Source organism: Cupriavidus oxalaticus (assembly GCF_038900635.1).
Taxonomy (GTDB): Bacteria; Pseudomonadota; Gammaproteobacteria; order Burkholderiales; family Burkholderiaceae; genus Cupriavidus; species Cupriavidus oxalaticus_B.
Window position 1 is genome coordinate 57,672 of sequence record NZ_JAYMRX010000022.1, and the last position, 57,671, is coordinate 115,342.

Genomic DNA, 57,671 nt, shown 5'->3' on the forward strand with positions numbered 1-57,671 from the left:
AGGACGAACTGCGCCACATCGTCACCGACAGCGGCGCCGTGGCCGCGTTCGCCGCCAGCGAACTGCTAGGCCAGATCGCCCCGCTGATCGGCGCGACGCCGCTGCGGCACGTTATCGCCCATCACTATGGAGATGCGCTGACCGATGCGGATCTGGCAGGTCACGACCTGGCCATCCCCGACTGGGCCCGGCAGCGCGCGGGCGATACCGCGCTGCCACGGGGCGTGGTGCAATGGCTGGCGGCCGTGCGCGAAGCGCACCGGCCGACGCCGCACCGCAGCACGCCGGACGACCTTTGCATGCTGCCCTATACCTCCGGCACCACCGGCGCGCCCAAGGCCTGCATGCACACGCACCGCACCGTCATGGCTTCCGTGGCAGGCTCGCAGCTGTGGCGCCGTTCGCATGCCGAGTCGACCTTCCTGGCGGTGGCGCCGATGTTCCACCTGCTCGGCCTGCAGAACGGCATCAACGGGCCGGTCTACGTTGGCGGCACCATCGTGCTGCTGCCGCGCTGGGACCGCCGCACCGCGGCCGAACTGATCTCGCGCCATCGGGTCACGTTCTGGGCGGCACCGCCGCCGATGCTGGTCGAATTCTTCGCGCAGCCCGGCATCGAGTCATTCGACCTGAGCAGCCTGAGTTGCATCGTAGGCGGTGGCGCGGCCATTCCCGAAGGCACGGCGCGGCTCATGAAGGAGCGCTACGGACTGACCTTCGTCGAGGGCTATGGCCTGACCGAGACGGCCTCGTTCATCATCGCCAACCCGCTCGCGGCGCCGCGCAACGGCCATCTCGGCGTGAAGACCTATGGCGTGGATGCGCGCGTGATCGACCCCGCCACGCTGGAAGAAGTACCCGTCGGCGAGGTCGGCGAGATCGCCGTGCATGGCGCGCAGGTCATGCTGGGCTACTGGAACAAGCCGGATGCCAATGCCGAGAGCTTTATCGTCATCGACGGCAGGCGGTTCTTCCGCACCGGCGACCTGGCCAGCATCGATGCCGATGGCTACTTCGTCATGCGCGACCGGCTCAAGCGCATGGTCAACGCATCGGGCTACAAGGTGTGGCCGGCGGAAGTCGAGGCCATCCTGCATACCCATCCGGCGATCCTCGAATCCTGCGTGATCGCGGCGCGCGACCCGCACCGCGGCGAGACGGTGAAGGCCATCATTGTCCTGCGTCCGGATGCTGCCACCATCGGCGAAGACGAACTGCTCGCGTGGTGCCGCGGCAATATGGCGACGTACAAGGCGCCGCGCATCGTGCAGATCGTCGAACGCCTGCCGCGTTCGGCCACGGGGAAAATTGCGTGGCGGGAACTGCAGGAACAGGAAATGCAGGGTGAGCCATTGCCGAACCTGAAGGCGTAGCGGCGCGGTCGTCCCGGTCCACTCGCTGACATGCACGCGGCGGCGGGCAATCGTGCACAATGCGCGAATGTGCCCGCGCGGCTTTTCCTGTGCGCGAGGCAGCGCAACTGAACGGAGAGGACAGAACCATGACGACGCAAACTGAAACCGCCATCCTGGCCGGCGGCTGCTTCTGGGGCATGCAGGAGTTGCTGCGGCGGTATCCAGGCGTGTTGACGACACGCGTGGGCTACAGTGGCGGCGACGTGCCGAACGCCACCTACCGTAACCATGGCACCCATGCGGAAGCGATCGAGATCGTGTTCGACCCGGAGCAGATCAGCTATCGGCAGATCCTGGAGTTCTTCTTCCAGATCCACGACCCGACGACGAAGAACCGCCAGGGCAACGACGTCGGCACGAGCTACCGCTCAGCCATCTTCTATTGCAACGATGCGCAGAAGCAGGTGGCGGAAGACACGATCGCCGACGTCAATGGCTCCGGCCTGTGGCCCGGCAAGGCTGTGACGGAAGTTGCGCCCGCAGGTCCGTTCTGGGAAGCCGAGCCGGAGCACCAGGACTATCTGGAGCGCTATCCGAACGGATACACGTGCCATTTCATCCGGCCGGGCTGGAAGCTGCCGCAGCGCGGATGATGCCGCCAAGGCGCCGTCGCTAGCGCGCCAGCCTCCACTTGTAGCTGAAGCGGTCACCCCGGAAATAGAGCTCGGCGCAACACAAGGGGTGGCCCTCGATGTCGAAAGGCGTGCTGCGAATGCGCAGCAGCGGGAACCCTTCGGGCACGTCGAGCCGCCGTGCCACCTCTCCGCTGGCCGCAATGGCCGTGGATTCGCAGGTCAGTTCCTTCAGGCGGAAACCGAGCTGGGTTTCCAGCAGCGTCATCACGTCGTTGGTTTCCAGGTCTTCCTCGGCAATGCGGCGCATGCGCGCCTCCGGGCCCATCACCTGGAAGTATCCGACCGGGGCATCGTCCCAGAATCGCACGGTGGTGATGCAGAACACACGTTCGGTCGACTCCAGCCCAAGCGCTGCCGCCGCAAAGGACGGCGCCTTGATCATGCGGGCCGATACCAGCTTGCCATAGGCAAGCTTGCCCTTCGCCCTGCCCGCCTCGTAGAAGCCGCTCAGCGGCCCAAGGTCCGGCCGTTCGGACGGCCGCGTGACGAAGCTTCCCTTCCCATTGACCTTCTCGATCAGGCCGGCATTGTGCAGCCCGGCCAGCGCCTGGCGCACGGTGATGCGGCTCACCGCGAACTCGGTCGTCAGTTCGGATTCCGACGGCAGCTTTGCGCCCGGCGCCCATGCCTTGTCGACGATGCGCTGGCGAAGTTCCTGTTCGATCTCCTTGAATCTCGGCAGCGTCACGGGGGTTTCCTCTGGCGGTTGCGGGGGTGGTGAAGCAATGATCAGGAATTATACCTATCATGACAGGTTCTTGGAAAAACCGGTTGACCTGTTATAACAGGTAATGTCACTATCCTGTGGCGGCGCGTTGAATGGGAACTGCGTATCCGCTGCGCCAGCAACCAGGAGACAGAAAGTGAGCAGTCAAGCAGCAAGCGGCCGCGACCAGGCGGCCGGGGAATTCGACTTCATAGTGGTAGGTGCCGGATCGGCCGGTTGTGCCGTGGCCGCCCGCCTGGCAGAGGACGCATCCGTCACCGTGGCCCTGCTGGAATCGGGTCCGGACGACCACCACTACACCGTGTGGACGCCGATCGCGCTCGCCAAGACGGCCCTGAACGCCGGGCCGCGCAACTACGCCTACTACTCCGTGCCCCAGCCCGGCCTCAACGGGCGGCGCTCCTACCAGCCGCGCGGCCGCGGGCTGGGCGGCAGCTCGTCGATCAACGGCATGGTGTATATCCGCGGACATCGCAACGACTACGACCAGTGGCGTGAGCTTGGCTGCGAGGGCTGGGGCTTTGACGACGTCCTGCCCTATTTCCGCCGCAGCGAAGCCAGCCAGCGCAGCGCCATGGGGCACGGAGATCCGCTGCGTGGCGACAGCGGCCCGCTGCATGTCAGCGACCTGCGCAGTCCCAACGTGTTCTCGCGCCGCTTTATCGATGCCGCGCGGCAGGCCGGCCTGCCGCTGAACCATGACTTCAACGGCGCACAGCAGGACGGCGCCGGCCTGTACCAGGTCACGCAGCACAACGGCGAGCGCTGGAACAGCGCGCGCGCCTACCTGCACCGCGGCGATGCAAGCGACCGCCACATGAACGGCGGCCGCAAGGGGCTGGCCGTCCTGACCGACACGCAGGCGCTGCGCATCGAGTTCACGGGTCGGCGCGCGACCGGCGTACGCGTGGTGCGGGCGGGCGTGGAGCAGAGCCTGCGCGCGCGCCGTGAAATCATCGTCAGTGCCGGCGCATTCAATTCCCCGCAATTGCTGATGGCTTCCGGCGTCGGGCCTGCGGAACACCTGCGCAGCCATGGCATCCCGGTCGTGCACGACCTGCGCGGCGTCGGCGAGAACCTGCAGGATCACCTCGACGTCACGATCCAGAAGGCGGTCAGCTCGACCGACCTGTTCGGCTACTCGCTACGCGGCGCCGCTCGCATGGTGAAGGAGATTGCGCGCTACCGCCGCAACCGCACCGGCATGGTCAGCTCGAATATCGCCGAGGCCGGCGCCTTCTTCCGCAGCCGGCCCGAGCTTGCCGAGCCCGACGTGCAGCTCGCATTCGTGCTGGCCCTGGTCGGCAACCGCGGCAATGCGAAGAAGCGCGCCGGCCACGGCTACAGCTGCCACGCCTGCGTGCTGCGTCCGGAAAGCCGTGGCCACGTGCGCCTGAACTCGGCCGATATGCGCGACGTGCCGCTGATCGACCCGCGTTTCCTGTCCGCCGAGGCGGACATGGAAGGCATGGTGGCAGGCATCCGCATGATCCGCCGCATCTACGCGCAGGACGCGCTGATCCAGGCCGGCGGCAAGGAGCTCATGACGGATGCGTTCGGGCCGGGCGATGGCGACGAACGCGCCATCCGCGATTTCGTGCGCGATAACGCGGACAGCATTTTCCATCCGGTTGGCACGTGCAAGATGGGTGTCGACGACCTGGCGGTCGTCGACCCGGCCTTGCGCGTGCGCGGCGTGGAAGGACTGCGCGTGGCGGATGCGTCGGTCATGCCGACGCTGATCGGCGGCAATACCAATGCGCCGGCCATCATGATCGGCGAGAAAGCCGCTGACCTGATCCGCGCGGCAGCCTGACAAGCGAAGTTCGAACAATAACGACAGGTGTATTGCATGCTCTCCTCTTTTCGCCCGCCCCTTCGCCCGCCCCTTCGCCCGCTCGCGGCGGCACTGGTGCTTGCCGCCACGACTGCGGTCGCCGCGCCCGCCGGCCCGGTACCGAATCCCTTCCTCGCACAGTCCTACAACAACCAGACGCACTGGAACGATGGCGCCACGGACAGCGTGGAGTTCGCGGTGCCGCGCGGGCATTTCGAGCTCACGCCCGAATCCGTGCAGGTCGTCGCGAACGAGTCGGCGAGCCTGCCGCTGGTGGCCGACCGCGTCGCCGGCAAGGACATCTACTGGTGGTGGGCCGGCTTCTCGCTGCGCAAGCTGACCGTGGAAGACGGCAAGCTTGTCGAACTGGGCCGCTCCGACCTGCCGGTGCGCCTGCCCGGCTACACGCCGATCAGTGCGCAACAGCGGCACGAGCAGGCGCAGGCGGTCAGGCGCTTCCTGGACGCCCGCGACGAACAGGGCCTGCTTGACTATCTCAAATCCCAGCCCAACCGCCTGATGACTTCGACCGAGGACCAGGGCATCAACGGCTCGGTCTATGCGGTGCTCGGGCGCGACGACACCTTCTACGGCTGCAACGGCCGCCAGGTCTTCCGCATCGCCCAGAAGGATCCGCGCGATCCGGCTTCCGCCATGGCCGCGCCGGTGGCAGTCACCCTCCCCGCCGCGCTGTTCGACAATGAAAAGGCCCGCAGGGGCACGCGCATTCCGGCCGACATCCTGTTCGGCATGGGCATGACCTACAACGGCTATCTCGTGGTCAACACGGCGTCGGGCAAAGTCATCACGCTGAACCGCGAGACGCTCGCGCCGATCGATGTGTTCACGGTGGCCGGCAGCGACGAGCAGTTCCTGAACAGCTTCGCTACTGGCCCCGAAGCCGGCGGCGGCGCGATCTACGTGGCGTCCAATACGACCATGTACCGCCTCGTGGTGGACAAGGACAGCAAGATCCACAGCGACGAAGCCAGCGGCGCGTGGCAGGCCAGCTATGACCGTGGCGTGCGCATGCCTGCGCCCAAGCTCGGCGATGGCACCGGCTCCACGCCAACGCTGATGGGCTTCGGCCCGGACGAGGACAAGCTCGTCGTCATCACCGACGGCGCGCGCAAGATGCGGCTCGTGGCCTTCTGGCGCGACCACGTGCCGGCCGGATGGAAACAGAAGGCTGGCACCTCGTCTGCACGCGTTGCGGACCAGGTCGAGGTCGACATGGGTCCGGAAATGGAGTCGGTGCAGTCCGAGCAGTCCGTTTCCGCCTATGGCGACTATGCCTTCGTGGTCAACAACATCCCGAGCCGCGATGCCCCTCAACTGAGCCCGGCCAGCTTCTACGTGACACTCATCAACGGCGCGACGCGTCCCGGTCCCGCCGGCGCCGCCGCGCTGAAGTGGCAGCAGAAAGCGCACCGCTGGGAGCGCCTGTGGACGCGGCCCGACGTTTCGTCGATCTCCGTGGTGCCGATGATCAGCGGCGCCGGCCGCATGGCGATCGTCGATGGCTACTTCGTCGGCCGCTGGAATGACCGGTACCACATCGGCATGGACCTTGACACCGGCAAGACCGTGATGACGATCCGCACCGGCAGCGACCCGACCTTCAATGGCCTGTATTCGCCGGTCAAGGTCGATCCGCAGGGCCACATCTTCTACAGCGGTGCGTTCGGGCTGATGCGCCTGGATACCGCGAAGATGAAGCAGGTCGAGTTCCGCGACGACACCCTGACAGCGCGGCAGCGCTGATCCACGACGGCCGGGCTCCCGGCCCGGCCGCATCACAACCAGCTCGCTATGAGCAAAGGAGACAAGCCATGCAAGCCGAAGCCACCCTGGCGACTCGCCCCACGCACACCGACCCGTGGCCTTTCACCGTCAGCCCCTGCACGCCGGCGATCGGCGCGGAGGTGGACGGTGTCGACCTGGGCAAGCTGGACGATCCGACCTATCGTGCGCTGCGCCAGGCACTGCTGAAGTACAAGGTGCTGTTCTTCCGCGACCAGGACATCACGCCCGCGCAGCACGTGGCGGCGGCACGCCGCTTCGGCGAGCTGGAAGTCCACCCGATGATTCCGCACCACCCGGACCATCCCGAACTCGTGGTATTCGGCCGGGGCGGCGACAAGCGCGGCCGCGAGAACCTGTACCACTCCGACGTATCGTGGCGCGAAGTGCCGTCGATGGGCTCGATGCTGCGCTGCCTGGAGTGCCCCGCGATAGGCGGCGACACCATCTGGGTCAACATGGTCGCCGCGTACGAGGCACTGCCCGATGACATGAAGGCGCGCATCGCGGAACTCAAGGCCGTGCATGACGCGATGCCGACCTTCGGCCAGGGCCTGGAAGGCGAGCGCTACGACGAAATGCGCAAGCAGTATCCGCCGATGGTCCATCCGGTGGTGCGCACGCACCCGGAGACCGGCGAGAAGATCCTGTACGTCAACGAAGGCTTCACCACGCATTTCGCCAACTATGCGCGCATGCAGCCGTACCGCATCGGCTCGGACTTCCGCATTGCCGAAATGGACCTGATGCAATACCTGTTCCGCCAGGCCGCGGCGCCAGAGTACCAGGTGCGCCTGCGCTGGCGCGCCAACACGGTGGCGCTGTGGGACAACCGCGCCACGCAGCACTATGCCGTGCAGGACTATTTTCCGGCCGTGCGCCACATGAACCGCGCCACCATCATCGGCGACCGCCCGGCGTGAGCGCCAACGGAGAATCCCCATGAAGACACTCGACCAGTTCTATATCGACGGCCAGTGGGTCGACCCGGCACCGGGCGCCACGGCCATGGACATCATCAACCCGGCCACCGAAGCCGTGGCCGGAAAGGTGGCATTGGGCACCGCCGCCGACGTGGACCGCGCCGTAGCCGCTGCACGCGCGGCGTTCCCGGCGTGGTCGCAAACCAGCCGCGAGACGCGCATCGCGCTGCTGGAGCGCATCACCGCGCTGTACAAGGCACGCATGGCGGATATCGCCGACGCGGTGCGCACGGAGATCGGCGCGCCGGCCGCCTTGTGCAATTCGCTCCAGGCCCCGATCGGCCTCGCGCACCTGGCCGCCGCCACCGAAACGCTGCGCAAGTTCGAGTTCGAGACCGCGCACGGCAACAACTACGTGCGGCATGAGCCGATCGGCGTTGCCGCCCTCGTCACCGCCTGGAACTGGCCGCTGAGCCTGATCTGCGCCAAGACCGCCGCGGCATTGGCGGCGGGCTGTACGGTAGTGCTCAAGCCGTCGGAAATCGCGCCGCTCGACGCCGCGATCTTCGCCGGGATCATGCATGAAGCCGGAACCCCGGCTGGCGTGTTCAACATGGTCTATGGCGAGGGCAAGACGGTAGGCGCACGGCTGTCGTCGCACCCCGATGTGGACGTGATCTCGATCACCGGCTCCACGCGCGCGGGTGTGGAGGTCGCACTCAGCGCGGCGCCGACTGTCAAGCGTGTCCACCAGGAGCTGGGCGGCAAGTCGCCGCTGCTGATCCTTGATGATGCCGATCTGCAGGCAGCCGTTACCACAGGCGTGACACAGGTGATGATGAACTCTGGCCAGACCTGCATTGCCCCGACGCGCATGCTGGTCCCGCGCGAACGCTACGCCGAGGCCGTCGCGGTCGCCGCGGCCGTGGCCAATGCGATTCCCGTGGGCGATCCTGCCGACGCGGCCACTAAGATGGGGCCGATCTCCAACCGCGCGCAGTACGAAAAGGTCCAGCGCATGATCGGCGCGGGCATCGAGGAAGGCGCTCGCGTGGCCGCCGGCGGCACGGGCCGCCCCGACGGACTGGAGCGCGGCTTCTTTGCGCGCCCGACGGTCTTCGCCGACGTGAACAACGCAATGGCCATCGCCCGCGAGGAAATCTTCGGCCCTGTGCTGGTGATGATTCCCTACGACGGGGAGGAAGATGGCATTGCGATCGCCAACGATACCCCGTACGGCCTGGCCGCCTACGTCGCAGCGGGAGATACCGCGCGGGCACGCCGCGTGGCGGCACGGCTGCGTGCAGGCTCGGTGCGCATCAATGGCGCGCAGGTGGACCTGGCCATGCCGTTCGGCGGCTACAAGGCGTCGGGCAACGGTCGCGAGAACGGGGCTTACGGCCTGTCGGAATTCCTTGAATGCAAGTCCGTCATGCTGTGACGGCTATCGGGGTCGGCCCCGATTCAAGGGCCCAGCCATGGTGCGCGGCATGCCGGACTTCAGCGGCAAGCTGAGCGCCGACGATGTCGAGGAGCTCAAGGCGTTCATCCAGGGCACGGTCGGCACAGTCCGGCCCAAGTCAGTCGCCGGTACCAGCCAGTAAGTGGAAGAGTGGAAGGCCGCCCGCCCCGTCAGCCGATGGCGGGACGGCGGCTGATGGTCCAGCCCGTGAACGGCGTGGCCGTGCTGCGATGCGCGGTCCAGTGAGTCCGGCAAGACTCGCACTGGTGTTCGCGGGTCTGGCACAGCGCACTGCCGCCGAAGCTGCGCTCACGTGCCTCGCCGAGCGGGCGAAGTGCGCCGTGCCCCGCGGCGCAGCGTGCGTCCAGGCGCAGCCGCTCGCAACGCCGGCACAGCGGACGCGCCGGGGCATTGGTGCATGGCTGCGTGGCGGACACGCTTTCCGCTGGTGGCAGGGATGCGCCCGCCGCTGCCGTGTCATCGTCCATCGGTGCCGTGCCGCCGATACGGTGGCGGGTACGATGCAGCGCCGCCCAGTAAAGCGCGCGCAACGCGAGCGATCCATCGCGCATGACAGCCTGTCGGCAGCGCTCGGCATGCCGCGCCATCGGCAGGCCGAATTCCGCGGCCGACGCAAAGCACACGACCTGCACCTGCGGTGCGCCGTCGTCCAGCCATTGCTCGAACAGCGCACACAACTGCCGGCGGTAGTCGTCCTCGCCGCCACAGGCGCGAGCCAATGCGATGCGGTGCGCGCGGCGGCTGAGCGCCCGCACTTCGCGCCTGAGCTCGCTCATTGCCGGCAATAGCCGCGGGGGCGCTTCTTCCCGTACCGGCGCGGCACGCATATTTTGCAAACGACTCACTTCCTGCTCCTGTCTTGCTGATCCGGCAGCCCCCGGGCACCGCCCCGGGCCTGATCTGCAAGCCGATTCTAGGACCGCCACGGCATCCGCCAGCCCCCCCGGGACCGGTGGCAACCTGAAACGGGTGGCTGCATGCAACAGCTGAATTTGCTCTACTTGTCTCCATCATCAACGGCGCCGTCGCGCCAATGCACAAGCAATCGGGAGACAGTCATGGGCGTACTGAGCGGCATCCGCGTCGTGGAATTCGAAGCTATCGGACCGGGGCCGTTCGGCGCCATGCTGCTGGCCGACATGGGGGCGGACGTGGTGCGCATCGACCGCCCGCAGCCGCCCGCCGACCTGGGCCCGAAGCGCAGCGGCGGCAAGCGCGTCGATGTCACCGGACGCGGCCGCCGCTCCGTCACGCTGGACCTCAAGCAAGCCGATGCGCGGCTAGCAGCACTCGAACTGATGGCACGTGCCGATGTGGCGATCGAGGGCTTCCGCCCGGGCACGATGGAACGGCTTGGCCTCGGGCCGGACACCGCGCTCGCGCGCAACCCGAAGCTGGTTTATGGCCGCATGACCGGCTGGGGCCAGACCGGCCCGCTGGCGGACCGCGCGGGCCATGACCTGAACTACATCGCGCTTTCCGGTGTGCTGTCGGGCATTGGCCGCGCCGGGGAGGCACCCGTGCCGCCGCTGAACCTTGTCGGCGACTATGGCGGTGGCGGCATGCTGCTCGCACTGGGCGTGGTGGCTGCGCTGCTGCATGTGCAGCGCGGCGGCAAGGGCCAGGTGGTGGACGCCGCGATGACCGAAGGCGCCGCGCAGCTCGGCGCCGTGATCTGGGGCCTGCTCGCCTCCGGCAACTGGAACGAGGCGCGCCAGAGCAACGTGCTCGACGGTGGCGCACCCTGGTACGACAGCTACCGCACGCGCGATGGCAAATACATGGCCATTGGCCCGGTGGAAGGCCGCTTCTACGCTGAATTGCTCGAAAAGCTGGGACTGGCCGCAGACGAACTGCCGGCGCAGTACGACCGCAGCGGCTGGCCCTTGCTGCGCCAGCGCTTTGAAGCCGCTTTCCTTACCCGCACCCGCGACGAATGGTGCGCGGTGTTCGAAGGCAGCGACGCCTGCTGGGCTCCCGTACTCAATTTCAGCGAGGCGCCGTCGCATCCGCATCACCGCGCGCGCGGCAGCTTCATCGAGATCGAGGGTGTGATGCAGCCGGCCCCCGCTCCACGCTTTCTCGGCACGCCTTCCGAGGTACGCGGCGCGGCGCCTCAGCGTGGGCAGCACGGTGCCGACGCGCTGCGCGACTGGGGCTTCAATGCGGACGCCGTGGCGCGTCTGCAGGCGCTTGGCCTGGGTTTCCTGTCCGGCAAGTGAGCCGGGCATTCACGTTGTCTCCACCTTGCCGCTGCCGTGCGGCAGGTTTTCCGCTCCGGCCCCGGGGCCGGCGCCTTTTTCCCGCAAGAATATGTCAGCCACTCGATCCATTGCCCTCCAATGCGGCGCATCGCCGGCACGGCAGGATGTCGCTGTCGTCCCCGCAGGCTTCCGGCCGCTCGCGACGCAACGCGGCTTTATCCATCTCTTCGGCCCGGTGTACCTGCACGAGTCGGAGCCCGTGGTAGGTGCCCGCGTCGGCGCGCAGCACCTCAACATCCAGGACATCGCCCATGGCGGCTACCTGGCGGCGCTGGCCGACAGCGCCTACGGCATCGTCATGCGCCGGGACATGCCCGGCCTGGTGCCGCGTACGGCCCATCTCAGCGTGGACTACCTGTCCGCCGTGCGCGAGGGCGACTGGATCGAAGCGCGCGTGACGTTCGTCAAGCAGGGCCAGCGCATTACCAACGGCATGTGTTGCCTGACGGTCGATGGCCGCATGGTGCTGCAGACCACCGGCGTCTTCGCCACGCAGCGCCAAGGGAGCGGGGAAACCCGCGCGAGGGAAAACCCGCCCCGCCAAACCTGAGGGTTTCGGCGCACCACGCGCGCGATACCGTTTCGATCCGGCTGCGCCCCGCGCGCAGAAATTTCCTACCCTTTAAGCGAGGTGATACGAAATGCGTAGCAAACCACTGTTCTTCCTCGGCCTGCTGGCATGGAGCGCGATGAGCGCGGCGCAGACCTATCCGTCGCGGCCCATCACCTTCGTCGTGCCCGGGCCGCCCGGCGGCGCCACCGACACGGTCGCACGCGCACTGGCCGAAGACATGGGCAAGCGGCTCGGCCAGCCGATCATCGTCGACAACAAGCCGGGCGGCGGCGGCGTGATTGCCGTGCAGGCCGTCACGCGCGGCGCTGCGGATGGCTACACTATCCTGCTCTCGCACTCGGCGCCGCTCATCAACACACCGTACCTGTACGCAAATGTCCCTTATGACGTGCGCCGCGACCTGGCCTTCGTCAGCGAAGTGGCGGTCGGCAAGATCGTGTTCGCGGTCACGCGCGACGTGCCGGCAAAGAACGTGCAGGAGTTCCTTGCGTGGGCCGCGAAGAACAAGGGCAAGGTGAGCTTCGGTTCGTATGGCGTGGGATCGTTCCCGCATCTCGTCGGCGCGCACCTGAACCAGACGCGCGGCCTGGACATGACGCACGTGGCCTACAAGGGCGAGGCGCCGATGGTACAGGACATGCTGGCCGGCAACATCTCGTGGGCAATCGGCTCGGTGACCACGCTGGGGCCGCAGATCAAGAGCGGGCGCCTGCGCGCGCTGGCCGTGATGGGAGACAAGCGCATCAAGGAGATGCCCGATGTCCCGACCATGACCGAAGCCGGCATGTCCGACCAGGAAATGCGTCCGCCGGCATGGCTCGGCCTGTTTGCACGGTCGGGCACGCCCGCGGCAGTCCTGTCGCGGCTGGAAAGCGAGGCGCGTGCGTCGGTGCAGTCGCCGGCGATGCGTGCGCGGCTCGATGCCATGGCACTGGAGCCTGTCGGCAACAGTGCGGCCGAGTTCCGGCGTGAGTTCGATGCGACCGAGCCTGTGATGGCGCGGTTGATCAAGGCGAGCGGCGCGACGGCGGAGTGAGGCTTGTGATGGCAGGTTTTCTCTGGATGCCTGCTGCCGTTCGAGACAATGAACACTGACTGTTTGCTTCCCTCTCCCTTTGATGGGAGAGGGGCGGAAAAGAGGGCAGGATCTTCCACGAAGTCAAATGCTACGGTGCTTGCCGTGCGCCTGCCGTCTCCCCCAGCCCCTCTCCCGCGAGCGGGAGAGGGGAGCAAGCCCTCCGGTGTTTCAACCTGTGCGCCAGCACCAGGCTTCCCCCCCTACTCCACCATCCCCGCCACCCGCTGCGCAGCACTGCGCGCCTTCAGAATGGCATCGTAACGACGCGACACGCCAAGCTTGCTGAAGATCTGGCGCATATTCCATTTGACGGTATCGACGCTCAGGTTGAGCACCAGCGCAATGTGCTTGTTGGTCATGGACTGTTCGAGCAGCGCCAGGATTTCGCGCTCGCGCCGCGTCAGGAGATGGCCGAGCGCGCTGCCGATCTGGTCCGGATTGATGCCGGTCGACACGGGTTGCGGCAACCCGGAACGGCCAGCCGGTTCGTAGGCGGCCGCCAGCTGCAGGAAGACCGGCTGCCCGACTGCATGGCTCCCGGGCACTGCGCTGGCGAACTCCGATAGCAGCTTGCGCACGCGCTCCCCTTCGTCGGCAAAGGTCCTGACCAGCCCCAGACGCTCACCCGCGGCCAGCGCGGAAGCCAGGCAGGTCCGGGCTGTATCGGATTGCCCGAGATCATCGCAGGCCAGTGCCTGCAGCAGCTCCGCGCAGGCGACCAGGCGTACCCTGCCACTTGCCTCCGCCCCGGCATGCGCGATCTCCAGCGCAGCCAGCGCCCGTTCCGGATCTGCGGCGGCCAGCGCCGCGCGGGCGCGGGAGAGCGTCGCAATGGCCTGGATCTCATGGTCGCGCGGTACGTCCCGAACATGGCCGCGAGCCAGTTCATCGAGCGCTTCCTGCAGCCGCGCCGCGTGGCGGCGGTCGTGTACCGACAGCGCGAGCCGTACCTGCTCGGCGATCATCCTTGCCACCCCGCGCGACAGTCCGCGTTGATGGAGGACGGATTCCGCCTGCGCGAGGCCAGCCAGTGCGTGATGGACTTCGCCACCACTGGCCAGCAGGCGCGCACGACATACCGCTGCCTCGATCAGCACATCAGGCGTGGCGAAGCGCACCAGGCCGAAACGCCCGGCCAGATGCTCGCGCGCCTGCTGTAGCTGGTCCTGTTCATACAGGGCGCAGGCGACAGGCACGGCGCACAGGCACGCGGAGACCGAACGCCAGCCATAGGTGCGTTCGGCGGTCACCAGGGCTTCGCCGCCGAGGCGCAATGCTTCGCGCGCATGTCCTTCCAGCCATGCCGCCACGGCCGCGGTGCCGGTCCGCATCAGCGCGATCTCGCTGGCGTCGCCGCGCGGCGGCGCCCGGTGCGGCGGGCGTCGGCCCGTCATTGCGCCGCAACGCGCAGCCAGCGCCATGCGGATGTGCTCGAGCGCGGGGCTATCGATCGGACAGTCAGGCAATGCGTCGAAGATGACTTGAGCGCGCGGGAGATCGTCGCGCTGGACAGCGATGGTCGCGCTCACAAGCGCCGCATGCTGCGCGACCGTGGGCGCAGCGCAGGCGCCCATTGCCTGCCAGCGCTGCAGCCAGTCCATCGCTTCCCGCGGCCGCGCCGACACAACACAGGCCCAGGCGGCAGTCAGGCAGAGCACCGGGTGATCGAGCGTGCGGCCCGCGGGGCGCCCTTCGAGCCAGCGCAGGAACTCTCGCAGCTGACTCACTGCCGGCAGGTCCGGTGCGACTGCCCCGAGCACCGCGATGACCGGTGCATCGTCGCCGCAGAGCATGGCGTGGGACAGCGCCTCGGAGACGCGACCCTGCTGCGCGAGCCATGAGGCAGCGCGGCGATGCAACTCGGCGGCATCGCGCTCGCCGCAGGGATGCCGGTACCGCAGCGCGGCACCGAACTGGGGATGGAAACGCCACCAGCCGTCAGCCTGTGCCGTCGCCGGCTGCAAGAAGAGCCCAAGGTCGCTGGCCAGCGCCAGCCGATCGGCAGAGGCGGAATCGCCGGTCACGTACGTGGCCAGCGCTGCATTGAAGCGGCGCAGCCGGGACAGCCGGGCGGCCCAGTGCAGCAGGTCCGCGGGGAGGCCTGGCAAGACGGCTTCGTCGAGGTAATCGCGCAAGGCTGCGGGGCACGGAGCATCGCCCTCGTCGCAGGCAGCGAAAACCGGGCAAGTCTGTCCCGCCTGCCCCGCAACAAGTTCCAGGCTGACCGGCCAGCCCTCGGTGGCCTCGTGCAGCCACACAGCGGTGTCCAGCGCTTCGGTGTTGCCACGGAACGGCGCATTCGGCCGGCGTGCCAGGAAGGCCTGCGTCTCGGCCAGGCTGAAGGCCAGTTCGGCGGAACCCACGGCATTCAGTTCGCCGGCGCCCTGAAGCCGTCCAAGCGCCAGCGTGTTCGCATGCCGTGTCGCAGCCACCACGTGCAGATCCGGCAGGCGCGCATCGAGCAGCGACTGGAGCACAGTCATGGTGGCAGGTTCCCGCACGTGATCCAGTTCGTCGAGCACCAGATAGAGCTCGCCCGCGGCGCCGGCCAGTGCGCCGATCAGGTCGCGCACCAGCGTGTCGGCATCGGCACGGCTCGCCGGCTGCCAGCGCAGCGACAGCCCCGCTTGCCGGAAGCTCGCGTGCAGGCTTGCGCAAAATGCATGAGGAGAATCGTCTTCCGCGTCCAGCGTCAGCCATGCCACGCGCGCGCCCTCCTCCACCAGGCGCTTGCGCCATTGCGCGAGCGTGACGGACTTGCCGTATCCGGCCGGCGCGCGCAGCAGCGTCAGCCGGCAATGGCGCGCCGCATGCAGTTGCCGCACCAGCGTATCTCGCGGCACCAGCCGCTGGGAAAGGCGCGGCGGCATGAGGCGGGTGGCAAGGGGTGGGTGACGTTCCATGGGCCTTCTGCGGAGTGCGGTGCCAGTTGGGGCGCCAGTTGGGCGCCAGTTGCGCTGCCAGCTGCGGTGCCGGCCAGCCATCGGCGGGCGCCGTGCAAGCGGACTATATGGGAGAGTGGCGATCGAACGGCCGCGCTGGCGCCTGCCCCACCTTTTGCGGGTGGGGTGCCGGCTCAGCGCCCCACCCGCGGCGAATGGGCGCAGCCCGCCCAAGTGCAGCCTGCGGAGCTTGCTTGCCGGCGCAGGGGACGTCGGACGCGGGCATCTGCCGTACAATCGGCCGCACATGGAGCCTTGTCCAAGGTCTCGCCGACTACCTGTTTCCCAGCGCCCGCCCATGCCTGAACGGACCCATACGCCCCCATCCCCGTCCAAGCCTGCCCCGTCTTCGGCGACGCCGATGCCGATGCCGGCACGTGCCGGCGTGGCACAGCGCGGCGCGGCACGTGTCGTGGCCCGGGAGCGGCTGCTGGCGCAACTGACCGAAGCCCGCCGGCGCCGCTGCATCGTGATCCAGGGCCCGGCAGGCTGCGGCAAGTCCGCGGCGCTGATGGCGTGGCGCCTGGAGCTGCTTGGCCTTGGCTTCGACATGGCGTGGCTGACTGCGGAGCCTGAAGACAATGATCTCGCGCGCTGGCTGGACCGGCTGCTGGGATGCCTGTCGGAGGTGAGCCCGGCCATCACGCGCGAAGCCATGCTGCTGGCCGGCCGCGGGCTGGACGATGAAGGTGTCGAGCGCACGATCATCGCACTGGTGCGCGGCATTGCCGCCTGCCCGCGCGAACTGACCCTGGTGCTCGACGACCTCCATCGCATCAGTGAATCGCGCGTGCGCGATGCCATGCAATGGCTAATCGATTACGCGCCGGCCAACCTGCATCTGGTGCTGGTGTCCCGCTCGGCGTTGCCGCTGTCGATCGGCCGCCTGCGCGACCAGGGCATGCTGCTGGAGCTCGACCAGCGCGACCTGCGCTTCACCGCCGAGGAATCGCGCCAGTTCCTGATGGCCCAGCTCGGCGACATCGCCCCGCGCGATGCACGCATGCTGCACGAGCTGACCGACGGCTGGGTAGCCGGGCTGCAGCTGTTTGCCACGCACTGGAAGCGCAAGAAGCAGCACGACAGCGGCATTTCCTTCGCGAGCGATCTGGTGCGCGCCAATGTGCAGAATGCCGGCGCCTTTGCCGACTACTTCGAGCGGGAGGTGCTGTCGCGCCTCGCGCCGGATGAGGCCGAGCTGCTGGTGCGTGCCGCCGCCTGCGAGCGCTTCAGTGCCTCGCTCTGTGCGGCCCTGGGCGAGGGCAGCCAGACCGAAGCCGAGGTGCTGACGCTGCTCGCGCGCCTCGAAAGCGAGAACCTGTTCATCGCGCCCGTCGAGGGTTCCGGCCGCGAGACGTGGTACCGCCTGCATCCGCTGCTGCGCGAAACGCTGGCCGAGCGCTTCCGTGCGCGCAGTGAACGCCAGCAGGCCGTGGTCCACACCGCGGCCTGGCAATGGTTCCGCGATCACCGCATGCTCGAAGAGGCCGTGCGCCACGCGATGCTGGCCGGGGACCCAGGTACCGCCGCCGACTTCGTCGAACGCTACGCAACCACGCTGATGTCGCGCGGCGAAACGCGCAAGGCGCTCGCGCTGCTGCGGCTGCTGCCGGCCGAGCAGGTCCAGCAGCGCATGGAACTGCGCATGCTGACGTTGCGCATGCATATCTATGCGCACGACGCCGATGCCGCCGTGGCGATTGCCGATCGCATCGAAGCGGATCTGCCGGCCGATGCGCACAACCTGCGCTATCGCCTGGCCCTGCAGCGCCTCAGCATCATGGTGCTGCGCGACGACACTGCCGGCGCGCAGGCGCTGCTGCCGCAGGTGCTGCAGCCGCCTGAACAACTGGAGCCGTTCTATGCAGGTGGCCGCAACAACCTGCTGTCATGGCTCTACATGCATCTCGGGGAATTCGAGCAGGCACGCCGCGTCCAGACCGACGCCCGGCCCCTGATGGTCGAAGGCGCACCGCTGGTCGGCACGGCCAGCGGCAGCCTGAATGGCCGCTGCATGATCGGCTTCAGCTATGCGCTCGAGGGCAAGATGCTGCAGGCCGAACGCGTGTGCCGCGACGTGCTGCGCGAAGTCGAACAGGCCGGCAGCACGCGCTCGGAGCCCGAGTACTTTGCCGCGGTGCTGCTCGGCGAGACCCTGTACGAGCAAGGCGATCTCGACGCCGCGCGCCGCCTGCTCGAAGACCGTGTGGACGTGCTGGAACGGGTGTCGATTCCCGATACCGTACTGCGCGTGCACACGGTGCTGGCCGCGGTGCACTGGCTGAGCGGCCATCGGCTCGATGCGTTTGCGCAGCTCGAGCGGATGGAAGAGTACGGCAATCAGTTCCGGCTCGACCGGCTCGTGGCGCAGAGCCTCGGCTACCAGGTCTTGCTGCACCTCGTCAGTGGAGATATCGATACGGCCGAAGCGGTGCTGGCCCGGCTGCGCGCATTGGCGCAGCGCCACCAGCATGCGCCCCGAGGCTCGCTCGATGCCATCCACTTGTCAGCCGAGCGCGCGAGCATCCTCGTGAGCATCGCGCATGATGACCTCGAAGATGGCTGGCGGCGCGTCATGGACCTGCTCGCCTATTGCCAGGCACGCGGCTGGCAACGGCATGCCACGCAGCAGCACATCCTCGCAGCGGTCATTGCATCGCGCCGCGGCGACACGGAGACCGTGCATGACCACGCCATGACCGCATTGCGTCTCGGGCACAAGCTTGGACTGGTACGCGCGCTGATGGACACCTACCCGGGCTCGCTCGACCTGCTGGTCGACGCGGCGGCCAATGAGCCGCCGGATCCGGTGCTTGGCTTCTACGTCGAACGCCTGCAGGCCGCGGCGCGGGCGCTGCCGCAGATGGCGGCCGCTGCCCCGCAGGGCACGGGCCAGGCGCTGGCAGGACAGGAAGAGCTGAGCGACCGCGAAGCCGACGTGGTGCGGCTGCTGGCGCAGGCGCTGCCGAACAAGAAGATCGCCCGCACGCTCGGCCTGTCGCCGGAAACCGTGAAGTGGCACTTGCGGAACATCTTCCGCAAGCTGGGCGTGAGCAGCCGTGACGAGGCCGTGGCCCGCATGCGCGACCGCGGGCTCGGACAAGACGCCTGAGGCCGCCGCGCCGGCACTCCCCGGCAGGTTCCCGCCTGCCCCTGGCCACCCCGGCCACCTGATGCGGGTGGTTCACCCGCCCTACCCCTCCCCGGTAACTTAGCGCCATACCAACGCCACGCCCTGCCCGTGATGCAGGCGGCGAGCGCAAGGCGTGCCACACCTGGCCCGCCGTACACCGTGGAGACAACACCATGACCGCATCCCTGGCCGGAACTGTCCCGGCCACGCCGGCTGGCCGCCAGCCGGCACGCTACCGCCCGACCGTCTTCCCCGACCGCAAGACGGTGGTGGAAATCCGTGCCGACGGCACCGTGCTGCTGCGCTGCGCCACGCCGCCCGCGGACCTGACCCAGCACGGGCTCCCCGAATTTCTGCCGCAGTGGGCGCAGCGCCGCGGTGCCCTCCCCGCGTTCCGCGAACGTGACGCGCAAGGCGAGTGGCGGTCGCTGAGCTGGGCCGACCTGTGGCAACAAGTGCAGGCCGTGGGCGCCGCGCTGCTCGAACTGGGCCTGGGCCAGGACCGCCCGCTGATGCTGCTGTCCGGCAATTCGATCGAACAGGCGGTGCTGCTGCTTGCCGCCGAATACGTCGGCGTGCCGACCGCGCCCGTCTCGCCGGCGTACTCGCTGGTCGGCCGCGATTTCGCCCGGCTGCGCAGCGTCGCGGAACTGGTGCCGCCGGCCGCCATCTTCGTGCAATCGGCCGCGCCGTTCGAGCGTGCCATCGCGGCGCTGGACTGCGGCGATGCCCCGGTCATCGCCGTGAGCGGCGCAGCGGGCAAGCAGATGGCCTGGAGCCAGCTTGTTGCGACCGAACTGACCGCTGCGCGCCTGCGCCGGCTGGCCGAGGCGCATGCCGCGATCCGGCCCGGGCAGAGCGGCCGTGTGCTGTTCACGTCCGGCTCGACCGGCACGCCGAAGGGTGTGGCGCTGTCGTACAGCAACCTGGCCGCTGTCGCCACCTACTTTGCCGATACCTATGCCGCCCTGACCGAACGCCAGCCGTCGTTCCTGTGCTGGCTGCCGTGGCACCACGGCCTTGGCGGCGTGCTGAACCTGAGCCGCGCGGTTGTGCTCGGCGGTACGCACTACATTGATGACGGCAGGCCGTTGCCGGGCCAGTTCGAACGCACCGTGCGCAATCTGCGCGAGGTGTCCCCGGCGATCTTCACCAGCGTGCCGTCGGCGTGGAACATGCTCGCCACGGAACTGGAGCGCGACCCTGAACTGGCCCGCAGCCTGTTCGCCGAGGCCGTGAACTTTTCCTACGGCGGCGCCAGCCTGCCGCGCGATGTGTGGGAGCGCATCCACCGCGCCGCGGAAGCCACGATCGGCGAGCGCATCGTGTTCTGCTCGGGCCTGGCCTGCACCGAGACCAGCGGCATGGGCATCCAGTGCCCGTGGCCGACCGAGGCGCCGGGCAATGTCGGCGTGCCGATGCCCGGCTCCGAGGTCAAGCTCGTCCCGATGGACGGTGGCGACGGCCGCTACGAGATCCGCATGCGCGGCCCGTTCGTATTCGCCGGTTACGTCAAGCGCCCGGACCTGACGGCGGCCGCCTTTGACGACGAAGGCTACTTCTGCCTCGGCGACGCAGTACGCCTGGCCGATCCTGCCGACCCCGCGCGTGGCGTGACCTTCGCCGGCCGTGTGGTGGAGGACTTCAAGCTCACCAACGGCACGTGGGTGCGCACCGGCGCGGTTCGCCTGGGCCTGGTCGAGCAATGCGCGCCGCTGATCACCGACGCCGTCATCTGCGGCCACGACCACGACTATCTGGCCGCGCTGGCCTGGCCAAACCTTCCAGCCTGCCGCCTGCTGGCGCCGGAGCTTGCGGACGCCGACGAGCAAACGCTGGTGCGCCACCCGGTGGTCGTCAACGCGATCCGCGAACGGCTGCGCGGCGGCAGCGCCGGCGCCAGCCTGGCCGTGCGGCGCGTGCTGCTGATGGCCGAACCGCCTTCCATCGACGCCAACGAAATCGCCGACAAGGGCTACGTCAACCAGGCAGCGACACGCGCGCGCCGGGCCCGCCTTGTCGATGAACTGTTCCAACCTCAGCCCGCGCCCCACGTGGCCTGCGCATCCTGAACCCGCTTCCAACGGAGCCTTCCATGCAAATCAACCGTACGATCTACCGCGACGACCACGAGATGTTCCGCACCACGGTGCGCCGCTTCCTCGAGAAGGAATGCGTGCCCCGCCAGGCCGAATGGGACAAGGCCGGCGTGGTCGACCGCGAAACCTGGCTCAAGGCCGGCCGCGAAGGCCTGCTGTGCGTCACGCTGCCGACCGAATACGGCGGCGGTGGCGGCGACTTTGGCCACTCGGCCATCTACAACGAGGAACTAGCGCGCGCCGGCGTGAGCGGCCTGGGCTTCGGCGTCCATTCCGACATCATCGCCCCGTACATCAACCGCATCGGCAATGAAGAGCAGAAGCAGCGCTGGCTGCCCAAGGTCTGCTCGGGCGAATACATCCTGGCGATCGGCATGACCGAGCCGGGTACCGGCAGCGACCTCAAGGCCATCCGCACCACCGCGGTCCGCGATGGCGACGAGTACGTGATCAACGGCAGCAAGACCTTCATCAGCAATGGCCTGAACGCCGACCTGATCATCATGGTCTGCAAGACCGACCCGGCCGCGGGTGCACGCGGTGTCAGCCTGATCGTGGTCGAAGCCGACCGCGAAGGCTTCCGCCGCGGCCGCAAGCTCGACAAGGTGGGCCAGCACGCCCAGGACACCGCCGAGCTGTTCTTCGATAACGTGCGCGTGCCGGCCAGCAACCTGCTCGGCGAGGAAGGCAAGGGCTTTGCCTACCTGATGGGCGAGCTGCCGCAGGAGCGCCTGTCGATCGCCATCAGCGCCGCCGCCAAGCTGGAGAGCTGCCTCGAGCACACGCTCAACTACGTGAAGGAACGCAAGGCGTTCAACCAGACCGTGTGGGACTTCCAGAACACCAAGTTCAAGCTCGCCGACATCAAGGCCCAGGCGATTGCCGTGCGCCTGATGGTGGATCACTACCTCGGCGAGCACATCCGCCGCCGCCTGACGCTTGAAGAAGCAGCCATCGCCAAGCTCTACGCGACCGAGGCACTGGGCAAGGCGCTCGACGATATGGTGCAGCTCCACGGCGGCTACGGCTACATGATGGAGTACCCGGTGGCGCGAGCGTTCGCCGATTCGCGCGTGACGCGCATCTACGGCGGCACCAGCGAAGTGATGCGCGACCTGATCTCGCGCAAGCTGTAAGCGCCCCGGCAAACAACCCCCCAGGATATTTTCAGGAGCCATTCAATGACTCGCAAAGTCTTCGTCGCCGGCGTCGGCATGATCCCGTTCAAGAAGCCGGGCACCAGCGAAACCTATGACGTGATGGGCGCACAGGCTGTGAAGCAGGCGCTGGAAGATGCCGGCCTGTCGTACGCCGATGTGCAGCAGGCTTACGCCGGCTACGTCTACGGCGATTCCACGTGTGGCCAGAAGGCGCTGTACCACGTCGGCATGAGCGGCATCCCGGTCATCAACGTCAACAACAACTGCGCTACCGGCTCGTCGGCGCTGTTCCTCGCGCGTCAGGCGGTGCAGAGCGGCGCGGTCGATTGCGCGCTCGCGGTCGGCTTCGAATTCATGAACCCTGGTGCGCTGAAGTCCGTCTGGACGGACCGCGCCAGCGCGCTCGAACGCGCTAACGACGTCGTGGATGAACTGGTCGGCCGCCAGGAGGGACTGAGCAATGCGATCCGCCAGTTCGCGGGCGCCGGCATGGCCCACATGAAGAAGTACGGCACCAAGCTGGAGACCTTTGCGAAGATCCGTGCCAAGGCCAGCCAGCACGCCGCACGCAACCCGCTGGCGGTGTTCCGCAACATCGTCTCGACCGAAGACGTGATGGCCGCGCCGATGCTTTGGGATGGCGTGCTGACGCGCCTGATGGCCTGCCCGCCGACCTGCGGCGGTGCCGCGGCCATCGTGGTGTCGGAGGAATTCGCCCGCAAGCGCGGCCTGCGCACCGATGTGCTGATCGCCGCGCAGGCGCTGACCACGGACACGCCGAGCACCTACGACGCGAAGGACATGATCCGCGTGGTTGGCTTCGACATGGCACGCGCCGCGGCCACGAGCGTCTACGAGCAGGCCGGCATCGGCCCGCGGGATATCGACGTGATCGAGCTGCACGACTGTTTTGCGCAGAACGAACTGCTGACCTATGAGGCGCTTGGCCTGTGCGAAGAAGGCCACGCCGAGAAACTGGTCAACGACGGCGACAACACCTACGGCGGCAAATGGGTCGTCAATCCTTCGGGCGGCCTGCTGTCGAAGGGCCATCCGCTGGGCGCCACCGGCCTGGCGCAGTGCTACGAACTGACCCATCAACTGCGCGGCTCGGCCGAAGCGCGCCAGGTGGCGAACGCGAAGATCGCGCTGGCGCACAACGTCGGCCTCGGCGGCGCCTGTGTCGTCACCGTCTACCAGAAGGCCAACTGACGGCTGGCGAACCCCGAGAATCCCACGGAGGCAATCGACATGATCGACAAGAAACACATCGGCAAGGTGATCGCGGATTTCCGCACCACCGCCCCGGCCAGCCAGCTTCGCTTCTTCGCGAAGGCCACTGGCGAAACGCGCCCGGTCTACACCGACGAGGCCGCGGCACGCGATGCCGGCCACCCTGGCCTGCCGCTGCCGCCGACGTTCCTGTTCTCGCTGGAGCTGGCGCAGCCTGCCAGCGGCTGGCGCGAGGAGCTCGGCATCCGGACCGAACGCATCCTGCACGGCGAGCAGTCGTTCCAGTACCACCGCATGGCCTATGCCGGCGAAGTGCTGCACTTGCGCACCACCATCGCGGATATCTACGACAAGAAGGGTGGCGCGCTTGAGTTCGTAGTGCGCGAGACCCGCGTCACCAACCAGGAAGGCGAGCACGTGGCAGACCTGCGCAGCGTGCTGGTCCAGCGCAACGGCTGAGGAGAATCACGCATGACCAAGCTGAGCATTGACCAGGTCCAGGTCGGCGAAACCCTGCCGCCGCTGACGCTGGAGCCGATCAACCGCACCACGCTGGCGCTGTTCGCCGGCGCATCCAATGACCATAACGCGATCCACATCGACATCGATTACGCGCGCAAGGCCGGCATGCCCGACGTGTTCGCGCACGGCATGCTGTCGATGGCCTACCTCGGGCGCCTGCTGACGCTGTGGGTCGACCAGCGCCAGTTGCGCGATTTCGGTGTGCGCTTTGTCGGCATCACGCATCTGGGCCACCGCATCACATGCACGGGCCGCGTGACCGAGAAATTCGAAGCCGACGGCGAGCAGCGCGTCCGGCTGGAAATCCAGACCGCCAACCAGTTTGGCGAAACCAGGATCCTGGGCGACGCAGTCGTTGCCCTGTAAGACCCAAGACAATTCAGGAGTCAAAGATGGGAACACTTGAAGGCAAGGTGGCACTGGTCACCGGTTCGGGCCGCGGCATCGGCAACGCCATTGCAATGCGGCTGGCCCGCGAAGGCGCGCGTCTGGTCATCAACGACCTGGACGCGGAGCCCGCGCAGCAGACCGTGGAAGAACTGAAAGCCATGGGGGTGGAAGCGGTTGCGTGCGTCGGCAATGTCTCGGCGCCCGACTTCGCGGACCGCTTCATCGGCACCGCCATGAGCACGTTCAAGGGCATCGACATCATCGTCAACAACGCCGGCTTCACGTGGGACGACGTGGTGCAGAAGATGAGCGACGAGCAGTGGTACGCGATCCTGGACTGCCACATGACGGCGCCGTTCCGTATCCTGCGTGCGGCCTACCCTCACCTCAAGGCGCTGCACGCGGCCGACAAGGAAGCGGGCCGCGAGGTGTACCGCAAGATCGTCAACATCTCGTCGACATCGGGCCTGAACGGCAATGCCGGGCAGATCAATTACTCGGGCGCCAAGGCGGGCGTGATCGGCATGACCCGCGCCATGGCGCGCGAATGGGGCCGCTTCAACGTAAACGTCAATGCCGTGGCCTTCGGCCTGATCCACACCCGCATGACCTCGGCTGACGCCAAGGCGGGTGCCACGGTGAATATCGAAGGCCGCGAGATCCGCGTGGGCCTGAACCCGGAAATGCTGAAGACGCACGCACAGCGCAACCCGCTGGGCCGTGGCGGTACGCCCGAGGAAGCCGCAGGCGGCGTCTACCTGTTCTGTTCTCCGGATTCGAACTACATCACGGGCCAGGTGGTGGCGGTGGCTGGCAACGTGCAGTAAGCCCATTCACTTCCCGCGAGCGCTCCGGCGCTCCGCGCGGCCTGACGGCCTTGCGCGCCGCGAACGCGGTACGCAAGGCCGTTTTGCTTTCGGCGATCCCATTCAGGCGGCCAGGCCGTCTTTCCATCCGTCAATAGGTAGTCGCCACCTGCCGCAAATTCGGCGCGAATGCAACGGCCACACACCCATCCACTCCTTTTTGGATGGGTTCGAAAAACCCGCCCAACGCTCTAATGCATGAAGACGAGCAAGCGGCTTGTCGCTGGCGGCGCGCGGGCGGCGCCAGCCTCCGGGCCCCGGAGGAGGCGGGTACCCGGCTGCAACGAAGACATCCAAAGGAGAAGAGAGAGCATGAAGAAATCGCATTTCGCGCTGGCGGCGCTGGGTCTGCTTGCCGGCGCGGCGCACGCGCAGACCAGCGTGACGCTTTACGGGGTCATTGACGGGTCGGTCGAGTACGTCAATCGCGTCGCGGCTTCGGCTGCGACACCTGCCCAGGGCGGCTATCGCGTCGGCATGCCGAACGTGGGCGGCCTGTCGGCATCGCGCTGGGGCCTGCGTGGCGTCGAGGATCTCGGTGCCGGCAACAAGGCCCTGTTCGTGCTGGAAAGCGGCTTCCAGTGGGATACCGGTGCGCTCCAGAGCGCCCCGCTGTTCAACCGCCAGTCGTTCGTCGGCCTGCAGAACGGCGACTATGGCAAGGTGACCTTCGGGCGCCAGTACACGTCGTTCTTCGATGGCATGGCCAACTTCGCGCCGCTGCGCTTTGCGGCGACCTACGAGCCGGGCATCTGGTGGATGGGCCTGAACTACCGCGCAGACAATATGGTCAAGTACACGGGCCAGTTCGGCCCGCTGCAGGCGGTCGGCCACTTTTCTTTCGGCACCGGCGTGGCCGTGCAGAACGCGGCCATCGCGCTGGCCAATGGTGGCGCCGGTGAGGTGCCAGGGCATTTCAGCGACAACACCGCATTTGGCGGCTCGCTGATGTACCTCGACAGCAACGGCCTGGGCTTCTCGGTTGGCGCCGACATCTGGCGTCCGGCCGCGATGACGGGCCAACCCGGCAAGATGAGCAAATACGGCGCGGCCGCGCTCTACAACACGGGACCGTTCAAGTTCACTTTGGGATACCGCTACAACAAGGGCGAATTCTCCAACGGCAGCACGCTGCTGCGCGACGACTACTGGTGGGCTGGCGTGAACTACCAGGCAACGCCCGCCCTGGGCCTGTCGCTCGCGTACTACTACGCGGACGTCAAGGGCGCACGCACCGCGGCGACGTCGCCAGAAACCAACCCCGCCAATATGCAGCAGGTCAGCTTCATTGCCGATTACAACTTCAGCAAGCGCACGGATGTGTACCTGTCGCTTGGCTACGCCCATAACGGCGGACTGAGCTTTGACGGCTTGGCCACTGCCTATGCATTCAAGTACCCGACCATGACGGGCCAGAAGAATATGGTGGGCGTGACCGTGGGGATCCGGCAAATCTTCTAACGGAAATCCATTCCCCGGGACGACCGCCAGCCTGAGTGAGGGTCGGCGGCGGTCACGCCATGTCAGCGCTCCCCGCTTTGGTGCCGCACTGCGCAATGATTTTTCGAAGACGGCCTACAAGCCATAGTTCCGCCTCACCCCACGGCGTTGGCGTCGGGGACCGCACTCTTGGCAGCCACGGCATTCGACCGATACGGGTTCTCAGTATTTGGTATCCCGCTTTTCCTGACGGCCCTCCTGCTTTGTGTCGCGTTTTTCCTGCCGACACTCAGCATTGCTCTTCTGGTTTTCGGCCCGGCAGTCGACCTTGCCCGAACGCGCCTCCTGTTTGGCCGCCTGGTTTGCGTCTCTGCCTTGTTGGCGCTGCTGCGACTGTTCGGTGGCCACGGCAGCACCCGATAGCGCCAGAAGCCCGGCCACTGCCAGTACTCTGCCGGTGTGGCCCCAGAGGCCCTTTCTCAATTCGACCATTTTCCCTCTCCTCTTTGCTTGGTTGAGACGGCGCTCTGCGCTCGCGCCAGGCGGCATCCGCATGCTCGTATCAAGGCAGAGCCACACAGCCACTTTGAAAGGTGAACCGACCCTCAGCGAAATTCCATAATGGCACGAATGACCGCCGGAAACCCGCCTGAATGAAGGCTAGACGAAATTAACGCCATCACGCTCCGTAGTGACATAAGTGCGGTAAATGTCGCCGATGCCTGGGCTCTGAATCAGAGAGGCGACCGCGCGAGAGGCAATGCTCAATGTGGAGCGCTCGACTTGCGCCCAATCCGCATCAAGTCTGGCGTTGCTAATCACATAAAGTTTGCGTTGGAGATTTCAATCGGTGCGTATGACCGCACGGCGGTGTCCATCGTCACAAGGGCTACTCAGAAGTGGAGCATGCGCCGATTTTCGGCAAGCGGATGCGGCTGGCAGACGTTTGGGGAGGTACGTTAGTCACCACACGTCAGGCTATCCGGACGCTTCTTGAAAGATTACAGTACAAAAACAGCAAACGCCCAGCCAACCAGCGCCGTTCCTGCAGAGCAAGCGGCAAGCGCCACCGGATCTAATGTCCAAGAGTAGTGCATATATATAGGAATCTCTTCTATAGTTTGGTATTCATTAGTAAGGCGCTGGCACCTCTATTCCATTTCGGCAGCCCGTTCCTGATGTAGATTTTCGTCAGGATTAACCTCGCTAACTCACTATAAGGTAGGCCACCGGAGGCGGGAACGCTTTGCTTAACCCGCCGACTGCTTTGCAGTTCATGCCATGTACGAGTGGGCTGATGACAAATATGCTCCTCCCCGCTCTCTTGGATTAGCTCAGGCCGTGCGCATTGGCTCTGGCGATCGTTGGCGGCACCTGGCCAGCGTCCTGCTTACGATCTATTAAGAAGCCGTGGTCCGCTTTAGTTCGTTGATGCGCAGTTGGTAGCTTCGTAGCAGGCAAGCCTTATCGCTACACTTGTTGCGAGAATTACGCAGCCATGCGCGTTGATCCTCCCGTAAGCGCCTCTTGTCTGCCGACGCTTTCAGCTTCTGATCATAGATGCCTGCCAATGTCTTATCGACCCGCGTAAGTTCTGTGTCGCCGCAAACAAGCTGCGCTTGAACGGATATGAGCTTGCTGCAATCAAGGCTGTGCATCAGCGCAGCCTTGGTATCGTATCGAGTTTCGAGCAGGCCTGGCCTGCACAGACCTGCCAATGACTTGCATGCGATGTTGCGCCCGACCCATGCCATGTCACGTGCACCATAATGCTTGACGAAGCGGTTGATGGCAGCGTGGCTGATTCCCCTTTGTATTGCATTTGCCGCGATGATTTCGTTGCAAAGCGAGTCGGCGGCATAGATGTGGCCACCGCCGCGCCGGTAGCAACTGTGAAAGCCTAGCAGACCGGTGCCAACGACACTTCGGCGCTCCCCTGAAGCAAACAGGATCGAGGCACAAGCCGACGCGCACCTGGCGTTGTCGGGAACTGTTGTATAGACGCGAACTTTATCCATGGCGTCGACAACCCGGAAAGCGGCCTCCACATTTCCGCCTGGACTATTCAGAACAAGGATGACAAGTCCTTCTGCATCGCGGTCGGCCATCCGGGCGACCGCCAGGAATTTTCTTGCATCCCCGTCCCGGATCGTCCCCTCCCCGATCACCATTTTCAGATTGATTTGCGGTTGGTGGTAGATCTTGAAGTCCATCCCCAGCACCACACCGGGAAACATGAGCACAGTGAAACAAAACCAGAACAGCAACTGTAGTCCCAGGCTTCGCGCGGCCGCGCATCTGGCTGCGGGGTGCTCAGTGCTGCGCATGCATGTCTCCTCAGAATGAAAGGAGCACAGCTTCGAACCTGCGCATGAGGGCTACGGCTTCTGCGGGGATCACCATTGACCGGACCGGCGCCGTTGAGGCAGTGAAGCTCGAACGGCGCCAACGGGTCGGGAGTCCGCCGGAGGTGAAGACCTTGAAGTCAGAATGCGGTCGGGGACAAATCCAGGCCGCCACTCGAATCGATGGAAATGCGATAACGGACCGTCGCAGCTGGAGTGAGCCTTACCTCCCTCTCCTTCAAGCCACCGAGACACATTGCCGAAGTCTGGGCGCCAAGAATGATCGCCCCCGGTTTGGCGTAGAACCGGGCGACCTCACCGGATTTGAGTCGGCCCACTTCCTTCCCATCGACTGACAGGACTGTATCGCAAGCGCTGCCGTAGAACCCTTGATCCCGGGTCACGACCAGCGTTGCAAACTCGCCGGATGGCGGCGTTTGCAATCCGCTAAGTCTCTCGGCAGGTGCTGGCGCCGCCTGACTTGCCGGTATGGGCGTGGACGAGCATGCGGAAACCAGCATGGTCACCACGCTGGCAGTGAGGATTGTTCTTCGGATTAACACAGTGGCCCTCCAGAAGACTTCAACGCAATGAGTGCAGGAACAAGGCGATGATTGCGGGTCGGCTCAGAACTTGTGCCGGACACCCAAGGCGACGCCGAACATATTGCTCTGCCCGTTGCCCAGGACATAGCTGTTACCCAGCGACAGACTGTTGGCAAAGACGGTCGCCAGCGAGTCAAGCATCAAGCCGGCGTTCTTGGCATAGGCAGTGGTCACGTAGACATCGGTGCGCTTGGACAGCGAGTAGTCGGCTACAAAGGAGACCTGCCACGGATTGGCCACGCTCGTGTTGCCATAAAGGTTCTTGAGATCGTCGTAGTTGTACTCGAGCGTGAGTGCCAGCGCCGGCGTGACCTGGTAGTTGGCGCCGATCCAATAGAAGTCATCGCGCTGGATCAGGGCATCGGCCGCATTCCTGTTCTGGCCCCAGCGGTAGCCGCCCATGATCTTGGCCGGGCCGAAGGCATAGCTGGCGCCTACCACGGCCTTCTTGACGGTGCCGGTGCCGGTGCCGATGGTGGGATTCCACTGGTCATAGCCGGCTGTCGCGGCGAACGGGCCGAACGTGTAAGCGAGCGCCCCGCCATAGGCAGTGTCGCGTCGGAACTGCCCCGGGACCTCACCATTGCCGCCGATCGGGATGGGGAAACCTACCGAGGCGGGCAAGGCTACTCCGACGCCGAAGGACCAGTGCGCAAGCGCCGTCAGCCCCCCGAACTTCCCAGAGTACTTGACGGTGTTGTCCGCGCGGTAGTTGGGGCCGGATTGCATGACGACCGGCTCATACTGCGTGGCATAGGCGGTCGGCGAGAAGTTGGCCAGGGCCTCGAACATCGAGGTGTATTGCCGGCCAAGGCTGACCTGGCCAAAACGGACGCTTTGGACACCCACGTATGCCTGGCGGCCGAACAGGCGGCCGCTTTGCTGCGACAAGCCGTTGTCGATGCCGAAGCCGCTTTCCAGCACGAAAAGAGCCTTGAGGCCGCCACCCAGGTCCTCGTTGCCGCGCAGGCCCCAGCGCGAGCCGGATAGCCCTCCCGAAGTCAGTCGGAAAACATCGTTACCCGGTCCCGGATTAAATCCATTGGCGGCCGTCGGCACGACGCCCGCGTGGTTGACGTATTCCACGTTGGCGTCGATCACGCCGTACAGCGTGACGCTTGATTGCGCAACGGTAGCCAGCGGCCATCCCAGCAGTGATGCCAAGACCATTCTTTTAAGTGCCATGCCCGCTCTCCTCTCTTTCTTTTTTTCTTGGTGGTTCAACCCACGGCTTCATTCGCTGCATGGCTGACCTTACAGCATGCTGCCAGGCAACCTGTTCGAGCATAGGAGCGTAATTCGTTCTCCGCCAACATCCGATGATTGGAAACGCCCGAAACGAAAAAAAGAGTGTCGGCCGGTTGCAACAGTCGCCGGCGAAGCGTGCGTGCGTAGTGCCTGGAATGCTGGTGAGCCAAGGCTCACAGGAGTTTGATCAGAAGTCGTTTCCGTGTCTGAAATCCAAACACACATAACGTATCGAGGGAGCGACAGGTCCGTATGCAAATTGCCCGCATTGGGTTTCTTGAAGGGAGGCGTCATGACGAATAGCGTCCTCGCCCAATGGGACCAGACACTTATCGCCAAGTGATGCCACGCAGCAGAAATGGGAACGCCGGGCTTTTCCGGCGCGATGCGGCGAGAGGCTCCGTTTTCAAGTAGTCCGAAGGCGCTCGCTCGAATGTGCTGCTTACGCTACAGCGAGTCCGCTCAGAGCGAGGGCGTACGCGACAATTTGGTTTCCACCTCGACCCTAGGCGAAGCGCCGCAGCTGAATGCGCGCCCCGCTCCACTATTTCGCCCTTTTGGACCTAATCTAGGGTCAATCTTCCCCCGTTCTTCGACAGGAAGTTCGACATGGCACTCGATCTCGAAAATCGCTTCGGCCGCATCTCGCTTGGCTTCTTCCCATCGCCAATTCATCGGCTTAATCGACTGTCCGATCTGCTCGGCATTTCTGTGTGGGCAAAGCGCGACGATGTATCGTCCGGACTCGCGTTCGGCGGCAACAAGATTCGCAAGCTTGAGTGGCTCGCCGCTGACGCAGTGAAACAAGGCGCCGACACGCTCGTTTCCATCGGAAACATTCAGTCGAATCACACGCGCCAGGTTGCGGCGGTCGCGGCGGTGCTCGGCATGCGCTGCCGGCTGGTGCAGGAAGAGTGGACACACTGGGACGATCCGGTCTACGACAAGGTCGGCAATATCCTGCTGTCGCGGCTGATGGGCGCCGAGACGCTGCTGGAGGGCGAGGGCTACTCGACCGAGGTGAAGGAGACGTGGTCGCGCGCGCTCGAGCAGGTGCGCCGGGAAGGCGGCAAGCCGTATGCGATTCCGGCAGGTGCATCCGATCATCCCCTTGGTGGCCTCGGATATGCGAACTTCACTGATGAACTGGCGCGTCAGGAACAGGAAATGGGCGTATTCTTCGGCACCGTGATTACCGCGACCTGCACCGGCTCAACGCAGGGCGGCATGGTCGCTGGCTTCCGGGCGCAAGACAGGCCCCGCCGCCTGATTGGCATCGATACCGCTTGCAACGAGGCGATGACCCGCCGCGCCGTGACGAAGAGCGCGCGGCAGACTGCGGAACTGATCGGCATCCGCAAGCCGATCGACGATGCCGACGTGATCGTCGATCCGCGTTTCGCCGGCCCGGACTATGGCCTGCCCGACGATCGGACGATCGATGCGATCCGCACGGCAGCGCGGCTTGAGGCGATGCTCACCGATCCGGTGTACGAGGGGAAATCTATGGCCGGGCTGATTGCGATGGCGCAGGCCGGTGAGATTCCGAAGGGAACGGACGTGCTGTATGTGCATCTGGGCGGCGCGCCCGCTCTCAACGCGTATCACAAGGCGTTCGCATGATCGGCTTGCACAAGATCGTGTGAGTCTGCAGGGGCTTCCAGGACTTCTGGAAGGATCGACGACTTTGCGTCCTCTGCGACGCCGCAGTTGCCGCATGCGGGGCCTTGCAGCAGTTCACTTGGCCGCTGGCATCGGGGGAATGCGTGGCGCGGAATCCGGTGTCCGTCAGGAGTCCCGGAATCCTATGGCCGGCTAACGTCGGATCCGCGATCCGGCGAGGCTGTGTCACGCACTGGGGACGATCTCTTGGTCAAGCTCCTGAAAGCAGCCGTTGCGTTGGCGCCGGACCGAACAGCGGAAGTGGGGGCGGGGTGCGAGGACCAGTGCACTCCCCTCATCGGACCGAAGCCGGCCAGCTACGGCCGTTGGCTACTGGTGAATTCCGACAATCAAACGTCACTTCAAGCCTAAACAACGGACATTTGAGTGTCGAGGGCACTTGTCATTTCATTGGCCGCCTGGGTCAGATCAGGCCGCAGTCAGCATCAGAAGTCCATCATCTCCCTTGCCGCACCGCAGTCAATCCTCGTCGATGTGGCACAGGATCCGGTGTGCCAGGCGCAGGTGTGGCCGATCAATCATCTCATTCCCGAGCCTGGCCACGCCGGTCGCGCCGACCCGCGAGAAGGCATCGACCACCTCCCGGGCCCAGCGAATCTCTTCTTCCTGTGGCATGAACGCTTCGTTGATGGCGTCGATGTGCGAGGGATGCGCTGCCGCCTTGGCCACGAAGCCGTCCCGCTTTGCCTGCGCGGCCTCCTCCCGGATCTGCGCCGGATCTGTGAGGCTCGTGCTGACCGCATCGATCGCGTCGATGCCGGCCTGGGCGGCGGCCATCAGGCACATGGTCCGCGCCACGGAAAACGGCGCCGTGAGATCCTTGCCGATATGCGAAGCGAATGCGCCAAGGTCGGCCGCGAGATCGTCGACGCCCCACATCAGCGCGCGCAACCGCATCGGTGCATTCCGATACGATGACAGTCCGAACACGCCTTCTGAGGACTCCGTCGCCATGGCAATGACGGAAACCTCCCAGCTATCGTGCAACAGCGCGCACTCGAACGCCGCAAGAAAATCGCACAGGCGATGAACATCGTCGACATTGCGACACTTTGGTAGCACGATTGCGTTGGGCCGGTGCGGGATCACGGCGGCGAGGTCCCGTAGGATATGGCCGGAGCCCAGCCCGTTGACACGCACTAGCACGGCCGACTCCATTGCGGTGCGGTTCTGCTCGAGGAAGCCAACGAGCTTGGCTCGCGCCTCGTCTTTGCCCTGCTCGGGCACAGCGTCCTCGAGGTCGAACACCAGCCCGTCCGCAGCGTACCTCAGCGAGGCCGCCAGCTTGCGGTCACTGTCGGCGGGAACAAAAAGAAGGGAACGCAAACGCTGTGGCAAGTTGTTATGCATGGTTGCAAATTCCGAAATGTTCAGGCGTCAGGGGTGGCCGGGAAGCACTGCGCAATGTTACGAACAATGCCACCGAATATATAGCCTGGCAAACCGCGTTTTCCGAAAGCACGTTTCGCCGCTGGCGAACGGCCTGGCGCCGGCCCTGCGCAACGTTTCCACCGGAAAGGGGGCGTGTCCGATGACAAGGTCAACCTGATGCATGGCAAGAATGGGTAGGATTTCCCATGGCTGCACCATTCAGATTGCTCCTCACCTCGCTGGCTGGAGCGGTCCCACTCCCACTCCAAGGCGGTTCAAGACCCTCGGGGGATCCTGAAAATCCGCTCCTAATGTGAAAGCCGTCATGGGTATATCCGCTATTGAATGGCCTCGAGGGGTGGGGAAGTCACCAGCGGGTAGCGGCAGCTAGTCTCGTGACAGTCCGGGGGCGATCGCCTGGAAAACGCAGTCAGTGCTGCACGAACTCGTACTTGGGGTCTGACACTTGACCAAGATCATGCGAGGCCTCGTCCAGCGTCGCTACACTTTGCCAGTTGTAGTGCGACGTGCGCCAGACTGATCTTGATGGACAGGTCTCGAAGTCGTCTTCGCCCCCGCCCCCGCCCCCGCCCCCGACTCTGCCTCTGCCTCTGCCTCTGCCTCTGCCTCTGCCTCTGCCTCTGCCTCTGCAATGAAGCCTGCTGTCACCCAACACACCCCCATAGAGAACTTGCAGGCACTGCTTATTGGCACATTGATTGTTGCACTGGCGGTATCCATGTTCAAACAGGCAGGTTTGCTGTCGGGCGGTACGGCTGGTCTGGCATTCCTTGCCCATTACCTCGGCGGCATGCCGTTCAGCCTGGCATTCTTCGTCTTCAACCTGCCTTTCTACTGGCTTGCGTGGAAATATCTGGGCGGGACGTTCACCTTCAGGACGTTCGTGGCCGTGCTGTTGTTCTCCGTCGAAGCCGACTTGCTGCCGCGCTGGCTCAGCTTCGCCACGCTCGATCCTACGCTTGCCGCAATACTGGGAGGCGCACTATTGGGCAACGGATTCCTGATTCTGTTCCGGCACGAGGCGAGCCTTGGCGGTGTCGGCATCCTTGCGCTCGTGCTTCAGGAACGGCACAACTGGCGCGCCGGCCATATCCAGATGGCGGTGGATGCGGCAATTGTCGCAGCGGCACTCCTGACCGTTCCATGGCCGCGCGTCGCTCTCTCCATCCTCGGTGCGGTTGTCCTCAACTTTGTGTTGGCAACCAACCACCGCCCGGGTCGCTACGTGGTCCAGTGACCATGGCTGGGATTCTCTCAGCCACCTACCAGCGGGAGCGAACCTGCTCGCTTCTGGACAGCCATTGCTGGCCTGGTTCCCTAAGCACCAAAGCATTGCCGAAACACTATCTCGTTGCAGAAAGCTTGAACGAGGATTGAACCGAAGAGCGACTTCCGGAAGTCATGTATCGGCCATGATGCGACATCCGCTCGCGCTGCTTTTGGGACATTCATACGTCCGCTTAATCCCAGTCGCAGCCGTTCCGGCGGGAGATCACTGTTGCGTCGGCCCCGCCCGGCTTTCACAGCAAGGACCGACTTCCCCGTTGGCAGCGCCCCGCTTTGCGAACGCAGCCTCACGACTGAACCTGAGTGCTGTACGACATCACTAACCTTTGGTCTCTCCCTCGCACGCATTGAAATCGCGTTGACTGCCGCCGCGGACATCCGATGGCGTGAGCGCAAACCACTGGCGGCAAGCGCGCGACAGTGCTGATTGCGCAGGAAAACCAAGCATCAGAGAAATCTGGCCGACCGTAAGCCCGGTGTTTCGAAGGTAATGCAGTGCGAGGATTTTGCGAACCTCGTCCTTAAGGATTTCGAAACTCGTGCCCTCTTCCGCGAGCCGGCGCTGCAGCGTTCTCGGATGCAGCGCAAGCAGCGCGGCAATACTGGATTTGTCGCTACTCGAAGTGCCAAGCGTCTGCCTCAGCAAATGGCGAACGCGATCTGAAGTGCTCCCTTGGGCCGCACCGAAATTCCGGAAAATGTAGTCTTCGGCGATCTGGCGCAGCGTGGCGTTTGCGCCCTTGACTTCTGCGGCAAACGTATTGCGCGCGATGTGCAACGTTGCGCTGGCCGGCTCCTCCAGCAGCCTCGCCCCAAAGAAGCGCTCATACACCGCACGACTGACAACAGGTTCGTGGGGTATCGATACGGCTCGCAGATCGTACTTGTCCCCGACGAACAGCCGCATGAAATTGTGCGCGTCGGCGAGGCAGAGATCGTTGTTCTGACGCATGGCGACGGAGCCAGACAGGCGGATGTCGATCGACATCGCGACCGTGTCCTTCACGATCGGGTCGCGCTCATTGAGGGACACGACAATGCCCGGACTGTGCACGAACAGGTAGCGAATTACATCGTTCACGGCAGCCCTGACCGTGGGCGCATTCCGTAGCACGATGCTCACCGGCCCCAACACGTCGACGCTCTGGTGGGTGGACAGGCGCAGGCCGAAATCGCCGCATCCCGTCACCTCGGCGCTGGCTTCCAGCAGATGGGTGGCCGAGCGCAGCGAAATCAACGCATCGTCAAGCTCCAGTGACTCCTCCGCCATGTGGTACCGGTGCAGCAGTGGCACGGGATCAAAGCCCATACTGCGCATCAGTGCCGGATAGCCCCGAAGGCCACTCGCTCTTACCATTGGATCCATGTCTCGTAGCGTAAAACATTAGTCTCATGGCGTCAAACGCCGGGGTATCGCTGTCGCTAGAGTTCGCATGTCAGTTTTCAAAATCAGCGAGGAGACATGCAATGACGGCCGACTACGACGTACTGATTATTGGCGCCGGTATATCCGGTATCGGCATGGCGTGCCATCTGGCCAGCGAGTGTCCCGAGAAGCGCGTCGCGATTCTCGAGCGCCGCCACGCGATCGGTGGGACATGGGACCTGTTCCGCTATCCGGGGATCCGCTCCGATTCGGACATGTTCAGCTTCGGCTATGCATTCCGGCCCTGGCATGACTATAAGGTCCTCGCCGACGGGCCGTCGATCCGGCAGTACATTGCCGACACTGCTCGCGCATATGGTGTCGATCGATCCATCCATTTCGGCGTCAAGATCGAAGAGGCGTCGTGGTCGACGGAACAGCGCCGCTGGACGGTTATCGCCCGGCATGAGAACACCGGAGAAACTTCGACCTTTACCTGTCAGTACCTCGTTCCATGCACCGGCTACTACAACCACGACCACGGATACCTGCCGCAGTTTCCTGGACAAGAACGATTCAACGGCTTGCGCATCCATCCGCAACACTGGCCGGACGATCTCGACTATCGCGGCAAGCGCATCGTCGTGATCGGCAGCGGTGCAACGGCCGTCACGCTCATTCCCGCGATGGCCGGAAATGCGGCTCACGTCACGATGCTTCAACGGTCGCCGAGCTACATCTTTTCTGTGCCGGCCTACGACAAGATCTCGGCCACGCTGGACCGTGTCTTGCCGACACGCTGGGTGTATCGACTGGCCCGCTGGCGCAATATCCGACTGCAGCGCCTCATCTATAAGGCGGCCAAGCGTTGGCCACATCGGATCCGGTCATGGTTGCTGACCCACGTCGAGAAGCAGGTCGGCACCGGCGTGGACATGCGTCATTTCACCCCAGGGTACAACCCGTGGGACGAGCGGCTTTGCGCGGTTCCGGACGGCGACCTGTTCACGGTCATCCGCGAAGGCAAGGCGTCCGTCGTGACCGACCACATCGAGACCTTCACGGAAGACGGCATTCTGCTGAAGTCGGGCAAAGTGCTGAAGGCTGACATCATCGTCACGGCGACCGGCCTCCAACTGCAATCGTTCGGGGGCATGAATCTACGCGTAAATGGTCGCAAGCTCGATCCTAGCAGCCTGATGACGTACAAGGGCGTGCTGCTTCAGGACGTTCCCAATCTCGCCTACCTGTTCGGATACACGAACGCGCCGTGGACACTGAGGATCGATATGGCGGCAAGGTACGTCTGCCGCCTGCTGAAGCATATGGATAAGGCCGGCTTCGACATGGTAACGGCGCATGCGCCGTCAGACGAGATGCTCGACGAATCGATTCTGGGCTCGCTGCAATCCGGCTATGTACAGCGCGGCCAGGGCGTGCTGCCACGCCAGGGACGCGGGTTGCCATGGCGCGTTCTCCATAACCTCGAGGTCGATCGCGAGATGCTGCTGAAGCAAACAATCGCCGACCCCGCGCTGGAATTCAAGCATGCCGGTGCCCGGGCGACCGCATCTCCCGCAAGCCTGGAAGGCAGTCGCGCCATGTCCGCGTAGGGTGCTGTTCATGCACGATCCCTGTCGACCGATGGAACCGGAGTCAACCATGCTCACCTTCGACTCCACATTCAAGAGCGATGGCGAATACTGCGCCGGGACGCTCATGCGGCCGGATGCCGTCGAGAGACCGCCTGTCATTGTCATGGCACATGGCTTCGGCGCGATTCGCGCGGCCGGATTACCCGCCTTTGCACGACATTTCGTTGACGAAGGGTATGCGGTCTATCTCTTCGACTATCGCAATTTCGGCGATAGCGAAGGCATGCCGAGGCATTGGGTCAGCCCACGTCGGCACCTTGCGGACTGGGCCGCGGCTATCCGGCACGTGCGGACGCTTTCCGCTATCGATACCGGGCGCATCGTTCTGTGGGGAACCTCTTTCTCGGGCGGACACGTGATCGAAACGGCCGCAAGCGATCGACGGATTCATGCGGTGATCGCTCAGGTACCACACGTGAGCGCTATCGCAAGCCTGCGGCAGGTGCCCGCGCGCGTGACCTTTCGATTGGCGATGGCAGCACTGTGCGACCACGCGGGCAGGTTGTTCGGTCGGCCGCACTACAGCCGAATCGTCGGGCGCCCCGGCGATGCGGCGGCCCTGACTAGCGCCGAATGCTGGGAGGGCTATGCGCGGCTGCTTCCGCCAGGAGCACGCTGGGAAAACAAGGTGCTGTCGCGGGTCTTTCTGGATGTTCCGTTCTATAGCCCGCTTCGCCGCACGCATCGGGTAAAAGCGCCGACGCTCATCATTGCCGGTCGACGCGACACGGTCACGCCGGCAAACGCAGCTTACCAAGCGGCAATGCGCATTCCCGACTGCGAATTTCACCTCGTGGATGGTAGCCACTTCGACCTTCATCTCGAAGATGAGCCAGCGTGCCTGGAGAATATCGCGCTGCAACTGGCGTTCCTGAGAAAGCACCTGGGGTCGACCAGTCCGTGCGAACCGGCGCGGCCTGATTTTCCTTTTGCGAGCCAACGCGAATCGTAGGAACGAGTATGGGAATGAGCAGAAGATTGATGATCTACGGCGCATACGGCTACACGGGCGAACTGATCGTGCGCGAAGCCGTGCGCCAAGGCTTGCAGCCAATCATTGCGGGGAGAGACAGCAAGAAGCTCAAACCGTTGGCGGAAGCGCTAGGCGTTGAGATGAGGGCCTTCGAGGTTGCCAGAACAGAAGGAAACCTCAAAGACGTCACCGTCGTCCTGAACTGCGCAGGGCCGTTCTCCACGACCGCCAGCGCCTTCGTCGACGCCTGCATCGATGCGCATGTGCATTACGTGGACATTAGCGGTGAAATCCCGGTCTTCCAACTCTGTCATGCCCAGGATGCGCGTGCGGCTGCCGCGGGCATCGTGCTCTGCCCCGGCGCGGGCTTCGATATCGTGCCCACCGACAGTCTCGCCGCAGCGTTGAAGGCGCGCATGCCCGATGCCTCACGGATCGACCTTGCGTTTTCTTTCGGGACGAAGCCGAGTATCGGCACCGCGAGAACGATCCTGGAGTCCGCGGCAAGCGGCGGGCTCATCCGACGAAATCACCGCCTCGTTTCCGTGCCTAATGCCTATCGCATTCGACGCATCCCGTTTCCCGGTGGCACGCGCTGGGGCGTATCGATCCCGTGGGGCGACGTATTTACCGCCGGCGTATCGACCGGCGTGCCGGACGGTCTCGTGTATTGCGCACTGCCGCTGACGCTCGGGTTGCCGATGCGGCTCACCAATTTCATGCGGCGGTTCTTTGCCGTCCCTTTCGTATCGAACGCGCTTTACCGGCTGGCAGAGCGGTTCTTTGCTGGTGGCCCGGATGCCGATGCACGCGTCGCCGAGCGAACAGAGTTCTGGGCCCAGGCAACGAATGTCCACGGGCAGGCCATCACGATGAAGATGTCGGCGCCCAACGTCTACGCGATGACGGCGGACACGGCCTTGGCCATCGCCCAGCGCTGCCTGACCAATCCTGGACCGGGAGGTTACAGGACGCCGTCGATGCTGATGGGCAGTGCCTTCATTCTCGAGCGCTCGGGCTATGAGGTGTCGTACGCCTGAGAGTCGAGCTAGCGCATCCCTCACTGCATGACCACGCGCTGGCTTTAGCGCGCCGCGATCCTGAACAGAAATCGACCGAAAATGAAGACTTATTCGCAGCAGCAACATTGGCGAGACATTCAAGGCTTCCTTCCCGCCGAGTATCAAATTCAACCGGGACAAGAGCCGCAGGAGGAATGGTGGTCCTGGGGACCGCATCGCATCCACCTCGATTGCTATCGCAATGCCACCGCGCCGGTAAAGGTCATTCTCTTCCATGGCGTCGGCACAAATGGTCGCCAGATGTCGACCATCCTGGGTGCCCCGCTTGCACGCAAAGGCTTCGAGACGATTGCCATCGACATGCCAGAGTACGGGTTGACGCAGGTGGGTCGCGGCCGGCCGGTACGGTATGACGACTGGGTACAGGCCGGTAGCGATCTCATCGATGTAGAGCTGGCAAAGGACGACCGTCCTATTGTCCTCTATGGACTGAGCGCTGGAGGTATGGAAACGTATCATGTTGCCGCCCGGAACAGAAAGGTCAAAGGCATCGTCGGCATGACTTTTCTGGATCAACGGGAGCAACAAGTTCGCGACGAAACCGCGTACAACCTGTTCATGAGCCGCGTTGGCGGCCCGCTCGCGGCGCTGGTAGCGCAGACGCCGTTCGCCGGTCTGCGAATACCCATGGCCGCCGCGAGCAAGATGTACACGCTGGTCAATGACAAGGCCATGCTGAACGCTTGCCTGGCGGACAAAACTTCTGCGGGGAAGTGGGTAACCATGAGCTTTCTGTCCAGTTACACGGGTTATCAGCCGGCAGTCGAGCCAGAGGATTTTGATGTCTGCCCGATTCTGCTGACGCAACCCGCGCAAGATCGCTGGACGCCTCTGCACCTGAGTGAGTTATTCCTGAGGCGAGTCAGGCGCGTACCGGTGAAAGTGACCATGCTCAAAAATGCCGGCCACTATCCGCTGGAACAGCCCGGACTGAATCAGATGGTCACCGCCATTCATGATTTCTACCTTGATGTGACGCGCCCTCATGCTTGAAACAAGCCTCAAAGTACCACCGATACCGAATGTCCTTACTTGTCCGGAACTTGCAGTTGACCATCGCGCGATTTGAACGGCGGCTCAGGGTCGGAAATCGTCATCCCGGCCTCGCCGTCTGGATGGCGCACCAATCCGCAAGAAAGCGACTCGAAGGGCAAGTGAATCTGATCGCGATGATTGACCACCACAGTAGATCGGTGGCGAAGTAAAGGCGCTAGCGTAGCGTTTCCCTCAGCGCAACCCGCAAGAATTCCCGCAAGCTTTGCGTCTGCGGGTCTGCCCCGGCGTCGAGCCGCCAGATCAATCCGACGTCCATGGACGGCACCCTGTCAGAGAGACCGCGCCGCAGGATGCGCTGCCCTTCCAGCGACCAGGGTCGATAAACGAGATCGGACAGGATAGATACGCCGCGCCCCGACGCCACCAGACTGCGCACGGCCTCGATCGAACAGCTTTGTAGGCGCACGTTTGGCGAGAGCCCGTACTGCCCCCAGTACTTGATCACTGTGGCGATATGCTCATCCATGTCGAGCAGGATATAGTCGTGCCGCGCCACGTCGGACAGGCTGATCTCTTCCTGCTGCATCAGCGGATGGTCCGGATGTCCCCAGAGCTGACGCGCCGAGCGCAGCAGCGTTTCGCAGCCGACGTGCTGCATCTCAGGCAGGTTGGAAACCAGCAGTGTCGGCAGCATCGATTTGTCCGATATTGCAATGTCAAAACTATGAATTAGCTATAACGCTCCATGCTAGCTAGCATCCAGCTCGAAGACAAGTTGCTGGGATCTGGCGATGAGCGAAGTGGAAAAGAAGGGGTTTTGCACGTTGTGCCGTTCGCGTTGCGGCACGGTTAACGTCGTCGACGGCGAGACGCTGGTCGCGGTCCGCCCGGACAGCGACCACCCCACGGGCAAGGCGATGTGCCTGAAGGGCAAGGCTGCCCCGGAACTGGTGCACAGCGCCGATCGGGTTCTGTACCCCATGCGCAGGACCAATCCGAAAGGGACGGACGATCCGGGCTGGGTGCGCATTTCCTGGGACGAGGCGCTCGATGAGATCGCCGCGCGCCTGCTGCGCACGCGCGCCACGCGCGGCGCCGAGTCCGTCGCGTTCGCGGTGACGACGCCCAGCGGCACGCCGCTGTCGGACAGCATCGACTGGATCGAGCGCTTTGTCCGCCTCTATGGCAGCCCGAACATCTGCTACGCCACCGAGATCTGCAACTGGCACAAGGACTTCGCGCACGCCTTCACCTTCGGCTGCGGCATGCCGACGGCGGACTACCGCAATGCCGAACTGATCTTGCTGTGGGGCCACAACCCGACCAATACGTGGCTGTCGCAGGCAGAGGCGATCGGCGCCGGGCGGGCACGCGGCGCCCGGCTCATCGTGGTGGACCCGCGACAGACGGCCTTGGCGGACGACGCCGACCAGTGGCTGCGCGTCAAGCCCGGCAGCGATGCCGCGCTGGCCATGGCGCTGGCCAACGTGCTGATCGAGGCCAACGCGTTCGATATCGATTTTGTCAGGCGCTGGACCAATGGCCCGTTGCTCGTGCGCCAGGACAACGGTGCCTTCCTGCGCGGGCACGACATCGGCCTGGCCGATGCGGACAGCCTGCTGGTCTGGGACACGCGCCAGCGCATGGCGGTGCCGGCCGGCAAGGCCGTCGATGACGCGGAGCACATCGCGCTGCGCGGCACCTTTGCCATCTCGCTAAGCGGCGGCGGCGAAAGGGAATCCCTGCTGTGCCAGCCGGCCTTCGATTTGTATGCGGCGGAGTGCGCACGCTATCCGGTCGAGCGCGCGGCCGCGCTGACGTGGATCGCGGAGGGCGATATCCGGCGTGCGGCGAGCCTGATCGGCGCGGCTGGCCGCATCGCGTATCACGCCTGGTCCGGCGTCGGCCAGCATGAGAACGCCACGCAGACGGAGCGCGCCATTGCCTGCCTGTATGCGTTGACGGGCAGCTTCGACCGCCGCGGCGGCAACCGCGTCTATCGCAAGCCGCCGTTCAACGCGGTAAGCCGGTTTGACCTGCTGAGCCCGGATCAGGCGCGCAAGGCGCTGGGGCTGGATTCGCGTCCGCTCGGTCCGCCGGCGCAAGGCTGGGTCACGGCACCGGACCTCTACCGCGCGATCACGGACAAGGCCCCTTATGCGGTTACGTCGCTGATTGCGTTCGGGACCAATGTGCTGTTGTCGCAGCCCGATGTTGCCAACGGAGAGCAGGCCCTGCGCGAACTGGAGTTCTACGTGCATTGCGACCTGTTCGAGAACCCGAGCGCCAGGTACGCGGACATCCTGCTGCCGGTGAACACACCCTGGGAACGCGAAGGCCTGCGAATCGGCTTCGAGGTGTCCGCCGTGGCCGAGCAGCTCGTGCAGTTGCGCCAGCGCATGGTCGCGCCGCGCGGCGAAACCCGCTCTGACAACGACATCGTGTTCGCACTGGCCGCGCGCATGGGGCTCGGCGAGGCCTTCTTCGGCGGCAGCCTCGAAGCCGGCTGGAACCACATGCTGGCGCCGATGGGGCTGACCGTGGCGGGGCTGCGTGACGCCCCGGAAGGGATTCGCGTGCCGGTCGAGGACGTGGAGATGAAGTACGCCGCCGGCACCGACGATCGGCCTTTCAATACGCCGACCGGGCTGGTCGAGCTCTACTCCGAGCGCCTGCTCCGGCATGGCTACCCGCCGCTGCCCGGCCTGCCGGAATCGGCACGGAACGATGCAGCACAGGCGAGCGGATCGTTTCCCTATCTGATGACGTCGGCGAAGAACGGCTACTACTGCCACAGCCAGCAGCGCGCCGTGGCGTCCTTGCGTCGCAAGGCATTGCTGCCGCAGCTCGATATTTCCGGCGAGATTGCCGCGGCCAGGAGTATCCGCACGGGAGATCCCGTCCGGGTGTCGACGCCGGCCGGCAGCGCGCGATTTACCGCGCGCGTCCAGCCGGGGCTGCATCCCGCCGTGTTGGTTGGCGAGTATGGATGGTGGCAAGGGTGCGATGCCATGGGTCAGCAGCCCACCGCCGCGCTTGGCACGGACAGCGCGAACTTCAACGCGCTGATCGATGCAACCCGCCAGGATCCGGTCAGCGGCTCCTCGCCGCTGCGATCCTGCCGCTGCAACGTGGAACGCGACGCTGCGTTCGATATAAGGCGCAGGCGCTGGGAGGGATATCGCCCGTTTCGCATCGTCGCGCTGCGCAAGGAAGCCGATGATGTAACCGCGGTACACATGGCGCCTGCCGACGGTGGCCGACTGCCGGACTACCTGCCAGGCCAGCACGCAACCATCAGGTTCTTTGTCGGCACCGGCAAGCTGGAGGCGGTCCGCTCCTATTCGCTGACCGGACCCGCGGCCGTCACGGACCGCCGCAACTATGCGATCGCCGTGCGGCACGCGAGGACCCGGCTCGCCAGCGGCGAGGTGGTATCCGGCGTCGCCTCGTCCTTCATCAACACGCAACTGGCGGTCGGCGACACCATCGAGTTGCGCGCGCCCGCTGGCACATTCGTCATGCCGACGCGTACGGCAAGACCGCTGGTCCTGCTGGCCGGCGGCATCGGCATCACGCCATTCATCAGCCTGCTGGAATCGCTCGTCGATCAACAGGAGCCGCCCCGAATACTGCTGCTGTATGCGAACCAGAACGGCACCACGCATGCCTTCAGGGACCGGCTGCGCGAACTAAAAGGACTGATCCCTGCGCTCACGGTGATCAATTTCTATGACGCTCCCGCGGATGGCGACATCCTCGGCAGCGACTTCCAGGTGCAAGGGCGCGTCTCTGCGGCGGCCGTGCCGGATGCGCTGCTGGCCTCGCGCCCGCTGGTCTACATGTGCGGGCCTGACGCCATGATGAAGGCGTTTGCCGCCGGGCTGGCCGCGAGGGGCCTGCCGCGCTTCGATATCCAGAAGGAGATCTTCCGCTCGCCGGCGGCGCCGCGGATCGAGGCCGGTCAGGCCTTCCAGGTACGGTTCCGCAGGTCTGACATCACTCTTTCGTGGCGCCCCGAACATGGTCCCCTGCTCGGCTTCGCCGAAGCACTGGGCATTCGGCTGCCTAGCGGCTGCCGCGTCGGCCAGTGCGAGAGCTGTGCCGTCCGGGTCGTATCCGGGACCGTACACCACTTGCATGGCGAGGCGCCCGATGACCCCGGCGTATGCCTGGCGTGCCAGGCGGTGCCTGCAAGCGACCTTGTCATTGACGCATGAATCGCCATACCCATTCCTCTGAAGAGCTATCTCCATGCTGAACATCGACGCGCCCACCACGCGGGCGTCCCTGCCGTTCGACCGCCTTGTCACAGTCCTGAAGGACGCCTTCGCGTCTGGTTGCGAGGTGCCGCTGCGGCACAACCATATGGTCACCGTTGCGCCGGGCGAGCCGGGCACGCTGTTGCTGATGCCGGCGTGGAATGCGGCGAGCGGATACATGGGTGTGAAGACCGTGTGCGTTTATCCCGGTAACCACCGGCGCAAGCTGCCGGGACTTTACTCCACCTACATCCTGTACCGTGCGGAGACAGGCAAGCCGCTGGCGTTGATCGACGGCAATGAAATTACTTCCCGGCGGACAGCCGCGGCGTCGGCGCTCGCTGCCTGCTTCCTGAGCCGCAAAGATGCCACTTCGATGCTGGTGCTGGGCGCCGGCCGCGTGGCCAGCCTGCTTCCCTATGCCTATCGCACCGTGCGCCCAATCCGGCGCGTCGGCGTGTGGGATATCAACGCGGACCAGGCCCATCGGCTGGCTGCACACCTGTGCGCCGATGGCTTCGATGCCCATGTGGTCGACCGGCTCGATGCCGAAACCTGTGCGGTCGATATCGTCAGCGCGGCAACGCTGTCCGCCGAGCCGCTGATCCGGAGGGAATATCTCCGCCCCGGCACCCACGTCGACCTGATCGGTGGCTTCACGCCTGCCATGCGGGAGGCCGATGACGCGTGCTTCGACGGCACCTCGGTGTTTGTCGATACGGACGAAGCCGTTTGCAAGGCCGGCGACCTGCTGTCTCCCATCGCCAACGGCGTGATCGCCCGCGAAGACATCCGCAGCGACCTGGCCGGCCTGTGCCGGGCCGGGCATGCGGGCCGGTGCTCGGCGCAGGAGATTACGGTGTTCAAGGCGGTGGGGACCGCGCTGGAAGACCTGGCCGCGGCCGCCATGTGTTTTGAGGCCGTAGCGAACCATTAGAACGATGAAGGAAACTGCCAAGGAGATCAGCATGAAAGAGACGACAAGCATGGAATTCGCGGATGCCGGGAAGCGACAGCAAGGCGGGCTGGAACGCCTGGCGATACGGATGACCGACTGGTCCGAGCGGTGGTTCCCGGACTCGTATGTGTTCGCGGCCATCGCCGTCGTGGTGGTGGCGTTGGGCGCCATGACGGTGGGCGCGCCAGCGCCGGCCGTGGCGAAGGCCTTTGGCGACGGCTTCTGGAGCCTGATCCCTTTCACCATGCAGATGGCCGTGGGCGCAATCGCCGGCTACGTGGTGGCGGTGTCGCCGCCGGCAGCCATGCTGATCGACCGCCTCGCAGCCTTGCCGCGCACAGCGCGCGGCGCCGTGGCCTTCGTGGCACTCGTGAGCCTGTCGACGTCGCTGCTCAACTGGGCGATCAGCCTGATCTTCAGTGGCTTGCTGGTACGCGCCGTCGCCAGGCGCCGCGGCTTGCGTGTCGACTACAGGGCAGCCAGCGCGGCAGCCTACCTCGGATTGGGGGCAACCTGGGCACTGGGGCTCAGTTCCTCCGCCGCGCAACTACAGGCCAATCCCGCCAGCCTGCCCAAATCGTTGCTGGATATCACCGGGGTCATCCCGTTCTCCGATACGATCTTTCTTTGGCAATCAATGGCGATGACCGCCGTGCTGATCGTCGTGTCCCTGGCGGTGGCGTACTTCTCGGCCCCTACCGAGGCGCGTGCCCGCACGGCGGCCGATATGGGGGTTGACCTGAACGACACCGCTGACGTTGTCGCGCGGCCATCCCGGCCGGGCGAATGGCTGGAGTACAGTCCGATCCTGACGTTGGCTCTGGTCGCCATGGGCGCGAGCTGGCTTTACCAGGAGTTTTCCGCCAAAAATCCGATTGTTGCCATCTCCAATCTGAATACCTACAACTTCCTGTTCCTGCTGCTCGGCATGCTGCTGAACTGGCGCCCGAAGCGCTTTCTCCGCGCCGTAGCGAAGTCAGTGCCATCCACGGCTGGCGTTCTGATTCAGTTCCCGCTGTACGGCGGCATCGCCTATATCCTGACGAAGCCAACGGGCGTCGACGGCGCCACGCTCTCGCACCATCTGGCGTCGGTCTTTGTTTCGATGGCGACCACCGAGTCGTTCTCGGCGGTCATGGGCGTGTACTCCGCCGTGCTTGGCTTCTTCGTGCCGTCCGGCGGCGGCAAGTGGATCATCGAGGCACCTTACGTGATGCAGGCCGCCAACGAGCTGAAGGTCCACCTTGGGTGGGCAGTGCAGGTCTACAACGCCGCTGAAGCTCTGCCGAACCTGATCAATCCTTTTTGGATGCTGCCATTGCTCGGTGTGCTCGGCATCCGGGCCAAGGACGTGGTCGGCTTCACCTTCACCCAGTTGCTGGTGCATACGCCGCTGGTTCTGTTCATGCTATGGGCTTTCGCCGCGACGCTTTCCTACAATCCTCCGGTGATGCCCTGAGGGCGCTCGGAATTGGCGATTGCCGTGTATGCGCGTGGGGATACCACTTCCACAGATCAGCGATAAGCATTCGATCGCCATTTCCAGGGAGGCCCGCTCGGCGAAGGCAGCTAGCGGCCACGAGCGGTCCTCGGCCCCCAATCGCGCTCGGGCAATTGAATGTCCGCTCCACTCCTGGCAACGGACCACTCAGTTCAGCGTCGTGTCGCGCGGTCTCGCTGAACTGGCACGCGCACATTCGGGTGGCAACCGCGCAAGATGTCCTCCCGCTGCGTGGCTATCACGACGAAACGTCTGGATGGGCTGGCACCGTGAATTGGAAGACCGCGCCACGGGGCACGTTCGCGCTGGCCCACAACCGGCCGCCGTGTGCTTCGATGATCGAACGGCAGATGGACAGCCCCATCCCCAGGCCGGTTGACTTGGTCGTGTAGAAGGGGGCGAAAACGCGCTCGGCGATATCCGGCGCAAGTCCCGGCCCCGAATCGCTCACCGCCACGAGCACGCCGCCCTCCTCCGCTTGCCCGGTACAGATCACCAGTTCCCGCACACCGTCGCTGACACCGCTGGTAGCCTCCATCGCGTTGATAAGCAGGTTGAGAAGGACTTGCTGCAACTGGACGCGGTCTCCCTGAATCACCGGCAATTCGTCCGCCAGCTGTGTCTGCACCGAGGCCTCGTGCTTCCTTGCTTCGCCGCGGGTGAGCTCGATCACCTCGCGGATTGCCTTGTTGAGGTCCAGCGGTTCCTTCCGCGGCGGCGCCTTCTTGACCAGTTCACGGATGCGGCCGACCACGGCACCCGCTCGGATGCCGTCGTCGATGATACGGCCGAGCACCTGCCGAACCTCCTCCACGTCAGGCGGATTGGCGCCAAGCCACCGCAGCGCGGCCTCGGCGTTGGTGACCGTTGCGGCGATCGGCTGGTTGACTTCGTGAGCGATCGAGGCCGTGAGCTGGCCCATCGCGGCGACGCGGTTCGCATGCGCAAGTTCCGTCTGTACCTCGCGATAGCGCCGCTCGCTCTCGCGGACCTTCTCCTCCGCCTGCTTGATCTCGATGATGTTGTCGTCGGCGAGGCGCCGGATCTTCGCTTCGCGTTCGGCGACATCGCGGTACAGGCGGGCATTCTCCAGCGAGACCGCGGCCTGCGAGGCCACCAGCTTCAGCACGGCGATCCGCGCCGGGCTGAACACGCGGGCAGTCAGGTTGTTTTCAAGGTAGAGCGCGCCGGTGAGCCTCGCCTGGTTCATCAGGGGCAGGCAGAGGATGGAGCGGGCGCGATGCTGCCGGATGTACGGGTCTGCGGCAAACGAAGGCTCGGCCGCGGCATCGTCCAGAAAGCTGCTCTCGCGGGTGCGCAGGACATGGTAGAGGATCGACTCCGGCAGCATCGCCGCGTTCACCGGCACGTCGCGCAGCTGCATCCGGGTCGCGTCGCCGCCAGTCGTCGCTTCGGCCGCCACCCGTGGGTCGCCGCCGTCCGACAGAATCAGCAGCCCCCGTTCGGCGCCGGCCTGTTCAATGGCGGTACGCATGATCATGTCGATCAGCTTGTCCAGCACGATGTCGCCCGAGGCGGCCTGCGACACCTTGATCACCGTCGCCAGGTCGAGGTGTTCGACCGGCGCTGCGATCGTGCTGGTCGGGTCGAGTGCGGGCTCCTCGGTCCTCAGGTACGGCGACGTCCGCTCGAGTTGCCACACCTTCCCATCGGCGCCCCAGCGCAGGTAGCCGTAGCGGGCGTCCTGCAGATACACACGCGCGATCTTGTCGAGACCGCGCGCAGCGTAAAAGCGCGACGCGAGTTCGTTGGCGAGCGCCTCGGTGTGGACAAAGCCGCTTTCCTGCGACAGGCGAATCGCCTGCTCGTAAAGCTGCTCCGCATCCCCGGCACGGCCTTCGATCCGTGCGATCTCGGCAGCGACCAGCGCGGTGCGGCTGCCGAAGTTCTCGGGGCAATTCTCCGTCCATGCCTGCAGTTGCGTGTGATGCGCAGCCATCGCATCCAGGTGCTGCGGCCACTCGCCGGCCGGGGCGGTGTCGCACAGCGCGGCATGGGTCAGCGCGGCGAAGAAGTGGTACTCGGCTTCCTCAAAGAACGACGTTGAGGTCCAGAGCAGCTTCTGCGCATTCGACGCGGCCTCCATGGCAACCGCATAGTCGCCGGCAAGATAGCGCGCCTGCAATTTCCTGACCCAGTACCAACACGCGCCGATCGCCAGGCCCGGGTTGCTGGACAGATGCGCTTCGGTGCGACGCTCGTCGAACCGATCGTCGTCAAAGCAGCCGAATTTCCGCGAGAAGCCGCGCAGCATGCGGACCAGCGCAAGTTGCGTGTCGATAAAGTCAACCACCATTCCGAAGCGCATCTTCTCGGCGTACGCCAGGCCGCGCTCGGCTTCGGCCTGTACCTCATGCAGCGTCTCGCCGGCAAAGAGCAGGTCCGAGATGAGGCTGTTGCCGCAGTATGCGCCATACGGAAGGTCGCCGATCCGGTTCGCGGCGGCGAAAGCGCGACGCAGCAGATCGCGGCATGTCCGCACGGGTTTCATCCAGCGCACAACAAAGTTCGAGAAGAACAGAAACGTCCCTGCCTCGAAGCGCCTGAGCCCGCGCCGATCGACGAGTTCGCAGCCGACCCGGCCGAACCGGTATCCGGCCTGGTAATCGCCGAAGCGCTGTCCGGCGACCCTGCCGACATTGGCATAGAGCACGCATGAGGCATCGCAGTTACCCCGCTCTATACTGAAACTGACGGCCTTGCAGATCGTCATGTCTGTCAGGTTCGCATCCGTCTGCACTGCGGGGGCGAAGAGCTTGCTCAGCGCCTCGACGGTTCCAAGGGAGGCCGCGTCCTCCATCAGCGGCAAGTCGACGAGTTCCTCGATTGTCCGGCCCGCAAGCAGCGACCAGATGCGATCGTATTCGCGCCGCACCTCTTCGTCGTTCGGATGGGGAGACCACTCGATGCCGACATGCCGGAGGAAGGCGAGGCAAACATCGACCGCGCGGCCACCCTGGTCGAGGACCAGGCAGACATCCAGTTGCAGGCACGCCACGAGGGAGCGTTCGACCGTTGTCGTCGCGCGGTTGGATAGCTTGGCCAGTCGCTCGTCTGCGGCCGCCACCTGCCCGGTCAGGAATTCGCATTCGGCACGGCCCAGCTCCAGCGCAAAGATCTGCCCATGCCGACGCTCCCAGCAATCGTCGCTCATGAGCTCCGCGCCCTTGGCGAGATAGGTGAGCGCCGAGGCGTAGGCTGTCGATGCCTTGGCGCGCCTGCCGGCCACCAGGTTGGACTCGGCCAGTTGCTCCCGTTCGTCCTGGTCAGTGATCAGCGCTGCGCCGCGATTGAGCTGACCCACTATCTCGAAGATCGCCTCCTCTCGCTTTTCCGGTGGCGTCTGCGCGGCCAGCAGCCGCCCGATCCGCAGATGGGCCCCGGCGCGCGAGTCTACGGGGATCAGCGAATAGGCGGCTTCATGGACCCGGTCGTGAACAAACGCGTAGGCGCCCTCCAGCTTCTCGACCAGTTCCTGGCGGATCCCCTCCCATAACGCCGCGTGGACCTCGGCCTCCGGCATGCCGAGGACGGCCGACAATGCCGAGATCCCGGCGACGTTTCCGAGACAGGCCAGTTGCTGCAAGGCCTGCTGCGTCTCGGCCGGCAGGCGGGTCAGCTTGCCGACCAGCAGGTCCACGACGTTGTCGGTGTACCCCTTGGCATGGATGCGATCGGGCTCCCAGCACCAACGCCCCGCGTCATGATCGAAGGTGAGCAGGTCTTCATCGACGAGTGCGTGCAGGAACTGGATCACGAAGAACGGATTGCCGGCGGTCTTGTCATGCACCAACTGGGCCAGCAGCGCGATGCGCTCCGGTGCGCAGTGAAGCGCCTCCGCGATCAGCTGATTGATGTGGGCACGGGAGAGTGGCGCAAGCTTGATTTCATCGATCTTGACCCCCGCGTTCCGGATGGCCTGAAGCTTGGCCATCAGAGGATGTGTGACATCGACCTCGTTGTCGCGGTAGGCGCCGATCAGCATCAGGTGCCGCAGTTCCGAGCCGGCCAGCAGATCCTCGAGCAGGTCGAGCGTCGCCGCGTCGAGCCACTGCAGATCGTCGAGGAAGAGCGCGAGTGGATGCTCCTCGCGCGCAAATACGCCGATGAAGCGCCGAAACACCAGCAGGAAACGGTGTTGCGCCTGTTGTGGCTCAAGCACGGGGACCGGTGGGGGCTCGCCTATGATGAGCTTCAGCTCAGGAATCAGGTCAGTCATAAGCCGGGCATTGGCTTCCAGCGCCTCCTGCAACGCGTCGCGCCAGCTCGCCAGTTCCGCGTCGCGCTTGCCGAGAAGTGTCTGCACCAGGCCTTGAAACGCCTGCACCAGCGTCGAATAGGGAATGTCGCGCTTGTACTGGTCGAACTTGCCCGATGCAAAAATTCCTCGAGAGGGCACCAGCACCTTGTGCAGCTCATTGACGACCGAGGACTTGCCGATGCCGGAATAGCCGGTAACCAGGACCAGCTCCGGCTCGCTGCTCCTGACAATGCGCGTGAACGAAGCCACCAGCGTGTTGACCTCGTGCTCCCGCCCGTACAGCTTCTCCGGGATCATCAGCCGGTCGGGCATGCCATGCTCGTCGAGAGGGAAGTCATGGACATCGCGCCGGCGCTGCCAGTCGTCCAGGCAGCGCTGCAGGTCATGCTCGACACCCACGGCGGTCTGGTAGCGCTCCTCGGCCGTCTTGGCCAGCAGCTTCATCACGATGTTGGACACCACGGCAGGGACCGTCTCCAGCCGCGCCCTGGGCGGCACGGGCTTCCTCGCAATGTGGCAGTGGACCCACTCCATGGGGTCGGTGGCCGCAAACGGCAGCGCGCCCGTGAGCATTTCGTAGAGCGTGACGCCGAAGGCATAGAGGTCGCTGCGCGAGTCGATCGAGCGGTTCATGCGGCCGGTCTGCTCGGGCGCCATGTAGGCAAGCGTGCCGGCGATGGTCTCGGGTGGTTCGGGCGCCTGCCGCTCGCGCGGCAGCCGCGAGGCCAGGCCGAAGCCGGTGAACCGTACCTGCCCGTCGGCGCAATTTACAAGGATATGGGTGGGCTTGAGATCCTTGTGGACGAGGCCGCGCTGGTGGAGCTTGACCAGCGCCGCGGCGATCCCGACCGCGAGCCGCAGGAATTCCCCGGTTTCCATGGGCACCCCGAGCAGCCAAGCAAGCGGTTCGCCACAGGGGTCCTCGAGCACCAGCAAGAGCCGGCCGCCCTCGCGCACCAGTTCCAGGGGCCGCAACGCCCACGAGCCATCGAGGTCATCCTTCAGGCTGAATTCGTGGGCCAGACGGTCAAAACTGTCGGGCGGGGGGTGCTCCGCGGCAGGCCGTGCAAGCAGGACGTCATGGTCGCCCCTCCCGCCAGCGCGCACCCCTCGACAGAAGACGCGCTCGCCGTCCTCCCACAAGACTTGAAGGCTTGGGCTGTTACCCGTTGGCACTGAAACCATGTGAAGGGCTCATCTTGCATTCTGCTCTAGGCTGCTGCGCTTCGCAGGATAAGAGGAGGCTACATTCATTCGCCACGCCCGGGCAGATGCGCTACACCATGCCGTTTCCGCGGCACGACGCTGCAGCACCAACTTAGAATACACCTCGGCGATCGCGGTGCGATTGGATTGGGCTGGCGCATCCGCGATGAGAGGGCAGCACACGCCACGCTAGCCGTGTCGGCACGGGCCGGGCGCGCCACCAAAGCCGCACCCGAAGAGACGGTTGGATCAAGTTACCGCGAGCTGCTGCGTCGAATCCCACGCGCGCCGAGTCCCGCCCACGGCAAGAATTCAGCGAGCCGGTACGGTAGCCAGCGCCTCGTGTGGCGTTGCCGTACGTTGCGGGGTCTGCGAGACCGTGCAGGATCAGACCCGCATCGAAGAGATCGCCGAGGACGCGTTCGGCGTCTGGGACATCGAGGACAGTACCCGGGTGGAGCGCGTTGCCTTCCCTCTTGCCTTCAATGATGAGACGCCATTTCGCTGAGCAAAATCAGACACGTCAAACACGTACCGGCGGCTTCGGCCGATCAAGAGCCGGAGCGACAGTGGAGGCGGATGACCGCTGGATTCGGATAGCCGCCATCGAGTTGTGGAAGACTCGACCGGCGTAGAAGGGTCGGCTCCTGTCGGCCTGCCTCCGCGTACCCGAGGCAGGCGTCGATCAGGCGCTTGCCGGCCAGTTTCGGCCGTTTCCCGGGGCGGTGGCGCGGACAGTTGAGCGTCAGCTCCATACCAAGCACCGGACGCCCGCCGCCTCAATACCCCGTCGCGTTGTCGGCCATGCCAGCCCCACCAGGATACGGGGTCGATTGGCCGAAGGTGGCCATGACCTTCAGCCTTCCACAATATCAAGCACACCATATAAAGAACGGGATTTCAGTGAGTTCGGCGGACTTCGCGTAAACTGCGCCAGATCCCCGTCAGCTTGTGGCGGCGGTCGAAGCTCCCGTCATGCGAGGAGGGCGTCACGCATGGATGCAGTGCCTTTGCCGGATATCAGCGCCATCGGCCCGCGCGCTAACGCGCCCCTGCCCGACCTGCGCCGTGTGCCCATCCATCCCGATCACTGGTATCCATTGGCCTGGTCAAATGAGGTCAAGCGAGGCAAAGCCCGCGGGGTGCATTTTGCCGGCGATCCGATCGTGCTGGTGCGTACCGAGTCCGGTAGGCTCTTCGCACTGGAAGATCGTTGCGCACACCGGCAGGTGCCGCTGCACGCGGGCGTGGTGGAAGGCGAGTCCATCCGCTGCGGCTATCACGGCTGGACTTATGAGTGCACCGGCCGCTGCGTCGATGTGCCATACCTCGGGCGTGAGCGCCTGCCCAACGGCGTGCGTGCCTATCCCTGCCGCGAGGTGCACGGCCTGATCTTTGTCTTTCCTGGCGATGTGGCGATTGCCAAAGAGCGGCCGCTGCCCGCTCTGCCATCGGTGGCAGACAAGGCGTACAACACGCGTCGCTTTGGCCGCGAGGTCAAGTGCCACTACTCCTTCATGCACGAGAACCTGATGGACATGAACCACCAGTTCCTACACCGGCGGCAGATGGGGCAGATGCGTGCGCGCTCGCTAGGCCGCCGTCGCGGCGAGGACTGGGTGGAAGTGGACTACACGTTCGCGCGCATGGAAGGCAAGCAGCCTGTGGGCGAGGCCTTGGTGTTTGGCGCCAGCAAGAAGAACGGCGATCGGGACAAGGACGTTATGACGGTGCGCACCGGATATCCGTACCAGACCCTCCAGATCCACTCGGGCGACGGCACGTTAGTGATGGACCTGTGGATCGTCTACGTGCCGCTGGATGCGGCGCAGCGCACCAACCGGACGTTTGGCCTGCTTTCCATCCGCAAGCCCGGCATTCCGTTTGCACTGGACCTGGCATGGCCGCTGCTGGTCTGGTTCACAGAACGCATCTTCAAGGAGGACCGCTGGATCGTCGAGCGCGAGCAAGAGGCCCACGACAAGCAGGGGGGCGACTGGAACCACGAGGTATTTCCGGTCATCAACGAGTTGCGAGACCTGCTGCGCAACTGCGGCGGCCGCGCCGTGACCCCGATCCGCGAGGTGGGCGACACGACACGGCCTGACGGCGAGGCCAACGGGGACTAGGGTGTCGAGATGGCGGTTGGATTCTAAGCGGTCACGGTAAAGACGGCGCGCACATCCGCGGGAATCCGTTGAAGGCTGCCTGCCTCAAGCTTCAGCAGAGCAGTTGCGGTGTAAGTCCCATCAGCCACCACGCACTCGGGACCCGTGACTTACGAGAACGCGCTTTGCACTAATGCCCGGGCCACCTCAAGATAGTCAGCCGGGCCGCTCGTCGTCCGTCGACTCCTGGAGCAAATGCCCGTACTCGTCAATTTCCTTCTGCGTTCGCACCTCGCTTTCCGCTATCTTCTCTGGCGTAACCTCACCGTCAACAAAACCGACTGATACCCGAAACACGCGCCGATCCTTGTCGACGATTCCTTGCAAGACCTTGTCGAATAGCTTTTCACCGGCTCGCATGCCTAGTGGCCGTGGCACCAGCACCTTGACCAGCAGGATTTCTTCGTCGCCGGTACCCTGCGCCACTTCAGCCAGTGCAGATCTCAGATAGCCCTTCAGTTTCAGGACACTCAGGTCACCCGGTACCGCGACGTGCGATACCCGAATCGATTTCTTGGCCATGCCTTCCAATTGAGCGTGTTGTCGACGAACCGAATATACCGCATGGTTCCATGGGTACCGATTGCTGTTGCCGAACCCCGGAAAATGTGCCGGTTCGTGAACAATGCGGCGGCAGCTAGCAAGCTCGCTCACACACCGCAGTGTTTGCAAGCGACGGCAGAGCCTATCCTCGTCAAGGGTCCCTCGTTTGCATCGCCCTCGCCTCCGACCACTCGGCCACGATAACCGCGAGGAGCGGCGGGCAGGGACGCGGCTGGACCCGGCACTGGAGGGACGTGACATGTCTGACACCGGGGTAACGCGCCATGCCGGCGAGGCCAAGGGTGCCGTGAAGCTCATCACGCTTGCATTGCAGGGCGGCGGTTCCCATGGCGCCTTTGCATGGGGCGTGCTTGACCGTCTGCTCGAAGACGAACGGCTTGCCATCGAAGGCGTGAGCGCCACCAGTGCCGGCGCCATGAATGCAGCAGTACTCGCCTACGGCTTGCTTAAGGGTGGGCCGCCTGGCGCTCGCGCCGCACTGCACAATTTCTGGCAAGACGTTTCCGGCACCGCTCGGCTCTACAGCCCATTCCGCAAATTGCCATGGGAGGTCTGGATGCGTAGCGGCTATGGGCTCGACAGCTCGCCGATGTACCTGATGACGGACCTGCTGCTGCGCCTGTTCTCCCCCTACCAGTTCAATCCATTCAACTTCAACCCGCTGCGCGACGTTCTTGCCCACCACGTCGATTTCGATGCCCTGCGCCGGGATTGCCCGATCCAGCTCTACCTGTGCGCAACCAATGTCGAGACCGGCAAGGTGCGCCTGTTCTCGCGCGAGGAAATCTGCCTGAAGGCAGTGCTGGCCTCGGCCTGCCTGCCGTCCCTGTTCCAGGCCGTGGAGATCGACGGCCAGCACTACTGGGACGGCGGCTATGTCGGCAACCCCGCAATCTTCCCGCTTATCTATCACTGCAGCACGCGGGATGTGGTGATCGTTCATATCAACCCCATCATTCGCACGGGCGTGCCGAAGACCGCCGCGGAGATTCTCAATCGCATCAACGAAGTCAGCTTCAATTCTTCGTTGATCCGCGAGCTTCGTGCGATCAGCTTCGTCACCGCCCTGATCCAGGATGGCAAGATAGACCGGGCCGAGATGAAGGAAATGCTGATCCACGCCATCCGCTCGGACCAGACCATGACGGCGCTCGGCGTGTCCAGCAAGCTCAATGCGGACTGGGACTTTCTTTGCCACCTGCGTGACCAGGGGCGTAATGAGGCCGGGCATTGGCTGGCGCAGAACTACAGCGCAATCGGCGAACGCTGCAGCGTCGACTTGCGCAAGGAATTCCTTTGACGAACTCGCAAGGTGAGAACATGAGCTCGCAAGCAACAACGATTCGTCTGGCCGTCCACTCGCGCGAGAACGGCAAACTGGTCTCGGCACGCGAAGCGGTGCGCCTGATCCGCGACGGCGATACCGTGGCGACCGGCGGCTTCGTCGGCATCGGTTTCGCGGAAGAAATTGCCATCGCCATCGAGGAGCTCTGCCTTGCGCAGGAAAACGAGGCGCCAGTCAGCCTGACAAAGCCCCGCAACCTGACGCTGGTCTACGCCGCAGGGCAGGGAGA

Annotated in this window: 41 protein-coding genes and 1 pseudogene (2 of these 42 cut by a window edge); 31 read left to right on the forward strand and 11 right to left on the reverse strand. The window is 64.8% G+C overall.

Annotation, left to right across the window (positions count from 1 at the left end; genetic code table 11):
• Both VSR71_RS27045 and msrA read left to right on the forward strand, forming a co-directional pair.
• Window positions 1-1,373, forward strand: partial view of a long-chain fatty acid--CoA ligase gene (locus VSR71_RS27045; RefSeq protein WP_342916843.1) — the 3' portion only. It extends 382 nt beyond the left edge of the window; 1,373 of the gene's 1,755 nt are visible here — the last part of the coding sequence; its start codon lies beyond the left edge, outside the window; its stop codon occupies window positions 1,371-1,373.
• A 128-nt stretch (window positions 1,374-1,501) separates the two neighbouring features.
• On the forward strand, window positions 1,502-2,008 hold the full coding sequence (msrA, locus tag VSR71_RS27050; protein WP_342916844.1) for a peptide-methionine (S)-S-oxide reductase MsrA: 507 nt from the start codon (window positions 1,502-1,504) through the stop codon (window positions 2,006-2,008).
• A gap of 19 nt (window positions 2,009-2,027) precedes the next feature.
• On the opposite strand, the gene VSR71_RS27055 is transcribed toward msrA, so the two are convergent.
• A complete protein-coding gene (locus VSR71_RS27055; RefSeq protein WP_342916845.1) occupies window positions 2,028-2,738 on the reverse strand; it encodes a GntR family transcriptional regulator in 711 nt (236 codons plus the stop codon).
• Window positions 2,739-2,913: 175 nt separating this feature from the next.
• Here VSR71_RS27055 and VSR71_RS27060 point away from each other — a divergent pair, with 175 nt between their 5' ends.
• The 5 genes and pseudogenes from VSR71_RS27060 to VSR71_RS27080 form a co-directional block, all read left to right on the forward strand.
• Entirely contained in the window at window positions 2,914-4,593 is a 1,680-nt protein-coding gene (locus tag VSR71_RS27060; protein WP_342916846.1) for a GMC family oxidoreductase, read from the forward strand.
• 36 nt (window positions 4,594-4,629) lie between these two features.
• Window positions 4,630-6,378, forward strand: coding sequence for a hypothetical protein (locus tag VSR71_RS27065; RefSeq protein WP_342916847.1), 1,749 nt, complete (start codon window positions 4,630-4,632; stop codon window positions 6,376-6,378).
• A 68-nt stretch (window positions 6,379-6,446) separates the two neighbouring features.
• Entirely contained in the window at window positions 6,447-7,340 is an 894-nt protein-coding gene (locus VSR71_RS27070) for a TauD/TfdA dioxygenase family protein (RefSeq protein WP_342916848.1), read from the forward strand.
• 19 nt (window positions 7,341-7,359) lie between these two features.
• On the forward strand, window positions 7,360-8,781 hold the full coding sequence (locus VSR71_RS27075) for an aldehyde dehydrogenase family protein (protein WP_342916849.1): 1,422 nt from the start codon (window positions 7,360-7,362) through the stop codon (window positions 8,779-8,781).
• Window positions 8,782-8,803: 22 nt separating this feature from the next.
• A pseudogene (locus VSR71_RS27080) lies at window positions 8,804-8,944 on the forward strand (c-type cytochrome); the annotation flags it as partial.
• Between the two features lie 28 nt (window positions 8,945-8,972).
• On the opposite strand, the gene VSR71_RS27085 reads toward VSR71_RS27080, so the two are convergent.
• Window positions 8,973-9,668 carry a hypothetical protein gene (locus tag VSR71_RS27085; RefSeq protein ID WP_342916850.1) on the reverse strand — a complete coding sequence of 232 codons (696 nt, stop codon included), beginning with the start codon at window positions 9,666-9,668 and terminating at the stop codon, window positions 8,973-8,975.
• Window positions 9,669-9,881: 213 nt separating this feature from the next.
• Here VSR71_RS27085 and VSR71_RS27090 point away from each other — a divergent pair, with 213 nt between their 5' ends.
• From VSR71_RS27090 to VSR71_RS27100, 3 genes are all read left to right on the forward strand, one after another.
• A complete protein-coding gene (locus VSR71_RS27090) occupies window positions 9,882-11,045 on the forward strand; it encodes a CaiB/BaiF CoA-transferase family protein (RefSeq protein WP_342916851.1) in 1,164 nt (387 codons plus the stop codon).
• A 91-nt stretch (window positions 11,046-11,136) separates the two neighbouring features.
• Entirely contained in the window at window positions 11,137-11,637 is a 501-nt protein-coding gene (locus VSR71_RS27095) for a PaaI family thioesterase (protein WP_342916852.1), read from the forward strand.
• Between the two features lie 91 nt (window positions 11,638-11,728).
• Entirely contained in the window at window positions 11,729-12,697 is a 969-nt protein-coding gene (locus VSR71_RS27100) for a tripartite tricarboxylate transporter substrate binding protein (protein ID WP_342916853.1), read from the forward strand.
• A 242-nt stretch (window positions 12,698-12,939) separates the two neighbouring features.
• On the opposite strand, the gene VSR71_RS27105 is transcribed toward VSR71_RS27100, so the two are convergent.
• On the reverse strand, window positions 12,940-15,642 hold the full coding sequence (locus VSR71_RS27105) for a LuxR C-terminal-related transcriptional regulator (protein WP_342916854.1): 2,703 nt from the start codon (window positions 15,640-15,642) through the stop codon (window positions 12,940-12,942).
• Window positions 15,643-16,042: 400 nt separating this feature from the next.
• On the opposite strand from VSR71_RS27105, the gene VSR71_RS27110 reads away from it, so the two are divergent.
• The 8 genes from VSR71_RS27110 (at window position 16,043) to VSR71_RS27145 (ending at window position 26,545) form a co-directional block, all read left to right on the forward strand.
• Window positions 16,043-18,793 carry a LuxR C-terminal-related transcriptional regulator gene (locus VSR71_RS27110; RefSeq protein ID WP_342916855.1) on the forward strand — a complete coding sequence of 917 codons (2,751 nt, stop codon included), beginning with the start codon at window positions 16,043-16,045 and terminating at the stop codon, window positions 18,791-18,793.
• Between the two features lie 194 nt (window positions 18,794-18,987).
• A complete protein-coding gene (locus VSR71_RS27115) occupies window positions 18,988-20,886 on the forward strand; it encodes a feruloyl-CoA synthase (RefSeq protein ID WP_342916856.1) in 1,899 nt (632 codons plus the stop codon).
• A gap of 23 nt (window positions 20,887-20,909) precedes the next feature.
• Window positions 20,910-22,049, forward strand: a complete 1,140-nt coding sequence (locus VSR71_RS27120) for an acyl-CoA dehydrogenase family protein (RefSeq protein WP_342916857.1) — start codon at window positions 20,910-20,912, stop codon at window positions 22,047-22,049.
• Window positions 22,050-22,094: 45 nt separating this feature from the next.
• Window positions 22,095-23,285 carry a lipid-transfer protein gene (locus VSR71_RS27125; protein WP_342916858.1) on the forward strand — a complete coding sequence of 397 codons (1,191 nt, stop codon included), beginning with the start codon at window positions 22,095-22,097 and terminating at the stop codon, window positions 23,283-23,285.
• A gap of 39 nt (window positions 23,286-23,324) precedes the next feature.
• The gene (locus tag VSR71_RS27130; protein WP_342916859.1) at window positions 23,325-23,765 is read left to right on the forward strand and encodes a MaoC family dehydratase N-terminal domain-containing protein; all 441 of its coding nucleotides are present in this window, start codon (window positions 23,325-23,327) and stop codon (window positions 23,763-23,765) included.
• Between the two features lie 12 nt (window positions 23,766-23,777).
• Complete coding sequence (locus VSR71_RS27135; RefSeq protein ID WP_342916860.1) at window positions 23,778-24,194, forward strand: MaoC family dehydratase; 417 nt, start codon at window positions 23,778-23,780, stop codon at window positions 24,192-24,194.
• Window positions 24,195-24,220: 26 nt separating this feature from the next.
• Window positions 24,221-25,045 carry an SDR family NAD(P)-dependent oxidoreductase gene (locus tag VSR71_RS27140; protein ID WP_342916861.1) on the forward strand — a complete coding sequence of 275 codons (825 nt, stop codon included), beginning with the start codon at window positions 24,221-24,223 and terminating at the stop codon, window positions 25,043-25,045.
• 351 nt (window positions 25,046-25,396) lie between these two features.
• Window positions 25,397-26,545 carry a porin gene (locus VSR71_RS27145; RefSeq protein WP_342916862.1) on the forward strand — a complete coding sequence of 383 codons (1,149 nt, stop codon included), beginning with the start codon at window positions 25,397-25,399 and terminating at the stop codon, window positions 26,543-26,545.
• Window positions 26,546-26,746: 201 nt separating this feature from the next.
• Here the strand turns inward: VSR71_RS27145 and VSR71_RS27150 are convergent, their stop codons facing one another.
• From VSR71_RS27150 to VSR71_RS27160, 3 genes are all read right to left on the reverse strand, one after another.
• Window positions 26,747-27,016: a hypothetical protein gene (locus tag VSR71_RS27150; protein ID WP_342916863.1), complete on the reverse strand. Its 270-nt coding sequence runs from the start codon at window positions 27,014-27,016 to the stop codon at window positions 26,747-26,749.
• A gap of 908 nt (window positions 27,017-27,924) precedes the next feature.
• Window positions 27,925-28,851, reverse strand: coding sequence for a lysozyme inhibitor LprI family protein (locus tag VSR71_RS27155; RefSeq protein ID WP_342916864.1), 927 nt, complete (start codon window positions 28,849-28,851; stop codon window positions 27,925-27,927).
• Between the two features lie 644 nt (window positions 28,852-29,495).
• Window positions 29,496-30,659 carry a porin gene (locus tag VSR71_RS27160; protein ID WP_342916905.1) on the reverse strand — a complete coding sequence of 388 codons (1,164 nt, stop codon included), beginning with the start codon at window positions 30,657-30,659 and terminating at the stop codon, window positions 29,496-29,498.
• Window positions 30,660-31,331: 672 nt separating this feature from the next.
• Between VSR71_RS27160 and VSR71_RS27165 the strand changes: the two genes are divergently transcribed.
• The gene (locus VSR71_RS27165) at window positions 31,332-32,345 is read left to right on the forward strand and encodes a 1-aminocyclopropane-1-carboxylate deaminase (protein ID WP_342916865.1); all 1,014 of its coding nucleotides are present in this window, start codon (window positions 31,332-31,334) and stop codon (window positions 32,343-32,345) included.
• Between the two features lie 519 nt (window positions 32,346-32,864).
• On the opposite strand, the gene VSR71_RS27170 is transcribed toward VSR71_RS27165, so the two are convergent.
• Complete coding sequence (locus VSR71_RS27170) at window positions 32,865-33,755, reverse strand: CoA ester lyase (RefSeq protein ID WP_342916866.1); 891 nt, start codon at window positions 33,753-33,755, stop codon at window positions 32,865-32,867.
• Between the two features lie 673 nt (window positions 33,756-34,428).
• Between VSR71_RS27170 and VSR71_RS27175 the strand changes: the two genes are divergently transcribed.
• Window positions 34,429-35,034 carry a YitT family protein gene (locus VSR71_RS27175; protein WP_342916867.1) on the forward strand — a complete coding sequence of 202 codons (606 nt, stop codon included), beginning with the start codon at window positions 34,429-34,431 and terminating at the stop codon, window positions 35,032-35,034.
• A gap of 369 nt (window positions 35,035-35,403) precedes the next feature.
• Here the strand turns inward: VSR71_RS27175 and VSR71_RS27180 are convergent, their stop codons facing one another.
• A complete protein-coding gene (locus tag VSR71_RS27180) occupies window positions 35,404-36,450 on the reverse strand; it encodes an AraC family transcriptional regulator (RefSeq protein WP_342916868.1) in 1,047 nt (348 codons plus the stop codon).
• Between the two features lie 101 nt (window positions 36,451-36,551).
• Here VSR71_RS27180 and VSR71_RS27185 point away from each other — a divergent pair, with 101 nt between their 5' ends.
• From VSR71_RS27185 to VSR71_RS27200, 4 genes are all read left to right on the forward strand, one after another.
• Entirely contained in the window at window positions 36,552-38,063 is a 1,512-nt protein-coding gene (locus tag VSR71_RS27185; RefSeq protein WP_342916869.1) for an NAD(P)/FAD-dependent oxidoreductase, read from the forward strand.
• Window positions 38,064-38,112: 49 nt separating this feature from the next.
• A complete protein-coding gene (locus VSR71_RS27190; RefSeq protein WP_342916870.1) occupies window positions 38,113-39,057 on the forward strand; it encodes an alpha/beta hydrolase in 945 nt (314 codons plus the stop codon).
• 29 nt (window positions 39,058-39,086) lie between these two features.
• Window positions 39,087-40,118 carry a saccharopine dehydrogenase family protein gene (locus VSR71_RS27195; RefSeq protein WP_342916871.1) on the forward strand — a complete coding sequence of 344 codons (1,032 nt, stop codon included), beginning with the start codon at window positions 39,087-39,089 and terminating at the stop codon, window positions 40,116-40,118.
• An 81-nt stretch (window positions 40,119-40,199) separates the two neighbouring features.
• Window positions 40,200-41,153: an alpha/beta hydrolase gene (locus VSR71_RS27200; RefSeq protein ID WP_342916872.1), complete on the forward strand. Its 954-nt coding sequence runs from the start codon at window positions 40,200-40,202 to the stop codon at window positions 41,151-41,153.
• Window positions 41,154-41,370: 217 nt separating this feature from the next.
• Here the strand turns inward: VSR71_RS27200 and VSR71_RS27205 are convergent, their stop codons facing one another.
• Window positions 41,371-41,850, reverse strand: coding sequence for a LysR substrate-binding domain-containing protein (locus VSR71_RS27205; RefSeq protein WP_428979466.1), 480 nt, complete (start codon window positions 41,848-41,850; stop codon window positions 41,371-41,373).
• A 97-nt stretch (window positions 41,851-41,947) separates the two neighbouring features.
• Here VSR71_RS27205 and VSR71_RS27210 point away from each other — a divergent pair, with 97 nt between their 5' ends.
• From VSR71_RS27210 to VSR71_RS27220, 3 genes are read left to right on the forward strand one after another with little or no spacing between them, the layout of a single operon-like run.
• The gene (locus VSR71_RS27210; protein WP_342916873.1) at window positions 41,948-45,376 is read left to right on the forward strand and encodes a molybdopterin-dependent oxidoreductase; all 3,429 of its coding nucleotides are present in this window, start codon (window positions 41,948-41,950) and stop codon (window positions 45,374-45,376) included.
• A 34-nt stretch (window positions 45,377-45,410) separates the two neighbouring features.
• Entirely contained in the window at window positions 45,411-46,355 is a 945-nt protein-coding gene (locus VSR71_RS27215) for an ornithine cyclodeaminase family protein (RefSeq protein WP_342916874.1), read from the forward strand.
• Window positions 46,356-46,386: 31 nt separating this feature from the next.
• Entirely contained in the window at window positions 46,387-47,835 is a 1,449-nt protein-coding gene (locus tag VSR71_RS27220) for a short-chain fatty acid transporter (protein ID WP_342916906.1), read from the forward strand.
• Window positions 47,836-48,115: 280 nt separating this feature from the next.
• Here VSR71_RS27220 and VSR71_RS27225 read toward each other — a convergent pair whose 3' ends face one another.
• On the reverse strand, window positions 48,116-53,344 hold the full coding sequence (locus VSR71_RS27225; RefSeq protein ID WP_342916875.1) for a trifunctional serine/threonine-protein kinase/ATP-binding protein/sensor histidine kinase: 5,229 nt from the start codon (window positions 53,342-53,344) through the stop codon (window positions 48,116-48,118).
• A gap of 400 nt (window positions 53,345-53,744) precedes the next feature.
• Here VSR71_RS27225 and VSR71_RS27230 point away from each other — a divergent pair, with 400 nt between their 5' ends.
• Window positions 53,745-53,873, forward strand: coding sequence for a hypothetical protein (locus VSR71_RS27230; protein ID WP_342916876.1), 129 nt, complete (start codon window positions 53,745-53,747; stop codon window positions 53,871-53,873).
• Window positions 53,874-54,360: 487 nt separating this feature from the next.
• On the forward strand, window positions 54,361-55,494 hold the full coding sequence (locus tag VSR71_RS27235) for an aromatic ring-hydroxylating dioxygenase subunit alpha (RefSeq protein ID WP_342916877.1): 1,134 nt from the start codon (window positions 54,361-54,363) through the stop codon (window positions 55,492-55,494).
• 195 nt (window positions 55,495-55,689) lie between these two features.
• Here VSR71_RS27235 and VSR71_RS27240 read toward each other — a convergent pair whose 3' ends face one another.
• The gene (locus VSR71_RS27240) at window positions 55,690-56,055 is read right to left on the reverse strand and encodes a hypothetical protein (RefSeq protein WP_342916878.1); all 366 of its coding nucleotides are present in this window, start codon (window positions 56,053-56,055) and stop codon (window positions 55,690-55,692) included.
• A 280-nt stretch (window positions 56,056-56,335) separates the two neighbouring features.
• Between VSR71_RS27240 and VSR71_RS27245 the strand changes: the two genes are divergently transcribed.
• A complete protein-coding gene (locus tag VSR71_RS27245) occupies window positions 56,336-57,397 on the forward strand; it encodes a patatin-like phospholipase family protein (RefSeq protein ID WP_342916879.1) in 1,062 nt (353 codons plus the stop codon).
• Window positions 57,398-57,417: 20 nt separating this feature from the next.
• Window positions 57,418-57,671, forward strand: the beginning of a protein-coding gene (locus tag VSR71_RS27250; protein WP_342916880.1) for an acyl CoA:acetate/3-ketoacid CoA transferase. It continues 1,756 nt past the right edge of the window; the window shows 254 of its 2,010 coding nt (coding positions 1-254); the start codon lies at window positions 57,418-57,420; its stop codon lies beyond the right edge, outside the window.

Excerpts from the sequence above, each read along its gene's own strand:
- msrA (WP_342916844.1), top strand. The coding sequence starts at position 1,502 with ATGACGACGCAAACTGAAACCGCCATCCTGGCCGGCGGCTGCTTCTGG.
- VSR71_RS27065 (WP_342916847.1), top strand. The coding sequence starts at position 4,630 with ATGCTCTCCTCTTTTCGCCCGCCCCTTCGCCCGCCCCTTCGCCCGCTC.
- VSR71_RS27070 (WP_342916848.1), top strand. The coding sequence starts at position 6,447 with ATGCAAGCCGAAGCCACCCTGGCGACTCGCCCCACGCACACCGACCCG.
- VSR71_RS27075 (WP_342916849.1), top strand. The coding sequence starts at position 7,360 with ATGAAGACACTCGACCAGTTCTATATCGACGGCCAGTGGGTCGACCCG.
- VSR71_RS27090 (WP_342916851.1), top strand. The coding sequence starts at position 9,882 with ATGGGCGTACTGAGCGGCATCCGCGTCGTGGAATTCGAAGCTATCGGA.
- VSR71_RS27095 (WP_342916852.1), top strand. The coding sequence starts at position 11,137 with ATGTCAGCCACTCGATCCATTGCCCTCCAATGCGGCGCATCGCCGGCA.
- VSR71_RS27100 (WP_342916853.1), top strand. The coding sequence starts at position 11,729 with ATGCGTAGCAAACCACTGTTCTTCCTCGGCCTGCTGGCATGGAGCGCG.
- VSR71_RS27105 (WP_342916854.1), bottom strand. The coding sequence starts at position 15,642 with ATGGAACGTCACCCACCCCTTGCCACCCGCCTCATGCCGCCGCGCCTT.
- VSR71_RS27110 (WP_342916855.1), top strand. The coding sequence starts at position 16,043 with ATGCCGATGCCGGCACGTGCCGGCGTGGCACAGCGCGGCGCGGCACGT.
- VSR71_RS27115 (WP_342916856.1), top strand. The coding sequence starts at position 18,988 with ATGACCGCATCCCTGGCCGGAACTGTCCCGGCCACGCCGGCTGGCCGC.
- VSR71_RS27120 (WP_342916857.1), top strand. The coding sequence starts at position 20,910 with ATGCAAATCAACCGTACGATCTACCGCGACGACCACGAGATGTTCCGC.
- VSR71_RS27125 (WP_342916858.1), top strand. The coding sequence starts at position 22,095 with ATGACTCGCAAAGTCTTCGTCGCCGGCGTCGGCATGATCCCGTTCAAG.
- VSR71_RS27130 (WP_342916859.1), top strand. The coding sequence starts at position 23,325 with ATGATCGACAAGAAACACATCGGCAAGGTGATCGCGGATTTCCGCACC.
- VSR71_RS27135 (WP_342916860.1), top strand. The coding sequence starts at position 23,778 with ATGACCAAGCTGAGCATTGACCAGGTCCAGGTCGGCGAAACCCTGCCG.
- VSR71_RS27140 (WP_342916861.1), top strand. The coding sequence starts at position 24,221 with ATGGGAACACTTGAAGGCAAGGTGGCACTGGTCACCGGTTCGGGCCGC.
- VSR71_RS27145 (WP_342916862.1), top strand. The coding sequence starts at position 25,397 with ATGAAGAAATCGCATTTCGCGCTGGCGGCGCTGGGTCTGCTTGCCGGC.
- VSR71_RS27150 (WP_342916863.1), bottom strand. The coding sequence starts at position 27,016 with ATGGTCGAATTGAGAAAGGGCCTCTGGGGCCACACCGGCAGAGTACTG.
- VSR71_RS27155 (WP_342916864.1), bottom strand. The coding sequence starts at position 28,851 with ATGCGCAGCACTGAGCACCCCGCAGCCAGATGCGCGGCCGCGCGAAGC.
- VSR71_RS27160 (WP_342916905.1), bottom strand. The coding sequence starts at position 30,659 with ATGGCACTTAAAAGAATGGTCTTGGCATCACTGCTGGGATGGCCGCTG.
- VSR71_RS27165 (WP_342916865.1), top strand. The coding sequence starts at position 31,332 with ATGGCACTCGATCTCGAAAATCGCTTCGGCCGCATCTCGCTTGGCTTC.
- VSR71_RS27170 (WP_342916866.1), bottom strand. The coding sequence starts at position 33,755 with ATGCATAACAACTTGCCACAGCGTTTGCGTTCCCTTCTTTTTGTTCCC.
- VSR71_RS27175 (WP_342916867.1), top strand. The coding sequence starts at position 34,429 with ATGAAGCCTGCTGTCACCCAACACACCCCCATAGAGAACTTGCAGGCA.
- VSR71_RS27180 (WP_342916868.1), bottom strand. The coding sequence starts at position 36,450 with ATGGATCCAATGGTAAGAGCGAGTGGCCTTCGGGGCTATCCGGCACTG.
- VSR71_RS27185 (WP_342916869.1), top strand. The coding sequence starts at position 36,552 with ATGACGGCCGACTACGACGTACTGATTATTGGCGCCGGTATATCCGGT.
- VSR71_RS27190 (WP_342916870.1), top strand. The coding sequence starts at position 38,113 with ATGCTCACCTTCGACTCCACATTCAAGAGCGATGGCGAATACTGCGCC.
- VSR71_RS27195 (WP_342916871.1), top strand. The coding sequence starts at position 39,087 with ATGATCTACGGCGCATACGGCTACACGGGCGAACTGATCGTGCGCGAA.
- VSR71_RS27200 (WP_342916872.1), top strand. The coding sequence starts at position 40,200 with ATGAAGACTTATTCGCAGCAGCAACATTGGCGAGACATTCAAGGCTTC.
- VSR71_RS27205 (WP_428979466.1), bottom strand. The coding sequence starts at position 41,850 with ATGCTGCCGACACTGCTGGTTTCCAACCTGCCTGAGATGCAGCACGTC.
- VSR71_RS27210 (WP_342916873.1), top strand. The coding sequence starts at position 41,948 with ATGAGCGAAGTGGAAAAGAAGGGGTTTTGCACGTTGTGCCGTTCGCGT.
- VSR71_RS27215 (WP_342916874.1), top strand. The coding sequence starts at position 45,411 with ATGCTGAACATCGACGCGCCCACCACGCGGGCGTCCCTGCCGTTCGAC.
- VSR71_RS27220 (WP_342916906.1), top strand. The coding sequence starts at position 46,387 with ATGAAAGAGACGACAAGCATGGAATTCGCGGATGCCGGGAAGCGACAG.
- VSR71_RS27225 (WP_342916875.1), bottom strand. The coding sequence starts at position 53,344 with ATGGTTTCAGTGCCAACGGGTAACAGCCCAAGCCTTCAAGTCTTGTGG.
- VSR71_RS27235 (WP_342916877.1), top strand. The coding sequence starts at position 54,361 with ATGGATGCAGTGCCTTTGCCGGATATCAGCGCCATCGGCCCGCGCGCT.
- VSR71_RS27240 (WP_342916878.1), bottom strand. The coding sequence starts at position 56,055 with ATGGCCAAGAAATCGATTCGGGTATCGCACGTCGCGGTACCGGGTGAC.
- VSR71_RS27245 (WP_342916879.1), top strand. The coding sequence starts at position 56,336 with ATGTCTGACACCGGGGTAACGCGCCATGCCGGCGAGGCCAAGGGTGCC.